At 66.7% G+C, this 56567-nt stretch carries 52 protein-coding genes and 1 pseudogene (1 of these 53 running past the window's edge); 23 read left to right on the forward strand and 30 right to left on the reverse strand.

The genetic code is table 11. The annotated features are described in order from the left end of the window. Positions 1-88 precede the first annotated feature (88 nt). From AC5Y21_RS14505 to AC5Y21_RS14540, 8 genes are all read right to left on the reverse strand, one after another. Positions 89-2203, reverse strand: a complete 2115-nt coding sequence (locus tag AC5Y21_RS14505) for a substrate-binding domain-containing protein (RefSeq protein ID WP_499913153.1) — start codon at positions 2201-2203, stop codon at positions 89-91. Between the two features lie 120 nt (positions 2204-2323). Further along, positions 2324-4507, reverse strand: coding sequence for a malate synthase G (locus tag AC5Y21_RS14510; protein WP_499913154.1), 2184 nt, complete (start codon positions 4505-4507; stop codon positions 2324-2326). Between the two features lie 143 nt (positions 4508-4650). Beyond that, entirely contained in the window at positions 4651-5700 is a 1050-nt protein-coding gene (locus AC5Y21_RS14515) for a hemolysin family protein (protein WP_499913155.1), read from the reverse strand. Further along, entirely contained in the window at positions 5697-7073 is a 1377-nt protein-coding gene (locus AC5Y21_RS14520) for a hemolysin family protein (RefSeq protein ID WP_499913156.1), read from the reverse strand. The genes AC5Y21_RS14515 and AC5Y21_RS14520 overlap by 4 nt, the downstream gene beginning before the upstream one ends. Before the next feature lie 170 nt (positions 7074-7243). Beyond that, on the reverse strand, positions 7244-8680 hold the full coding sequence (locus AC5Y21_RS14525; protein ID WP_499913157.1) for a GuaB1 family IMP dehydrogenase-related protein: 1437 nt from the start codon (positions 8678-8680) through the stop codon (positions 7244-7246). A gap of 54 nt (positions 8681-8734) precedes the next feature. Beyond that, positions 8735-10186 (reverse strand): NADP-dependent phosphogluconate dehydrogenase, encoded by a 1452-nt coding sequence (gene gnd, locus AC5Y21_RS14530; protein ID WP_499913158.1) that lies wholly within the window; start codon positions 10184-10186, stop codon positions 8735-8737. Between the two features lie 126 nt (positions 10187-10312). Then, positions 10313-11263 carry a M56 family metallopeptidase gene (locus AC5Y21_RS14535; protein WP_499913159.1) on the reverse strand — a complete coding sequence of 317 codons (951 nt, stop codon included), beginning with the start codon at positions 11261-11263 and terminating at the stop codon, positions 10313-10315. Positions 11264-11277: 14 nt separating this feature from the next. Then, on the reverse strand, positions 11278-11703 hold the full coding sequence (locus AC5Y21_RS14540) for a BlaI/MecI/CopY family transcriptional regulator (protein ID WP_499913160.1): 426 nt from the start codon (positions 11701-11703) through the stop codon (positions 11278-11280). Between the two features lie 380 nt (positions 11704-12083). Between AC5Y21_RS14540 and AC5Y21_RS14545 the strand changes: the two genes are divergently transcribed. Beyond that, complete coding sequence (locus AC5Y21_RS14545; protein WP_499913161.1) at positions 12084-12521, forward strand: PaaI family thioesterase; 438 nt, start codon at positions 12084-12086, stop codon at positions 12519-12521. 27 nt (positions 12522-12548) lie between these two features. Here the strand turns inward: AC5Y21_RS14545 and AC5Y21_RS14550 are convergent, their stop codons facing one another. The 3 genes from AC5Y21_RS14550 to AC5Y21_RS14560 form a co-directional block, all read right to left on the reverse strand. Then, positions 12549-13940, reverse strand: coding sequence for an NAD(P)/FAD-dependent oxidoreductase (locus tag AC5Y21_RS14550; protein WP_499913162.1), 1392 nt, complete (start codon positions 13938-13940; stop codon positions 12549-12551). A 141-nt stretch (positions 13941-14081) separates the two neighbouring features. Further along, a complete protein-coding gene (locus AC5Y21_RS14555) occupies positions 14082-14990 on the reverse strand; it encodes an LLM class F420-dependent oxidoreductase (protein ID WP_499913163.1) in 909 nt (302 codons plus the stop codon). A gap of 65 nt (positions 14991-15055) precedes the next feature. Beyond that, positions 15056-15733, reverse strand: a complete 678-nt coding sequence (locus AC5Y21_RS14560; protein WP_499913164.1) for an SDR family oxidoreductase — start codon at positions 15731-15733, stop codon at positions 15056-15058. A gap of 287 nt (positions 15734-16020) precedes the next feature. Between AC5Y21_RS14560 and modA the strand changes: the two genes are divergently transcribed. The 7 genes and pseudogenes from modA to AC5Y21_RS14595 all read left to right on the forward strand — a co-directional run bounded on the left by modA (position 16021) and on the right by AC5Y21_RS14595 (position 21856). Continuing rightward, positions 16021-16788: a molybdate ABC transporter substrate-binding protein gene (modA, locus tag AC5Y21_RS14565; protein WP_499913165.1), complete on the forward strand. Its 768-nt coding sequence runs from the start codon at positions 16021-16023 to the stop codon at positions 16786-16788. A gap of 9 nt (positions 16789-16797) precedes the next feature. Further along, positions 16798-17592 (forward strand): ABC transporter permease, encoded by a 795-nt coding sequence (locus AC5Y21_RS14570; protein WP_499913166.1) that lies wholly within the window; start codon positions 16798-16800, stop codon positions 17590-17592. A 7-nt stretch (positions 17593-17599) separates the two neighbouring features. Beyond that, positions 17600-18751, forward strand: a complete 1152-nt coding sequence (locus tag AC5Y21_RS14575) for a sulfate/molybdate ABC transporter ATP-binding protein (protein WP_499913167.1) — start codon at positions 17600-17602, stop codon at positions 18749-18751. Between the two features lie 113 nt (positions 18752-18864). Beyond that, positions 18865-19755, forward strand: a pseudogene (locus AC5Y21_RS14580) (alanine and proline-rich secreted protein Apa); the annotation flags it as partial. Between the two features lie 292 nt (positions 19756-20047). Further along, positions 20048-20326: a GlsB/YeaQ/YmgE family stress response membrane protein gene (locus AC5Y21_RS14585; RefSeq protein WP_499913168.1), complete on the forward strand. Its 279-nt coding sequence runs from the start codon at positions 20048-20050 to the stop codon at positions 20324-20326. Positions 20327-20480: 154 nt separating this feature from the next. Beyond that, positions 20481-20780: a GlsB/YeaQ/YmgE family stress response membrane protein gene (locus AC5Y21_RS14590; protein WP_499913169.1), complete on the forward strand. Its 300-nt coding sequence runs from the start codon at positions 20481-20483 to the stop codon at positions 20778-20780. A 47-nt stretch (positions 20781-20827) separates the two neighbouring features. Further along, entirely contained in the window at positions 20828-21856 is a 1029-nt protein-coding gene (locus tag AC5Y21_RS14595) for a zinc-binding alcohol dehydrogenase family protein (RefSeq protein ID WP_499913170.1), read from the forward strand. Positions 21857-21862: 6 nt separating this feature from the next. Here the strand turns inward: AC5Y21_RS14595 and AC5Y21_RS14600 are convergent, their stop codons facing one another. The 4 genes from AC5Y21_RS14600 to AC5Y21_RS14615 all read right to left on the reverse strand — a co-directional run bounded on the left by AC5Y21_RS14600 (position 21863) and on the right by AC5Y21_RS14615 (position 26761). Next, a complete protein-coding gene (locus AC5Y21_RS14600) occupies positions 21863-22633 on the reverse strand; it encodes a CPBP family intramembrane glutamic endopeptidase (protein WP_499913171.1) in 771 nt (256 codons plus the stop codon). Positions 22634-22663: 30 nt separating this feature from the next. After that, entirely contained in the window at positions 22664-23329 is a 666-nt protein-coding gene (locus AC5Y21_RS14605; protein WP_499913260.1) for an MOSC domain-containing protein, read from the reverse strand. A gap of 131 nt (positions 23330-23460) precedes the next feature. Next, positions 23461-25866: a phosphoketolase family protein gene (locus tag AC5Y21_RS14610; RefSeq protein ID WP_499913172.1), complete on the reverse strand. Its 2406-nt coding sequence runs from the start codon at positions 25864-25866 to the stop codon at positions 23461-23463. Between the two features lie 46 nt (positions 25867-25912). Beyond that, the gene (locus AC5Y21_RS14615; RefSeq protein ID WP_499913173.1) at positions 25913-26761 is read right to left on the reverse strand and encodes an SDR family oxidoreductase; all 849 of its coding nucleotides are present in this window, start codon (positions 26759-26761) and stop codon (positions 25913-25915) included. Between the two features lie 149 nt (positions 26762-26910). On the opposite strand from AC5Y21_RS14615, the gene AC5Y21_RS14620 reads away from it, so the two are divergent. Next, a complete protein-coding gene (locus tag AC5Y21_RS14620) occupies positions 26911-28398 on the forward strand; it encodes an acetyl-CoA acetyltransferase (protein ID WP_499913174.1) in 1488 nt (495 codons plus the stop codon). A 141-nt stretch (positions 28399-28539) separates the two neighbouring features. Further along, positions 28540-30651 carry an NAD-dependent epimerase/dehydratase family protein gene (locus AC5Y21_RS14625; RefSeq protein ID WP_499913175.1) on the forward strand — a complete coding sequence of 704 codons (2112 nt, stop codon included), beginning with the start codon at positions 28540-28542 and terminating at the stop codon, positions 30649-30651. A 3-nt stretch (positions 30652-30654) separates the two neighbouring features. Here AC5Y21_RS14625 and AC5Y21_RS14630 read toward each other — a convergent pair whose 3' ends face one another. The 7 genes from AC5Y21_RS14630 to AC5Y21_RS14660 form a co-directional block, all read right to left on the reverse strand. Then, the gene (locus AC5Y21_RS14630; protein WP_499913176.1) at positions 30655-31896 is read right to left on the reverse strand and encodes an NAD(P)/FAD-dependent oxidoreductase; all 1242 of its coding nucleotides are present in this window, start codon (positions 31894-31896) and stop codon (positions 30655-30657) included. 49 nt (positions 31897-31945) lie between these two features. After that, positions 31946-32671: a DUF72 domain-containing protein gene (locus AC5Y21_RS14635; protein ID WP_499913177.1), complete on the reverse strand. Its 726-nt coding sequence runs from the start codon at positions 32669-32671 to the stop codon at positions 31946-31948. Further along, positions 32668-33303, reverse strand: a complete 636-nt coding sequence (locus tag AC5Y21_RS14640) for an HhH-GDP family DNA glycosylase (RefSeq protein ID WP_499913178.1) — start codon at positions 33301-33303, stop codon at positions 32668-32670. The genes AC5Y21_RS14635 and AC5Y21_RS14640 overlap by 4 nt, the downstream gene beginning before the upstream one ends. A gap of 44 nt (positions 33304-33347) precedes the next feature. Further along, the gene (locus AC5Y21_RS14645) at positions 33348-33680 is read right to left on the reverse strand and encodes a TfoX/Sxy family protein (RefSeq protein WP_499913179.1); all 333 of its coding nucleotides are present in this window, start codon (positions 33678-33680) and stop codon (positions 33348-33350) included. Continuing rightward, the gene (locus AC5Y21_RS14650; RefSeq protein WP_499913180.1) at positions 33680-34075 is read right to left on the reverse strand and encodes a nitroreductase family deazaflavin-dependent oxidoreductase; all 396 of its coding nucleotides are present in this window, start codon (positions 34073-34075) and stop codon (positions 33680-33682) included. The genes AC5Y21_RS14645 and AC5Y21_RS14650 overlap by 1 nt, the downstream gene beginning before the upstream one ends. A gap of 73 nt (positions 34076-34148) precedes the next feature. Then, a complete protein-coding gene (gene lon, locus AC5Y21_RS14655) occupies positions 34149-36479 on the reverse strand; it encodes an endopeptidase La (RefSeq protein WP_499913181.1) in 2331 nt (776 codons plus the stop codon). Positions 36480-36579: 100 nt separating this feature from the next. Beyond that, a complete protein-coding gene (locus AC5Y21_RS14660; RefSeq protein ID WP_499913182.1) occupies positions 36580-37131 on the reverse strand; it encodes a CGNR zinc finger domain-containing protein in 552 nt (183 codons plus the stop codon). A 224-nt stretch (positions 37132-37355) separates the two neighbouring features. Here AC5Y21_RS14660 and AC5Y21_RS14665 point away from each other — a divergent pair, with 224 nt between their 5' ends. Beyond that, positions 37356-38033 (forward strand): hypothetical protein, encoded by a 678-nt coding sequence (locus AC5Y21_RS14665; protein ID WP_499913183.1) that lies wholly within the window; start codon positions 37356-37358, stop codon positions 38031-38033. On the opposite strand, the gene AC5Y21_RS14670 is transcribed toward AC5Y21_RS14665, so the two are convergent. Next, positions 38030-39262, reverse strand: a complete 1233-nt coding sequence (locus tag AC5Y21_RS14670; RefSeq protein WP_499913184.1) for an alpha-hydroxy acid oxidase — start codon at positions 39260-39262, stop codon at positions 38030-38032. The two genes, AC5Y21_RS14665 and AC5Y21_RS14670, sit on opposite strands and share 4 nt — an antisense overlap. A gap of 18 nt (positions 39263-39280) precedes the next feature. Between AC5Y21_RS14670 and AC5Y21_RS14675 the strand changes: the two genes are divergently transcribed. Then, positions 39281-39718, forward strand: a complete 438-nt coding sequence (locus tag AC5Y21_RS14675; RefSeq protein WP_499913185.1) for a DUF1810 domain-containing protein — start codon at positions 39281-39283, stop codon at positions 39716-39718. 3 nt (positions 39719-39721) lie between these two features. Here the strand turns inward: AC5Y21_RS14675 and AC5Y21_RS14680 are convergent, their stop codons facing one another. From AC5Y21_RS14680 to AC5Y21_RS14690, 3 genes are read right to left on the reverse strand one after another with little or no spacing between them, the layout of a single operon-like run. Then, positions 39722-41026: an alpha-amylase family protein gene (locus AC5Y21_RS14680; protein ID WP_499913186.1), complete on the reverse strand. Its 1305-nt coding sequence runs from the start codon at positions 41024-41026 to the stop codon at positions 39722-39724. A gap of 9 nt (positions 41027-41035) precedes the next feature. Continuing rightward, positions 41036-41572: an alkyl hydroperoxide reductase gene (locus tag AC5Y21_RS14685; protein WP_499913187.1), complete on the reverse strand. Its 537-nt coding sequence runs from the start codon at positions 41570-41572 to the stop codon at positions 41036-41038. 13 nt (positions 41573-41585) lie between these two features. Next, positions 41586-42167: a peroxiredoxin gene (locus AC5Y21_RS14690; protein ID WP_499913188.1), complete on the reverse strand. Its 582-nt coding sequence runs from the start codon at positions 42165-42167 to the stop codon at positions 41586-41588. A gap of 106 nt (positions 42168-42273) precedes the next feature. Here AC5Y21_RS14690 and AC5Y21_RS14695 point away from each other — a divergent pair, with 106 nt between their 5' ends. The 4 genes from AC5Y21_RS14695 (at position 42274) to AC5Y21_RS14710 (ending at position 45242) form a co-directional block, all read left to right on the forward strand. Beyond that, entirely contained in the window at positions 42274-43209 is a 936-nt protein-coding gene (locus AC5Y21_RS14695; protein WP_499913189.1) for a hydrogen peroxide-inducible genes activator, read from the forward strand. 35 nt (positions 43210-43244) lie between these two features. Next, complete coding sequence (locus AC5Y21_RS14700; protein ID WP_499913190.1) at positions 43245-43946, forward strand: EthD domain-containing protein; 702 nt, start codon at positions 43245-43247, stop codon at positions 43944-43946. A gap of 8 nt (positions 43947-43954) precedes the next feature. Continuing rightward, positions 43955-44398 carry a TIGR03618 family F420-dependent PPOX class oxidoreductase gene (locus AC5Y21_RS14705; protein ID WP_499913191.1) on the forward strand — a complete coding sequence of 148 codons (444 nt, stop codon included), beginning with the start codon at positions 43955-43957 and terminating at the stop codon, positions 44396-44398. Positions 44399-44483: 85 nt separating this feature from the next. After that, positions 44484-45242 carry an enoyl-CoA hydratase/isomerase family protein gene (locus AC5Y21_RS14710; protein ID WP_499913192.1) on the forward strand — a complete coding sequence of 253 codons (759 nt, stop codon included), beginning with the start codon at positions 44484-44486 and terminating at the stop codon, positions 45240-45242. A gap of 12 nt (positions 45243-45254) precedes the next feature. Here the strand turns inward: AC5Y21_RS14710 and AC5Y21_RS14715 are convergent, their stop codons facing one another. Beyond that, a complete protein-coding gene (locus AC5Y21_RS14715; RefSeq protein ID WP_499913193.1) occupies positions 45255-45434 on the reverse strand; it encodes a (2Fe-2S)-binding protein in 180 nt (59 codons plus the stop codon). A gap of 276 nt (positions 45435-45710) precedes the next feature. Here AC5Y21_RS14715 and bfrA point away from each other — a divergent pair, with 276 nt between their 5' ends. The 7 genes from bfrA (at position 45711) to AC5Y21_RS14750 (ending at position 52698) form a co-directional block, all read left to right on the forward strand. Next, a complete protein-coding gene (gene bfrA / locus AC5Y21_RS14720; RefSeq protein ID WP_067241443.1) occupies positions 45711-46190 on the forward strand; it encodes a bacterioferritin BfrA in 480 nt (159 codons plus the stop codon). A 122-nt stretch (positions 46191-46312) separates the two neighbouring features. Further along, the gene (locus tag AC5Y21_RS14725) at positions 46313-48442 is read left to right on the forward strand and encodes an MDR family MFS transporter (RefSeq protein ID WP_499913194.1); all 2130 of its coding nucleotides are present in this window, start codon (positions 46313-46315) and stop codon (positions 48440-48442) included. Continuing rightward, positions 48417-48911, forward strand: coding sequence for a carboxymuconolactone decarboxylase family protein (locus AC5Y21_RS14730; RefSeq protein WP_499913195.1), 495 nt, complete (start codon positions 48417-48419; stop codon positions 48909-48911). Before AC5Y21_RS14725 ends, AC5Y21_RS14730 begins: the two co-directional genes overlap by 26 nt. 30 nt (positions 48912-48941) lie before the next feature. Further along, on the forward strand, positions 48942-50294 hold the full coding sequence (locus AC5Y21_RS14735) for a type I glutamate--ammonia ligase (RefSeq protein WP_499913196.1): 1353 nt from the start codon (positions 48942-48944) through the stop codon (positions 50292-50294). Beyond that, positions 50291-51400 carry an amidohydrolase family protein gene (locus AC5Y21_RS14740; RefSeq protein WP_499913197.1) on the forward strand — a complete coding sequence of 370 codons (1110 nt, stop codon included), beginning with the start codon at positions 50291-50293 and terminating at the stop codon, positions 51398-51400. Before AC5Y21_RS14735 ends, AC5Y21_RS14740 begins: the two co-directional genes overlap by 4 nt. A gap of 30 nt (positions 51401-51430) precedes the next feature. Further along, entirely contained in the window at positions 51431-52264 is an 834-nt protein-coding gene (locus AC5Y21_RS14745) for a lysophospholipid acyltransferase family protein (protein WP_499913198.1), read from the forward strand. Beyond that, positions 52264-52698 carry an SRPBCC family protein gene (locus AC5Y21_RS14750; RefSeq protein ID WP_499913199.1) on the forward strand — a complete coding sequence of 145 codons (435 nt, stop codon included), beginning with the start codon at positions 52264-52266 and terminating at the stop codon, positions 52696-52698. The genes AC5Y21_RS14745 and AC5Y21_RS14750 overlap by 1 nt, the downstream gene beginning before the upstream one ends. A gap of 73 nt (positions 52699-52771) precedes the next feature. Here the strand turns inward: AC5Y21_RS14750 and AC5Y21_RS14755 are convergent, their stop codons facing one another. From AC5Y21_RS14755 to AC5Y21_RS14765, 3 genes are all read right to left on the reverse strand, one after another. Continuing rightward, positions 52772-54151, reverse strand: coding sequence for a phenylacetate--CoA ligase family protein (locus AC5Y21_RS14755; protein WP_499913200.1), 1380 nt, complete (start codon positions 54149-54151; stop codon positions 52772-52774). A gap of 51 nt (positions 54152-54202) precedes the next feature. Beyond that, positions 54203-54664, reverse strand: coding sequence for a nuclear transport factor 2 family protein (locus AC5Y21_RS14760; protein WP_499913201.1), 462 nt, complete (start codon positions 54662-54664; stop codon positions 54203-54205). Between the two features lie 670 nt (positions 54665-55334). Next, a protein-coding gene (locus AC5Y21_RS14765) for a cytochrome P450 (RefSeq protein ID WP_499913202.1) crosses the window boundary here: on the reverse strand, positions 55335-56567 show its 3' portion. 114 nt of this gene lie beyond the right edge of the window; only the last 1233 of its 1347 coding nucleotides appear in the window; the start codon falls outside the window, past its right edge; the stop codon is at positions 55335-55337.

The raw sequence follows: 56567 nt of genomic DNA on the forward strand, positions 1-56567 counted from the left end.
GCCCGGATACCGCCCAGGCTTCACTCTGAAAGCGCAGGCTTCACACGCAACGCCAACGCTTCACACCCAACGCCACGCAGCAAGTAACTCAGCTCAGGAAGGTACTGATCGCTGCGGCCAGGTCGGGTGAGGCCGACGTCCCCAGGTTGCGGTAACTGCCGCCGCTGAGCTGTGCGACAGCTTCCCAGGTTGCCCGGTCCGGATCACCGCCGAAGTCGATGACGTTGACCGCGATCGGTCGGGCCTGATCGGCGGCCTGGCGGATGAAATCCTGCAGCCCGGCTCCGTCGAGAGTCTGGTCGGTGTGCGGCCCAGCCGTGATCACCAGTATCGAATTCGTCTGGCCGGCAACGTATTTAGCCAGCATCTCCTGATAGATCATGCGCAGCGTGGTGAACGACACCGCACCGCCTCCAGACGAATACTGCTTGTCCAGCGCTGCTGTCAGCGCGGCCGGGCGAGGCTGCCCGTTGACCTGGTCGCCCAGCGGTCCGATTGCCACCTCGGATCGACCCTCGTGACCGTCGAATGTCCACAGCCCGACGACCGACGCCGGCGGCATCGCCTTGATCCTGTCGCTCAGCGCCGCCACCACGTTGGCCAGTCGGGTTTTCCCGCCCTCGTCGGTGGGCATCGACTGGTCAAGCATTATGGTCGCGGCCACGCCGGCCGACCGTGAGCTCAGGGCGTTGGCCAGGTTGGCGCGCATCGCCTCGTCACCCACCGACAACGCCGCGGGCAGCGCGGGAAAACTGGTGACGGGGCTGCTCGGCGGTTTCACGTCGGTGACCCGGAAACCGGCTCTGGCCAGTTTTGCCAGTTGCTCGGGCTTCTGCATGAAGTGGGCGAACGCGCTGGCGGCCTCGGTTTGTTCGTGCGACAACCAGGAGCCGGTGAGCAGCACGGTGGGGTAGTCGGCAACCGCGACCGGACCGGGCGGCAGCCAGGAGCCCAACTTGCCCTTGGCATCCTGCAGCGACTGGCCGCGCTGGAACAGCTGCTGCTCGGTGGTGATCACCGCGTGTACCGGTGCGGCCGCCGCGTCGCTGCTGAGCAGCGCGGTCATCGCCGCGCCGAGCGAGTTGTCGGCCAGTTTGGGCTGCGCGCCGACGAGTGTGCGTGCCGCGCCGGCGCCCTGGATCGGCGGCACCCCGGCGGGTGCTGACGCGGCTGCCACCGCCTCGCCGGCCAACAGTGCGGCGTCGCCGTTGCCGCCGGTCGGCAGGGCCAGCCGCAGCGATCCCCAGGACGGCAACTTCAAGCCGGCCAGCGAGTTCGGATTGGTTTGCAGGCCGGGCAGCGCCGCCCAGTTCTGGCTGGCCAGGGCCTGCTGGAATTCGGGCCGCACCGCGAGCACCACCGGTGAAGTCACCAGGGAACGGCTGTCGCTGATGATTTTCTGGCTCGCGGCCGCGGTGAGCCGGGCCGCAGAAACCGAGCTGCCCGGGATCCACAATGCCGGCTGGTCACCCAGTTCGGCCGGCCACTTGCCGGTCAGGCCGTCCAGCACCGCATCGGAGCCGGCGGATTTGACGTCCACCGACATGCAGCGGTCACCGACCGGCCCGGCCGTTGAGTTGTAGTTGTCGCCCAGCTCCCGCACCTGATCGGCGATCGTCGGGTCGACAACGACAGCGACCGTCTCTTTGCCTCCCACGCAGCGTGCCGCGGCGCTGTGCGAACGGTGGGACAGCGCATCGCCGAAGAAATTCCACAAAATCCACACGCCCACCACCGCGATGACCGCGATCAGCGCCACGATCACGCCGATGCTGACTCCTCGTCTCCCGCCGACGCTGCGGTGACCACCCCGCCAGCCGCCGACGTCCCGATGGCCGGCGGTGTAGAGGGGCGGCGGCGGGGTCGACGGGTCCAAGGCCGCCGCGCTCGCCTGCCGGGGCGGAAAGTCTGGGTACTCGTCGGCTGTCCGCTCGTCCCGATCGAGCTGGTCGTCGGACCATTCGTCGTCATCGGACCAAACATCTTCCGGATGGCTCGGGCCACTCGGGTAGCCACCCGGGGACTCGACGGGCGGCGGCTCCGTAGCAGTTTCCGGGTAGCCGAAGTCGTCCTGCTGGCCGCTGTGCCGGCCGTGATCTGCCTCGTCCTCCTGGTATGCACTGTCCGCGGAGGATTCCTCTGACGGCTCGGAGGCGTCATCGGAGGCGGAATCCCCGGAGTCCGGCAAGCTGTGCCTACCCATACCGGTGTCTGCGTCCTTTCCCTCGAATCCATCGAAGCTCTCCGCTGGTCAAGCGGATATCACACCCGGGCTGTATCGGATTGGCCCGCCTTCTTACCGGGCCGCTAGCGACCCGCATCGTCACCGCGCCCGCGCCTTGAATTCCCGACGGCGGCGATGCAGGATCGGCTCGGTGTAACCGTTGGGTTGCTGCCCGCCGGTCAGGATCAGGTCCTGCGCGGCCAAAAAGGCGATGCTGTCGTCGAAGTTGGACGCCATCGGGCGATACGCCGGGTCCCCTTCGTTTTGCTTGTCCACCAACGGCGCCATCCGCTCCAGGCTGGCGCGGACGTCCTCGCTGGTGATGACACCATGTCGCAGCCAGTTGGCCAGCAACTGGCTGGAGATCCGCAGGGTGGCCCGGTCTTCCATCAAGGCAATGTTGTGGATGTCGGGCACCTTCGAGCAGCCGACGCCCTGCTCCACCCAGCGCACCACATAGCCGAGGATGGACTGACAATTGTTGTCGACCTCCTCACGGATCTCCTCCGGAGCCCAGGCCAGTTCCTTGGCCAGCGGAATGGTCAGCAGCTCGTCGATGGTCGTGCGGGTCTCGCCCTCGAGTTCCTCCTGCACGGCGCCGACGTCCACCTGGTGGTAGTGCATCGCGTGCAGGGTGGCCGCTGTGGGCGACGGCACCCAGGCTGTGGTGGCGCCTGCTTTGGGCTGGCCGATCTTCTGTTCGACCATGTCGGCCATCAGCTCGGTCATCGCCCACATGCCCTTGCCGATCTGGGCCTTGCCCTTGAAACCGGCGGCCAGCCCGGTATCGACGTTGGCGTCCTCGTAGGCCTTGATCCAGGTGCTGTTCTTCATCGCACCCTTACGGATCATCGGTCCCGCCTCCATGGAGGTGTGGATCTCGTCGCCGGTGCGGTCCAGGAACCCGGTGTTGATGAACACGACGCGATCGGCGGCGGCCTTGATGCATGCCTTGAGGTTGACCGTGGTGCGGCGCTCTTCGTCCATGATGCCGACCTTCATGGTCCCCTGCGGCAATCCCAGCACGTCCTCGACGCGGCTGAACAGCTCGCAGGTGAACGCGACCTCGTCGGGACCGTGCATCTTGGGCTTGACGATGTAGATGGAACCGGTGCGGCTATTGACCAACGGCCCGTTGTCGTCACTGCTCTTCAGCCCGTGGATCGCGGTCACCCCGGTGAACAGCGCGTCCATCAGTCCTTCGAACACCTCTTTGCCGTCACTGTCCACGATGGCGTCATTGGTCATCAGGTGACCGACATTGCGAACAAAGAGCAGGCTGCGTCCGGGCAGCGTCAGTTCGTCGCCGTCCGGGGCGGTGTAGGTGCGGTCGGCGTTGAGCACGCGGGTGAAGGTCTTGCCGTCCTTCTTGACGTTTTCGGCGAGATCGCCCTTGTTCAGGCCGAGCCAGTTGCGGTAACCGAGCACCTTGTCGTCGGCGTCGACAGCGGTCACCGAGTCCTCGAAGTCCATGATCGTGGTGATGGCCGACTCGAGGATGACATCCTTGATGCCGGCCGCATCGGTCTTGCCGATCGGCGACTCCGGGTCGATCTGGATTTCGATGTGCAGACCGTGGTTGGCCAGCAGCACCGACCAGTTGGGGGAGCCGAGGTCACCGCTGAACCCGGCGAACTGCTGCGGGCTCGCGAGACCGGTCGACTGGTCGCCGACGGCGATCTGCAGTTCGCCCTCGTCGATGCTCAACCCCGTCGCGTCTGCCCACGAGCCCGACGCCAGCGGCACCGCACCGTCCAGGAACTTGCGCGCGTAGGCGATCACCTTGTCGCCCCGAACCTTGTTGTAGCTGGAGCCCTTCTCGGCGCCGTCGCTCTCCGGGATGACGTCGGTGCCGTACAGCGCGTCGTAGAGGGAGCCCCAGCGGGCGTTAGCGGCGTTCAGGGCGAACCGGGCGTTGAGGACGGGAACCACCAGCTGCGGGCCGGCCGTTGTGGTGATCTCGTCGTCAACGCCCGACGTGGTGATGGTGAAGTCGCCGGGTGCGGGCTGCAGATAGCCGATTTCGGTGAGGAACTCGCGATAGGCGTCCACATCGAGCGGCTCGATCACCCGATGGCGGTGCCACTTGTCGATCTGGGCCTGCAGCTCATCGCGGCGGTTCAGCAAGTCCTGGTTTTGCGGGGTGAGGTCGGTCACCACCTTGTCGACGCCCGCCCAGAAGCTGTCCGGGTCGATACCGGTGCCAGGCAGGGCCTCGTTGTTCACGAAGTCGTAGAGCACCCGGGCGACGCGCAAGTTGCCCGCTGACACGCGTTCAGTCATGGTTCTCCTTCATAAAAGCCCTGTTGACGGGCTAACCGGCCCCAACTGGCCCGAATAAGCTATGCCGCCAGCCTACCGAGCAGCAGCCTGACGAGCGTATACGGCCGACCGGCAACAGCAGGTCAACCGCTCCAGCGCCCGTCTCAGCTCGCGCCGTCGCGCATGGTACCGACCAGGTCCTCCACCAGATCGTCCATCGCCACCATGGCGACCACGGCCTGGTTGTCGTCGATCACCAGGGCCAGGTGGCTGTTGCTGCGGCGCATCCGCGACAGGGCGTCGGCCAGCGGTAGCGAGTGCCGAACCCGCGGCAACGGACGCACCAGCGCCAAGTCGATGGTGGTCCGCGGATGGTCGCCGAGCGTCAGCACGTCCTTGATGTGCAGGTACCCGAGGAACTCGCCGCCGGTGTCGGCGACGGGAAACCGGCTGTAGCCGCTTTCGCTCAGGGCCTGTTCGACGGCGCCGACCGTCGGCCCGCGGCCCGCCGCGGCCACCGGCACCGCCCGGACATCGGCGAGCGGCCGGGCGACATCGGCGACCACCCTGCTCGGTATCTGCAGCGCCCGCGTCAGCCGGGTGTGCTCCTCTTGATCCAGCAGACCTTCGGACACCGATTCCGCGATCAGCTCGGACAGCTCGACGGTGGACACCGTGATGTCGAGCTCGTCTTTGGGCGCAACGCCCAGCACCCGCAGCACCGCGTTGGCGCACAGGTTGTAGAACACGATGAAGGGGCGGGCCGCGCGCACGTAAAGCAGATACGGCGGAACCAGCAGCATCGCCGTTCGCTCCGGACCGGCCAGCGCGATGTTCTTCGGCACCATCTCGCCCAGCAGCACATGCAGCGTCACCACGAAGGCCAGCGCAACCACAAACGACACGGTGTGCACTAGCGCCGGATGCATACTCGTGAACCCCAACGACGTCCGCAGCAGGTCAGAGACCGCCGACTCACCTATTCGGCCAAGCAGGATCGACGCCACGGTGACGCCTAACTGAGCACCCGCCAGCATCGACGGGAGCTGCTCACCGGCCCTGATCACCGTCACCGCACGGGTCCGGCCCTGCTCGGCCAGCGCTTCCAGGCGGTCGCGGCGGGCCGAGATCAGCGAGAATTCCGCCCCGACGAAGAAGGCGTTGGCGCCGATCAGCAGCAGCGCCAGCAGCACTTTTAGTGCGTCGTGGATCATGGCCGCGGTCCTGAGCCGGATGGCTGGCCGTCCGGTTGATGGGCCAGTTCGATCAGCTCGAGCAGGTCGATCCGCCGGCCGTCCATCCGGACCACCGTCGCCCGCCAGCGCACCGAGTCGTCCGACAGGCCGTCCGCGTCCAACGCCGGCACCTCGACCGTTTCTCCGGCCCGGGGGATGTGGCCGAGCTCGCGGAGCACCAGCCCGCCGATGGTCTCGTAGGGCCCCTCCGGGGCTCGATACCCGGTCGCGGTGGCCACCTCGTCGATGCGCAGCAGACCCGATACCCGCCATCCATTGCCGGAGGCCACCACATCCGGTGTCGCGTCGTCGTGTTCGTCGCGAACGTCGCCGACGATCTCTTCGATCAGATCCTCGACGGTCACCATGCCCGCGGTACCGCCGTATTCGTCGACAACCAGCGCTGTCTGCAGGCTGTCGGCGCGAATCTGCGCCATCACCGCATCGCCGTCCAGCGTCGACGGCACCACCGTGACCGGCTTGGCCAGGGTGGTTACCGGCGTCCGGGCGCGATCGGCGGACGGGATGTCGAACACCTGCTTGACGTGCACCATGCCGACGGTCTCGTCGAGGTCACCATCGATGATCGGGAAACGCGAGAACCCGGACTGGGCAGCGGCCGCCACCAGGTCGGCGACAGTGTCATCGGTCTGCAGCGACACAATCTTCGACCGCGGCGTCATCAGTTCCTCGGCCGTCAGGGCGCCGAACTTCAGCGATCGCCGCACCAGCGACGCAGTCGCGGGATCCAGGGCGCCGCTGCGGGCCGAGGTTTGTACCAGCGACAGCAATTCCTGGGGCGAGCGGGCCGATCGCAGCTCCTCGGCCGGCTCGATTCCCAGCTTCCGGACGATCCAGTTCGCCGCCCCGTTCGTCAGTCGGATGGCCAGGGTGAACAGCATCGAGAAAGCCAGTTGCGGCACCACGACGGCACGGGCAGTACGCAATGGGCGCGCGATCGCGAGGTATTTGGGCACCAGCTCGCCGAACACCATCGACACCGAGGTGACGATCACCAGCGCGACGAACGTGGTGATCCCGTCGGCCAGCCCGTCGGATATCCCGATCTTCGCCAGAGCCGGGTGCGGCAACCTGTCGACCAGCGGTTGGGTGAGGTAGCCGGTGACCAGCGTGGTGATCGAGATGCCCAACTGGGCGCCCGAGAGCTGGAACGACAGCCTCTGCTGGGCGCTTTGGATGAATCGGTCGCGACGGCCACCGGCGCGGGCATTGGCTTCGACAGTGCTGCGGTCCAGCGCTGTCAGCGAGAATTCGGCCGCGACGAACACCGCGGTGCCGAAGATCAGCACGCCGATGGCCAGCAGGCTGGCGACGGTGACGGAGATGTTCACGCCTGGCTCAGTCCGTGGGGTGCCGGCGACGCAGTGGGCGGCCGCTCGTCCCCGAAGCCAATGGCCCCGGCGGGTGCCTGCGGCACTTCGTCCCTTTCGCTCTTCGGCGGTTAGCTGCCAAGCAGCACTTCATGGTAACGAAATTATCCGGCCTGCCCTGCGCGAGCAGTTCACCAGCCGGTCGGCAGCGGATGGCCCTCGGCAAAACCGGCCGCCGACTGTATCCCCACGACGGCCCGCTCGTGCAGCTCCGCCAGCGTCGCGGCCCCGACGTAGGTGCAGGTACTGCGCACGCCGGAGGTGATGTGGTCGATCAGGTCCTCCACGCCGCCCCGATCGGGGTCCAGTCCCATCCGCGATGTCGAGATGCCTTCTTCGAACAACGCCTTGCGGGCCCGGTCGAACGTGCTGTCCGCGGCGGTGCGGGCGACCAGCGCTCGCTTGGACGCCATGCCGTAGCTCTCCTTGTACGGCTGGTCGTCGCGGTCGCGCATCAGGTCCCCGGGGGACTCATAGGTGCCGGCGAACCACGACCCGATCATCACGTTTGATGCTCCGGCGGCCAGCGCCAGCGCCACATCCCGCGGATGCCGGATCCCGCCGTCGGCCCACACATGACCACCGAGTTGTCTTGCAGCAGAAGCGCATTCGAGCACAGCAGAGAATTGTGGACGGCCGACGCCGGTCATCATCCGGGTGGTGCACATGGCGCCCGGACCGACACCGACCTTCACGATGCTCGCGCCGGCGCCGATCAGGTCCCGGGTTCCCTCGGCCGAGACCACGTTGCCCGCAGCCAGCGGCACACCCAGATCGAGCGACGCGACCGCCTTGATCGCTTCCAGCGTCTTGAGTTGGTGTCCATGCGCGGTGTCGATGACCAGCACGTCGATGCCGGCCTCGGCAAGGGCCCGGGCTTTGGCGCCCACGTCGCCGGTGATGCCGACGGCAGCGCCGATCCGCAGTCGCCCGTGGGTGTCGGTAGCGGGGGTGTAGATGCCGGTGCGGATCGCTCCCATGCGGGTGAGCACGCCCGCCAGCGTGCCGTCGGTGCTGGTCACCACCGCGACGTCGATGGGTGCGTGCTCGAGCAGGTCGAAGATCTTGCGCGGCTCGGTGCCCACCGGAGCCGTCACGAAGTCGCTCACGGCGACGTCACGCACCCGGGCGAAGCGGTCCACGCCCACGCACGACGATTCCCGCACCAAACCGATCGGGCGGCCCTCGAAGGCCACCACGGCGACGCCGTGTGCGCGCTTGTGGATCAGCGCCATCGCATCGGAGACCGAATCGTCGGGCGTCAGGGTCAACGGCGTGTCGAGCACCAGGCCACGGCTCTTGACGAAATCCACCGTCTGCTGCACCGCGTCGATCGGAAGGTCTTGCGGCAGGATCACGATGCCGCCGCGGCGCGCCACCGTCTCGGCCATCCGTCGCCCCGCGACCGCGGTCATGTTGGCGACCACCACCGGAATGGTGGTGCCCGAGCCGTCGACGGTGGACAAGTCGACGTCGAACCGCGAAGCGATGTCCGAGCGGTTCGGCACGATGAAGACGTCGTTGTAGGTCAGGTCGTAGCCGGGCCGGTGCCCGTCCAGGAACCTCATCGCTGTCGCCCCACGTTGTTTCCCAGTTGTTCAGGCCCCCCTAGGCCGGACCGGCTAGGCCGGCACCTCGCTGCGGTCTCCGCTCCATAGTGTGTGGAATTTGCCCTCCGCGTCGATTCGCCCGTAGGTATGGGCACCGAAAAAGTCGCGCTGGGCCTGGGTCAGCGCGGCGGGCAGCCGTTCGGTGCGCAGCCCGTCGTAGTACGCAAGGGCCGACGAGAACCCGGGAGTGGGGATACCCAGCTGGGCCGCCGTGGACACCACCCGGCGCCAGCTGTCGATGGCCGATTCGACAGCGCTGCGGAAATACGGTGCGACGATCAGGCTGGCCAGGTCGGGCTCGTCGTCGAATGCGTCCTTGATGCGGTTGAGGAACTTGGCTCGGATGATGCACCCGCCGCGCCAGATGGTCGCCAGGTCCCCGGGTGTGATGTCCCAGTCGAATTCGGCGCTGCCGGCCTGGATGTGGTTGAAACCCTGCGCGTAGGCCACGATCTTGGAGGCGTACAAGGCCTGACGCACGTCTTCGGTGAATGTCTCGCTGTCGGAAGGCTTTTCGCCCAGGTTGCCGGAGGCGAGCCCGCTGGTGGCCTTGCGCTGCGCCACCGAACCGGACAGCGCCCGGGCGAACACCGCCTCGGCGATTCCGGTGATGGGCACACCCAGATCCAGCGCCGACTTGACGGTCCAGCGGCCGGTGCCTTTTTGCTCGGCTTCGTCCAGGATGACGTCAACCAGCGGCTTACCCGTCTTGGCGTCGGTCTGGCGCAGCACGTCGGCGGTGATCTCGACCAGGTAGCTGTCCAGGTCGCCCTTGTTCCATTCGGTGAAGACGTCGGCGATCTGCGGCGCATCCAGCCTCAGCCCGTCGCGCAGCAGCTGGTAGGCCTCGCCGATGAGCTGCATGTCGGAGTACTCGATGCCGTTGTGGACCATCTTAACGAAATGCCCCGAGCCGTCGGGACCGATGTGGGTGCAGCACGGCACGCCGTGGACATGCGCGGAGATCTCCTCGAGCAGCGGGCCCAGCGACTTGTACGACTCGGCGGGCCCGCCGGGCATGATCGACGGGCCGTTGAGCGCCCCTTCCTCGCCGCCGGAGATGCCGGCGCCGACGAAGTGCAGCCCGCGCTCGCTCATGGCCTTCTCGCGGCGGATGGTGTCGGTGTACAGGGCGTTGCCGCCGTCGATGATGATGTCGCCTTCTTCCATCGCGTCGGCGAGCTGGTCGATGACCGCGTCGGTGGGATCGCCGGCCTTGACCATGATCAGCACCCGCCGCGGCTTCTCCAGCGCGTCCAGAAACTCTTCGATGGTTTCGGTGCGCACGAACTTGCCGTCGTCGCCGTGCTCTTCGAGCAGCGCGTCGGTCTTGGCGGCGGATCGGTTGTGCAGCGCCACCGTGTAGCCGTGGCGAGCGAAGTTCCGGGCGATATTCGAACCCATCACGGCCAGGCCGGTGACGCCGATCTGCGCGGTTCCCGTCTTCGAATCCGACGAACTCATGTCTGGCATTTGAGTGGGCCTCTCAGGTGGCAGAAATCTTGCTCGGGCTTTTTGGAACGCTGATCCGACAACACTGTGACACAGCGGACCGCTGACGCTGCAAAGTGTTTCGCCCCCGCACTGCCGCTAGGCGGCAAACAAGCGCTGCAGCTCGGTGAGCCATGGCACCGCCAGCGCGATGGTGGGCACCACCAGGACGGCCGCCGCGGCCAGGTATGCCGTGGCTGACAGGATCCGGCTGTTGCCCCGACCGGACAGCCGGCGCACCCGCAGCACCGTGCTGGGTCCACTTGCGGCCAGCGCACCCGACGGCGCGCGGCCTGTCGCGCAGGCGACCAGCGCCCGGGCCAGGGGAGCGCGTCCCGCGGCGCGTACCGCGGCGTCGTCGGCCAGCAGCTCGACCAGCAGCTGCACCGAGCTCAGCGCGCTGGAGCTGCGGACCAGCCGCGGGAAGGCGGCGTGCACGGCGGTGAACGCTTCCAAAACCAGGTCGTGGCGGGCACGTAGATGAGCCCGCTCGTGGGTGAGGATGGCCGCGACTTCGGCGTCGTTGAGCGTGCTCAGCGTCCCTTCGCTGACCACCACGCGGCTGCGCACCCCGGGCAGGCAATAGGCAAGCGGCTGGGAGACATCCAGGACACGCAGGTCGCGGGTGCGCCCGCCGGACTGGGCCCCGGCCGTGTCGTGTGCCATCCCGACGAGGTCGACGACCATGCGGTGGTGGGCCCGCCGCCGCCGGGTCGCGATGGCCACCCGCACCACGGCGACCATCAATCGCCCGCCGACCAGCACAGTCAGCGCGAAAACGGCGATGTATGCCGCCCACAGCGGCCAGCCCAGCCGGCCCTCGGCGTCGAGGATGCTGGCCGTCGGTCGCCCGTCGGGGCCGGGCATGAGCAATCGGGTAGCGATCGCGATGCCGGCGCTGAAGGCCGAAAGCACCGCTGCCAGGGCGATGGCCTGCCACAGCACCATCGCGGCGCGCGGGGCGCGCAACGGCCACTTAGAACGGGCTAGCAGGGCCGGTGTCGGGCCGACCAGCAGCACCGCAAGGATGGTGAAGGCCAGCGCTGACACGCTGCTAGTCTCCCTCAGTCCTCCGCCCTGACGCCAGCAGATGGATCAGATGGCGCAGTGCGTTGATTGGTTTCCAGTTCGGCGAGCGCTCGCCGCAGTGCGTCCGCCTCGTCGGCCCCGACCCGCTCGACGAAGTGCACCAATGCGGCCTGCCTGTCGCCGGAGTCCTCGGCTTGGGCCAATGCATCGACCATCAGCCCCGCGACCAGTTCGTCGCGGCCGTGCACGGGAGCGTATCGGTGGGCGCGGTCGTCGCGAATCTGCGAGACCAGATTCTTCTTCGCCAACCGCTGCAGCACTGTCATCACGGTGGTGTAGGCGAGGTCGCGTCGCGCGGACAACGCTTCGTGGACTTGGCGAACGGTTTGGGGTTCCGGTTTGAACCACAAGTGGTCCATCACCGCGCGTTCCAGATCCCCCAGCCGAGTCAGCTTGGCCATAGTTCGTTCATCTCCATCAGCGTTGGACTCAGCGTACTCCGGCTTACTACCGATCGTCGTACGCAAAGCCGGCCGGGACGCGGCCCGGCCCGGGGCACGGGGCGGTGAGACGGCACGAGTCACTGGTAGACGGGCTTTCTGCTATTACCGGTGTGACGCTGGTAACAGCGCCGCGTTCGAATTGTGTTGCCAGACACGCCGCAACACTACCCTTGCGAAATTAGGGCAGCCTTGCCTATGCTGAATCCGGTCGAGCGAACATGACCGCGGCAGAGTCCTGAGGGCTGCAGCGACCCCCGGTCTTCTCGATCGGCGAGCCCCGTGCCCTGGTTGCACGGGGCTCGCCTGTTGGGGCGGGGGCCCGCCGATGGTGTAGACACATGAGCGTGTCCTCGGACCTGACCATCCCGGAGAATTTCACCGCGCCTTTCGACGCCGAGTTGGGGCTGCGATTCACCGAACTCACCCCTGACGGCGCCCGCGCGCAGCTCGAGGTCACCCCCAAACTGCTGCAGCCGATGGGGCTGGTGCATGGCGGCGTCTATTGCTCAATCATCGAGAGCATGGCCAGCGTGGCCGCCTACACCTGGCTGAACTCGCTCGGCAGTGCCGTTGGGGGCGGCGGCAACCCGAGAAACGTCGTGGGCGTCAACAACAACACGGATTTCTTGCGTTCCATCCAGTCGGGGATGGTGTACGGCACGGCCGAACCGATTCATCGCGGTCGCAGTCAGCAGCTCTGGCTGGTCACCATCACCGATGCCGGCAATCGTGTGGTCGCCCGTGGTCAGGTGCGGCTACAGAATCTCGACGCGTGATACCGACGTTCGAGGTCGGCTGACCGGTTAACTCGCCACTCTGGTGGCGGACGCCGCGTCGTGCGCCTCGGCGGCCAGCTCGGCGAGCTGTTCGAGGCGTGTCCGGGCGAAGGCCTGCTGGTCGGTGATGGTCAGCTGGCCGCGTCGAGTGCTCAGGAAGGTCACCGTCCACGACAGCAGCGTGGTGATCTTGGTCTTGAATCCGATCAGGTACACCAGGTGCAGGACCAGCCAGATCAGCCAGGCGATGAAGCCGCTGAACTCGAGTGGGCCAATCTTGGCCACCGCGGAGAATCGCGACACCGTGGCCATTGAACCCTTGTCGAAGTACTGGAACGGTTCACGCTGGGTGGGGTCGGCCCCGGCGAGTTCGGCCTTGACCGTCGTCGCGACGTATTTGGCGCCCTGGATGGCACCCTGCGCAACTCCCGGCACGCCTTCGACGGCCGCCATGTCGCCGACGACGAAGACGTTGGGGTAGCCGGGGATGGACAAGTCGGGCAGCACCTGAACCCGGCCGGCCCGGTCGAGTTCCACCGGCGACTGCTCGGCCAGGTCCCTTCCCAGCCGGCTGGCCTGGACTCCGGCCGACCACACTTTGCAGGCCGACTCGATGCGCCGCTCGGTGCCGTCGGAGTCGCGGACGGTGATGCCGTTGCGGTCCACGTCGGTGACCATCGCACCCAGCTGGATCTCGACGCCCATCTTCTCCAGCCGTGCGGCGGCCCGCTGGCCCAGCTTTTCGCCCATCGGCGGCAAAACGGCGGGAGCGGCGTCGAGCAGGATCACCCGTGCCCTGGTCGAGTCGATGTGACGGAAGGCACCCTTCAACGTGTGTTCGGCCAATTCGGCGATCTGCCCGGCCATTTCGACGCCGGTCGGGCCTGCTCCGACGACCGTGAAGGTCAACAGCTTCCTGCGTCGTTCGGGATCGCTGGACCGTTCGGCCTGTTCGAAGGCGCTCAATATGCGGCCGCGCAGCTCCAGCGCATCGTCGATCGATTTCATGCCGGGCGCGAATTCGGCGAAGTGGTCGTTGCCGAAGTACGACTGGCCGGCGCCGGCGGCGACGATCAGTGTGTCGTAGGGGGTTTCGTAGCTGTGGCCGAGCAACTCCGAGATGACGCGCTGGTTGGCCAGGTCGATGTGGGTGACGTTGCCCAGCAGCACCTGGGCGTTGCGCTGCTTGCGCAGTACGACACGGGTGGGTGGGGCGATTTCGCCCTCGGAGATGATCCCGGTGGCCACCTGGTACAGCAACGGCTGAAACAGGTGATGGGTGGTGCGCGCGATGAGCTTGATGTCGACGTCGGCGCGCTTGAGTTTCTTTGCCGCGTTGAGTCCGCCGAAGCCTGATCCGATGATCACGACTTGATGCCGACGCTTGGATCCAGCTGGGTCTTCTTGCTGGGGACTCATGTTCGGCTGCTCCTGACGAGGCTCCATCGGCATTCGACTACAGTTAGCTACTCCGTAGCCAAGGGTAGCCAAGCCGACCGCTAGATACCCAAGCGCGGGCATGTGTAATCAGCCACACCCCGGCCATCCGAGTGCGCTGCGCTACATATCGAACAGCGGCCGCAACGCCTCGGCCGCGGCGGTGATGACACCGGGCACGTGACTGTTCGGAATGTTGATGATCGCCCCGCCGACACCGACGTCGAGGATTCTCTTCTGCACCTGTTCGGCGATCTGCTCCAGGCTGCCGGCCACCATGCGAGGGTTCTCCCGCTCGGGATCGAACTTTCCGTCGACCACCACCGTCAACATCAGGCTTGTTTCCAGGGTCGCGGGGTCTCGGCCGGCCTCGTCGCAGCGTGCCTTGAGCGCGTCCACCTTGCGCGGCAGCTCGTCGAGTCCCGCGATGATATTGAGGTGATCTGCGCAACGGGCGGCAATCGCGAACGTCTTCTTCTCGCCGCCACCGCCGATCATGATCGGGATGTGGTCGCGGTACCGCGGCTCGGCCGTCGCCGATTCGGTGTGGTACCAGTTCCCGGAGAACGTCGGCCGCTCGCCCTTGATCATGGGGCCAAGGATCTGCAGTGCCTCTTCGAGGCGGTTGAACCGGTCGGTGAAGGTGCCGAATTCGAAGCCAAGCTGGCGGTGTTCCAGCTCGTACCACCCGGCGCCGATGCCCAGGACCGCCCGGCCACCGCTCACCACGTCCAAGGTGGTGATGACCTTGCCCAGCAGCGTCGGGTTGCGGTAGGTGTTGCCGGTCACCAACGTGCCCAACTGCAGACGCTCGGTGGCGGTCGCCAACGCGGCCAGCGCGGTGTAACCCTCGAGCATCGGCGCATCCGGAGCGCCCAGCACGGGCAGTTGGTAGAAGTGGTCCATCACGAAAAGCGAGTCATAGCCTGCTTTTTCGGCTTCTTGAGCCTGCGCGATGACGGTTGGGAAAAGCTTCTCTACGCCAGTGCCGTAGGAGAAGTTGGGAATTTGGAATCCAAGCTTGATCGTCACGGTGTCCACCGTAGCGATCGGCCCGGCAACGCAACCAGGCCCGTCATTCAACCGGGGCTAGAGCCCTAGGCGAATTGAGCCAGCGCCCCGTGGCTGACGTGCATCGTCTGGCCGGTGATGTGGCGAGCCGCCGACGTCGTGAGGAACAGCGCCAGCCGGGCGATCTCGGCCGCCACGGATGGCGAGGTGCGCGAGAGGCCGTCGTAGCCGGGCTGAATGCTGCGTCCGCATGCGACCGCGTTGACCGTGATCCCGCGGGTGCCGAAAACTTCGGCCTGCCCGGCGACCCAACTCGACAGTGTCGCCTTGATCGCGGCATCAGCGCTGCCGGCGGGCGGGTTTTCCGCCACCACGCTGACGATGGAGCCCCCGGAACGTAGGTGATCGCCCACGGCCTGCACCGTCAGCACGGCCGAGAGCACGGTCGCGTCCAGCGCATTGCGCCAGGCGTTCGCGGTGTCGGACAGCGAATAGGTGCGGGGGTCGCCCGCGTCCCAGCGCGGCGCCGGCACGTTGACGATGGTGTCCAGGTGATGGGGGAGCAGCCCGCGGACTTCCGCGAGGCTGGTGGAGTCCGTGGTGTCGCAGACGATTGCGTCCACATCGAGTTCCTTGGCGACAACCTCGAGGTCGCCACGTCGGGCACCCACGAGGGTTACCTTGTGGCCGTCCTCGCGAAAGCCTTCGGCTACTACGCGCCCTAGATCGGTGTCGCCTCCGGTGACCAGCACCTCCACTGCCATGACCTCCTCATGTTCAACGTTGAACCCAAACCCCGGCAGTTGACCAGCGCATTTGCGTCACACTTCGGCGGCGAAACCCGGTTCCGATGGGGGTAAAACCACCGGGTCCCGGAACTGCATTGCCTGGGATCTCAGCGTGTTATGGCATCGACTCCGGTCAATGTTACTGGACAGTAGCTCTTTGGCGAAACTCCGCACCGCCTCGACGCGCCGACGGATTGGGTAACTATTCGGTATGGACTTCGGGGCGCTCAACGCTTCGGACCGGTGCCAGCTAGGTTTAGCCAATGCGTCCGAGCGGGGTCTTGGCCGGGTTGGTGTCGACGGTGCTGGTGACCGGCTTGCTGGGGTGCAGTCCGAAGTCGCCCCCGTCGTCGATCGTCGTGTTCGCGGCGGCCTCGCTGAAGCCCGCGTTCACCCAGATCGGTGAGCAGTTCAAAACCGACAATCCCGGCAGCAGCGTCGAATTCGACTTCGCGGGTTCCTCGGAGCTGGCGACCCGATTGACTCAGGGCGCGACTGCCGACGTCTTCGCATCGGCTGACACCGCGCAGATGGACACGGTCGCCAAGGCTGGGTTGCTGGCCGGGGACCCGGCGAACTTCGCCTCTAACACCTTGGTCATCGTCACCGCCCCGGGTAACCCGAAGAAGATCGAATCCTTCGCCGACCTCGCCAAGCCGGGCCCGCGCGTGGTGACCTGCCAGCAGCCGGTGCCCTGCGGATCGGCGACGCATCGCATCGAAGACTCCACCGGGGTGCACCTCAATCCGGTCAGTGAGGAACTCAGCGTGACCGATGTCCTCAACAAGGTCATCACCGGGCAGGCCGACGCCGGGCTGGTCTACGTCACCGATGCGCACAGCGCCGGGGCCAAGGTCGCGACTGTCGAGTTCTCCGAAGCCGCCGGGGCGGTCAACGTTTATCCGATCGCGGTGCTTAAGAAGGCACCGCAACCGACTCTGGCCCAGAAGTTCGCGACGGCCGTGACCTCCGAGATGGGTCAGAAGACCCTGGCCCAGTTCGGCTTTCAGAAACCGCCGGCCAAGCCCTGACATCCCGCCATGCACCGGCCAACGGATCTGCCGCGGTGGGTATACTTCCCCGCCTCCGTCGGGACCGCGTTCGTGGTGCTGCCGTTGTTGGCGATCGCGATCAAAGTCGACTGGCCGCATTTCTGGTCGTTGATCACCAGCACGTCGTCCGCGACGGCGCTGTACCTGAGCCTCAAGACCGCCGTCGCGAGCACTGTGCTTTGCGTGCTGTTCGGCGTGCCGATGGCGCTGGTGCTGGCTCGTAGCAAGACGCGGGTAGTGCGGTTGCTGCGTCCGCTGATCCTGCTGCCGTTGGTGTTGCCGCCGGTGGTCGGCGGCATTGCATTGCTGTACGCGTTCGGCCGGCTCGGACTGATCGGGCAGTACCTCGAGGCCGCCGGTTTCAGCATCGCGTTCAGCACCACCGCGGTGGTGTTGGCGCAGACGTTCGTCTCGTTGCCGTTTCTGGTGATTTCCCTCGAGGGCGCCGCGCGTACCGCCGGGGCGGACTACGAGGTGGTGGCCGCGACGCTGGGAGCGCGGCCCAGCACGATCTGGTGGCGGGTCACGCTGCCGCTGCTGCTTCCGGGCATGGCCTCGGGGGCGGTGCTGGCATTCGCCCGGTCGCTGGGGGAGTTCGGGGCGACGCTGACGTTCGCCGGGTCCCGTCAGGGCGTCACCCGAACCCTGCCGTTGGAGATCTACGTGCAGCGAGTGACCGACGCGGACGCGGCGGTGGCGTTGTCGATCCTGCTGGTGGCGGTGGCGGCGTTGGTGGTGCTCGGGCTGGGCGCTCGGCGACTGACCGGGACCGACGCGAGGTAGCAGGCCAATGAGCGAATTGCAGCTTCGCGCGGTGGTGGCAGCGCGCCACCTGGATGTGTCGTTTTCGGTGTCGGCCGGCGAAGTCCTCGCCGTGCTCGGCCCCAATGGCGCGGGCAAGTCCACCGCCCTTCATGTGATCGCGGGGCTGGTTCGGCCCGACGCGGGTCTGGTGCGGTTGGGGGAGCGGGTGTTGACCGACACCGTGGCCGGGGTGAACGTGTCGACTTACGACCGCCGGGTCGGGCTGTTGCTGCAGGATCCGTTGTTGTTCCCGCACATGAGCGTGGCCGCCAACGTGGCATTCGGGCCACGCAGCCGCGATGGCATGTTCAGGAAGTTGCGCTCAGGGCGTGGCCGGGAGCAGGTGCAGGACAAGTCGAACGCACTGCGCTGGCTCCGCGAGGTGGACGCCGAGCAGTTCGCCGACCGCAAACCGCGGCAGCTGTCCGGCGGTCAGGCTCAGCGGGTGGCGATCGCGCGGGCGTTGGCGGCCGAACCCGATGTGCTGCTGCTCGACGAGCCGCTGAGTGGCCTCGACGTCGCGGCTGCCGCTGCCATCCGCGCGGTGCTGCGCACTGTTGTGAGCCGCAGTGGCTGCGCGGTAGTGCTGGTCACTCACGATTTGCTCGATGTGTTCACCCTGGCCGACCGGGTGCTGGTGCTGGAGTCCGGGAGGATCGCCGAGATCGGCTCGGTGGCCGGGGTTCTCGCCGCGCCGCGCAGTCATTTCGGAGCCCGCCTGGCGGGCGTCAACCTGGTGACCGGAACCATCGCTCCGGACGGCTCTCTGCTGGCCCGGTCCGGCGCGCGCCTGTATGGGCACCCGAAGCCGGAGCCCGCTAAGGAGTTCGGGAAGCTCGTCGACGGGCAGGACGCGATGGCCTTGTTCACGCCCGCAGCGGTTGCGGTTTATCAAGACATGCCGCACGGCAGTCCGCGCAATACGGTCGAGGTGACCGTGGCGGAGCTGGACGCCCGCGGATCCACGGTTCTGGTGCGCGGTCAGGTGCAGGCCGATGGCGCGCCCGGCCTGGCCGCCGAGATCACCGTGGACGCCGCTGCGGAGCTGGGGTTAGCGCCCGGGAAGCGGGTGTGGTTCAGCATCAAAGCTCACGAAGTCACGCTGTACCCGGCGCGGCCTGGGGGCACCCACTCGTAAGGTCCACTGCGCAATCCGTCGCCAGATTGCGCTCTGGCAACATCGGGAAAACCGCCCGGCAACGCCAGAGGTGGTTCCTTGCTTCACAGCCGTAACACGGTAGGTTCGTCGCCATGGATCAGGTGGACCCGAACTCGACCCGTCGCAAAGGACTGTGGGCGACCCTGGCGATCGCCGCGGTGAGCTGCGCCAGCGCCTTCACCATCGCGTTGCCGGCAGCCTCGAACGCCGATCCGGAGCCCTCACCCTCACCTCCGGCAAGCCCGTCGCCGAGTCCCTCACCCGCAGCGTCTCCCACTGCGCAGCCCCCGGAGGGACAACCGGCGCCGACCGAACCCACTGCGCCGCCGACCGAACCGGTCGACCCGAGCGCCGGGCGGATCGACAACCCCGTCGGCGGCTTCAGCTTCGTCCTGCCGGCCGGCTGGGTTGAGTCCGACGCTTCTCACCTCGACTATGGTTCGGCGTTGCTGAGCAAGACCACCGGGCAGCCACCCGCGGCCGGGCAGCCGGCCCCGGTCGCCAACGACACCCGCATCGTGCTTGGCCGGCTGGATCAAAAGCTGTACGCGAGCGCGGAGGCCACCAACGCCAAGGCCGCCGTCCGGCTGGGCTCCGACATGGGCGAGTTCTTCATGCCGTACCCCGGAACACGGATCAACCAGGAAACCGTCCCCCTCAACGCCAACGGGGTGGCCGGCAGTGCGTCGTATTACGAGGTCAAATTCGCCGATCCGTCCAAGCCGAATGGCCAAATCTGGACCGGCGTCATCGGTTCGCCGGGGGCGACGACCCCCAACGCCGCTCCGCCGCAACGGTGGTTCGTGGTGTGGCTCGGGACCGCGAATAACCCTGTGGACAAGGGCGCGGCCAAGGCGCTGGCCGAGTCGATCCGACCGCTGACACCGGCACCCGCCGCAGGGGCACCGTCGCCGACGGCACCGGCGCCCGCCGCAGGGGCACCGTCGCCGACGGCACCGGCTCCCGCCGCAGGGGCACCTGCTCCCGCAGGACCGGCTCCAGCCGCAGGGGCACCTGCCCCCGCAGGACCGGCACCGGCTTCAGACGTGCCCGCGCCGGCAGCAGGTGCACCGGCATCGCCGTCGCAACCCGCCGCTCCCGCCGGCCCCGCTCCCGCCGGAGAAGTCACTCCTACCCCCGCACCTGCGCCGCGGACCCTACCGGTCTAATCCGGCGACTCCGGCCACTGGAGCGTTTGCGCGCGTCCGGTTGACCAGACCTGTACCGGGTATACCTTCGGTGTCTTTGTCATCGGTCAACGCGAAGGAGCTCGTCGTGGTCTGGCACGTCATTTGGATGATTGTCCTGGGTCTTATCGTCGGCCTGATTGCGCGAGCTATCGTGCCCGGCAAGCAGGCGATGGGGTGGATCGCTACGGCGTTGCTCGGCATCGTTGGGGGATATGTCGGCGGCACGTTGGGAAGCGTGGTCTTTCCACCGCACAAATTCACCATCACGCCTCCGATCAATCACTCGTTCTGGGGCGCGCTGGTCGGCGCGGTGATCCTGTTGCTGATCTACAAGCTCGTCACCTCGCGCACCAGGACCTTGTAGGCGAGTCAACTCCTGCGGCTCCGGCGTGATCGCTACGTCCCGGATAGCTGGCGCGCCCTTGTTCTGCGCGACATTGTTTCCCTAGACGAGGTATACCGAAATCACGGCCCAGCAACTGAGCTGGGCTTTGCCTGCGATTGTTAGGAGCCCCCTCATGGACGTCATGGCAGCTACCGAATACTTGGCACGCTCAACAACCACGACGAGCGTCGGCGTGATCGGCTACATCATCATCGGCGGCCTCGCCGGATGGGTTGCGAGCAAGATCGTCAAGGGCGGTGGGTCCGGCATCTTGATGAACATCGTGATCGGCATCGTCGGCGCGCTGATCGGCGGCTTCCTGCTCAGCTTTGCCTTCGACACCGCGTCCGGCGGCTGGTTCTTCACCTTTCTCACCGCACTCCTGGGCTCGGTGATCCTGCTCTGGATCGTCGGCATGGTGCGTCGGACCTAGCGGCGCTAACCCGTTGCGGCCGTGGCGGATAGCAGCATGATGGGGTGATGACGCCAGAGGTGACCACGACGACGATGAGCGCGTGGCAGGTGCGTCGGCCCGGTCCGATGGACAGCAGCCCGCTCGAGCGGGTAACCACCGAGGTCCCGCGTCCTGCACCGTCCGAACTGCTGGTGGCGGTACGCGCGTGCGGCGTGTGCCGGACCGACCTGCATGTCACCGAGGGCGACCTGCCGGTGCATCGCGAGCGGGTGACCCCCGGCCACGAAGTGGTGGGAGAGGTAGTCGAGCTGGGCGCTGAGGCCGGCGACGAGTTCAGCGTGGGGGACCGGGTGGGCATCGCCTGGCTGCGGCACACCTGCGGGGTGTGCAAATATTGTCGCCGCGGCGACGAAAACCTGTGCCCCAAGTCCCGCTACACCGGCTGGGACGCCGACGGCGGGTACGCCGAATTCGCCACCGTCCCAGCGGCTTTCGCTCACCACCTACCGAGCGGCTACAGCGACAGCGAACTGGCGCCGTTGCTGTGCGCCGGGATCATCGGATACCGCTCCCTGCTGCGCGCCGAGCTACCAGCCGGTGGCCGGCTGGGTCTCTACGGCTTTGGCGGCAGCGCCCACATCACCGCGCAGGTCGCGGTGGCGCGAGGCGCCGAGGTGCATGTGATGACCCGGGGCGCCGCGGCGCGCGAGCTGGCGCTGGACCTTGGTGCCGCGTCGGCTCAAGGCGCCGCCGATCCGCCGCCGGTGCCGCTGGACGCCGCGATCCTGTTCGCCCCGGTCGGTGATCTGGTGCTGCCCGCAATGCAGGCGCTGGACCGAGGCGGCACATTGGCGATCGCGGGGATTCATCTTTCCGATATTCCGGCCCTCAATTACCAGCGTCACCTGTTCCAAGAGCGTCAGATCCGGTCGGTCACGTCCAACACCCGGGCCGATGCGCGTGCGTTCCTCGACTTCGCGGGGGAGCATCACATCGAGGTCACCACGCCGGAATACCCGCTCGGACAAGCGGACCAAGCGCTAACCGACCTCAGCTCCGGGCGTATCGCCGGCGCGGCGGTGTTGCTGGTCTAACCGGGTCTAGGTGGACAGGTGCCAGACCAGCGCAGCGGCCAGGGCGCCCATCCCGTTGAGCGACCAATGCAGCGCGATCGGCGCGATCAGGCTGCCGCTGCGCCGTCGCAGCCAGCTGAACACAAATCCGGCGGCGCCGGTGGCCAACACCGCCAGCGTCACGCCCGCCAGCATCCCCGCGATCCCGCCGCCGAACAGCCGGGTGAACCCGACGTTGCCGCTCGTCAGACCCAAGGACGTCGCGACATGCCAGAGGCCGAACAGCAGCGAGCCCATCAGCGCCACACCGCGAAAACCCCAGGCCCGATTGAGCGCGCCGTGCAGCACACCGCGAAAGGCCAGCTCCTCGGGGATGACGGTCTGCAGCGGAATGATGACCATCGAGGCGATCACGGCGCCGGAGATGGTCGCGTAGTGGTGATTCATGAACATCGGCCGGGTCATCGGCAACAGCACTCCGACCGCGATCACCGACAGCACGACGGCCACCGCAGCCACCGCGTAGCCGATCCCGGATCTCCAGTGTTCGCGGCCCAGTCCGAGTTCGGCCCAGTCCAGACCCCGCCACCGGACCAGGGCCACCAAGCCGATGGCGGCGGCCGGGACGGTGGCGATGCTCGCCCACGGTGTGGTGAAGTGCGCGATCAGGTTGGTCAACACCAGCACCGCGACGACCACGGCAATGTCGATGTGGATCCGGAACCGATCTAACCCCGCAGCCGGCGACACCAGCGCATCGAGCACGCTGGCAGGGGCTTGTTCCGTAGCTTCACGCATCGTGGCGAGTCTACCTGCGGCTGAGCGGCGTCAACGTTCGTTGGACGCCAGGCGGCGGCGCGTGTAGTCCTGCAGCTCCGCTGATAACGCGTCTGCCACCAGCAGCTTTGGCAGCAGCTCAGGTTGGGACATACGGGCGCGAAAGACCAGCTCGATGGTCACGTCATGATCGGGCCGGTAGTCGATCGTGATCTCGTCGCCGGCGCGCACCGGTCCGGGCTCGATTACCCGGAAGTAGGCCCCCGGCTTTCCGGCCTGGGTGAAAGTCTTGATCCAGTGGTTCAACTTCAGGAATGCGACGAATGTCCGGCACGGCGTCCTGGGCGCGGACACTTCTAGCAGCGGGCCATCGGTGCCGATGCGCCAGCGTTCACCGATTCGCGCGTTGGTCACATCGACGTCCGTCGTGGTCAGGTTCTCGCCGAACATTCCATTGGTGAGTGTGCGGTTCAGGCGGGTTTCCCAGTCGTCCAGGTCTTCTCGCGCGTACGCGTAGACGGCTTGATCGTCACCGCCGTGAAATTTCTTGTTACCGATGGTGTCGCCGACCAGCCCGCTGCCGAGACCGCTGAGCATCGGCCCTGGTGCGCGCACTATGACCGGTTCGCCTACCGGCAATTTGTCGATGCCCGTCAGCTTTGACAGCGCACGCGGATCCGGGTTCTCCCGAGCACGAGCCACGTTGACCGACAACACAGCCGCCACCCGCCCAGGCTAGCGTTGCGGAGCCGAAGACTCCCAGGCTCGATGGGTCGTCTCGCTCCCGTCACGACCTCCGCTCGTTCCGCTCGCTCGACTCCCAGGCTCGATGGGTCGTCTCGCTCCCGTCACTCGCTCCGCTCGTTCCGCTCGCTCGACTCCCAGGTCCAGCCGGCGATCAGCGGGTCGTCCTCACCATGCTCACGCGTGTAGCGACGTGCCGCCAGCCGCGCATCGGCCATCCGCTGACGCAGCATGGCGGCTCGGCTACCCAGCCCGTCCACCCGGTCGATGACGTCCATCACCAGATGAAACCGGTCGAGATCATTCAGCATCACCATGTCGAAGGGCGTCGTCGTAGTGCCGCGCTCCTTGAACCCCCGCACATGCATTCCGGCGTGATTGGTGCGGCGATAGGTGAGCCGGTGAATCAGCCACGGATAACCGTGGTAAGCGAAGATGACCGGCTTGTCGCTGGTGAACAGCGCGTCGAATTCCCTGTCGGGCAACCCATGTGGGTGCTCGGACTCGGGCTGCAGACGCATCAGGTCGACGACATTGATCACCCGCACCTGCAGGTCGGGCAATTCACGTCGCAGGATGTCGGCGGCCGCCAGAATCTCCAGCGTCGGGATGTCGCCGGCGCAGGCAAGCACCACGTCGGGCTCGCCTCCCTCGGATCCAGCGGTGCTGGCCCACTGCCAGATGCCCAGCCCTCGGGTGCAGTGCGCGATCGCGTCCTCCATCGGCAGGTAGGCCAATGCGGGCTGCTTGCCGGCGACGATCACGTTGACGTAGTCGCGGCTGCGCAGGCAGTGGTCTGCCACCGACAGCAACGTGTTGCCGTCCGGTGGTAGGTAGACCCGCACGATCTCGGCGCGCTTGTTGGCCACCAGGTCGATGAACCCGGGATCCTGATGAGATGCGCCGTTGTGGTCCTGACGCCACACATGCGAGCTCAGCAGGTAGTTCAGCGACGCGATCGGCCGCCGCCAGGGCAGCTCAAGGCAGGTGGACAGCCATTTCGCGTGCTGGTTGAACATCGAGTCGACGATGTGCACGAATGCCTCGTAGCAGTTGAACAGGCCGTGGCGGCCGGTCAGCAGATACCCCTCCAGCCACCCCTGGCACAGGTGCTCGGACAGCACCTCCATCACACGGCCGTCAGGCGCCAGGTGATCATCGTCAGGTCCGGTCTTCGAGAGCCAGACCTTGCCGGTCGACTCGAAAACGGCCGACAGCCGGTTGGACGCCGTCTCGTCGGGACCCATCAGCCGGAAGTTGTCGGGGTTGCGGGTAATGACATCCCGCAGGAACGCCCCCAGCACGCGGGTGGCCTCATGGGTCGCGGCGGCCGGTTCAGTCACCTCCACCGCATAGTTGCGGAAGTCCGGGAGGTCCAGGTCGCGCAGCAGCAGACCGCCGTTAGCGTGCGGGTTGGCGCTCATCCGCCGATCACCGCTCGGCGCGGCCGCCTTCAGCCCGAAACGCAGCGCGCCGTGTTCGTCGAACAGCTCCTCGGGGCGGTAACTACGCAGCCACTCTTCCAGTTGTGCTCGGTGCGCGGGGTTTTCGTGCGTCTCGGCCAGCGGAACTTGATGTGCACGCCAGGTGCCCTCCACCTGCTGACCGTCCACCACTTTCGGCCCGGTCCAGCCCTTGGGCGTGCGCAGCACGATCATCGGCCACACCGGCCGCTGGGTCTGGCCGGAGTCGCGCGCCGCACGCTGAATGGCCGCAATGTCGTCGAACGCCTCGTCCAGCGCGCCGGCAAGCTGCTGATGCACGGAGGCCGGCTCGTCGCCGGCGACCACGATTGGGCGATAGCCGTATCCACGCAACAGCGCTTCCAGCTCGGCGTGCGGGATGCGGGCCAACACGGTCGGGTTGGCGATCTTGTATCCGTTGAGATGCAGGATCGGCAACACCGCGCCGTCGACGGCCGGGTTGAGGAACTTGTTCGAGTGCCATCCCGCGGCCAGCGGTCCGGTCTCGGCCTCGCCGTCTCCGACCACACAGGCCACCACTAGATCTGGGTTGTCGAAAGCCGCGCCGTAGGCATGCACCAGCGCGTAACCGAGCTCGCCACCCTCGTGGATCGAACCCGGTGTCTGTGCGGCGACGTGGCTGGGGATGCCGCCGGGGAAAGAGAACTGGCGGAACAGCTTTCGCATGCCGTCGGTGTTTTCGCCGATACCGGTGTACACCTCGCTGTAAGTGCCTTCGAGGTAGGCGTTGGCGACCAGGCCCGGACCGCCGTGACCGGGCCCGGTGACATAGATGACGTTGGCGTCGCGGTTGCGGATGATCCGGTTCAGGTGCGCGTAGATGAGGTTGAGTCCGGGCGTGGTGCCCCAGTGTCCCAGCAGCCGGGGTTTGACGTGCTCAGCCGACAGGGGCTCGGTCAGCAGCGGGTTGTCCAGCAGATAGATCTGGCCGACCGACAGATAGTTGGTCGCGCGCCAATACGCGTCGATGAGGGCCAGTTCGTCGTCGGAAAGCGTGTCGGGCTTCGTTGCGGTTTCTGAGCTCATCTGGCCGATTGTCCCGGCCTCCGGTAAACGGCGCGCTAAGCGGTGCTCATTCTTCGCCGCGAGCCCGGGCTTCGTAGGCCTTGCGCTGCTCGACGTCGACGTCATCGGTGAAGACGTGCTCGCCGCCGAGCATGCGGTTCAGTCCCTCGCGAAAGACGCGCGGCATGAACACCTGCGACGCAACCATGGCGCCGGCCGCCCTGGTGACCCGTACTCGCGGCTTGGGGCGAGCGATGAGCCCGACGATCGCGTCGGCGATTTCTGACGGCTCGGCGTTCCGGAATCCCCTGGCGCCGTGGGTGCCCGAGATGAGTTCGGTGTTGACGAACGACGGCGACACCATGGAGAACTTGACGCCGGCCTTGCGGTACTCGAGCCGCGCCGAATCGGTGAATGCGACGACGGCATGCTTGCTGGCGCAGTAGGTGGCCAGCCCCGCGGCATAGATTTCCCCGGCCAGCGAGGCGACGTTGATGACGTGCCCGCGCCCACGGGGAACCATGCGCTGCGCGGCCAGCTTGCTGCCCAGGATGACGCCGTAGACGTTGATGTCCAGGATGCGGCGGGTCACCGCCTCGGGCTCGTCGATGATCCGGCCGACGGGCATGATGCCCGCGTTGTTGACCAGCACGTCGATCGGGCCGAGTTGGCGCTCTACCTGGTCCAGGAAATCCGAGAATGAACCCCTGTCGGTGACATCGAGTTTGCCGTAGACCTCGAGGCCGAGGTCGGCGCCTGACTCCTTCACCGTCGACTCGTCGATGTCGCCGATCGCGACCTTGGCGCCCAGCTTGTGCAGCGCGGTCGCGGTGGCTAACCCGATACCCCGGGCGCCGCCCGTGACTACGACAACCTTGTCGCGGACCTTGAGACCGACGGATGCGGTGTCTGCCATTTTCGTCCCTTCGGGGTCTTGACGGGTGTCAACTGCCGGTCCGGTAAGCACAGCACGCGGCGTCAGACTGCGCAATATCCGGCGCTGCAAGCGACGGGACTGTGAGCGGCCGGGGCGCCTCCATCATCGGGCTGCGATAGGTTCGGTCCATGCCAGTCGACCCCAGGACGCCCGTGCTGATCGGCTACGGCCAGGTCAACCATCGCGACCCGATCGAGCCGGAGACACGATCCGTCGAACCGGTCGACCTGATGGTCGCGGCGGCCCAGCAAGCGGGCGATTCCCGCGTTCTGCACGCTGTGGACGCGATCCGCGTCGTCAACATCCTGTCGGCACAGTACCGCGACCCGGGGCTGCTGCTCGGCCAACGGATCGGCGCCAGCAACTTCACCACCCTGTACAGCCCGGTCGGTGGCAATGTGCCGCAGTCGCTGGTCAACCAGGCGTGCCTGGACATCCAACAGGGACGCGCCGGCGTGGTGCTGCTGGCCGGCGCCGAAACCTGGCGTACCCGCAGAGGGCTGAGGGCCAAAGGCAGCAAACTGGTGTGGACGGCACAGGACGCATCGGTGCCGGAGGCCGAAGTGGCTGGCGAGGACGTCCCCTTGGCCGGAGACGCCGAGCTCAGGATCAAGCTGGACCGCCCGGCCTACGTGTACCCGCTGTTCGAACAGGCGCTGCGCATCGCCAACGACGAATCGTTGGAGGACCATCGCAGGCGTGTCGGCGAGCTGTGGGCACGCTTCAATGCCGTCGCGGTAGACAATCCGAACGCCTGGATCCAAAAACCGGTGACCGCCGAGGAGATCTCGCGACCCGGCCCGCAGAACCGGATGATCAGCTGGCCCTACACCAAGTTGATGAACTCCAACAACATGGTCGACCAGGGCGCCGCGCTCATCCTGACGTCGGTCGAACAGGCGCAACGCCTGCAGATCCCGGCCGAGCGCTGGGTTTATCCGCAAGCGGGCGCCGACGCGCACGACACCTTCGCCATCGCCGAGCGCGCCGAGTTGCACCGGTCCCCGGCCATCCGGATAGCCGGCGCGCGCGCCCTGGAGCTGGCCGGCCTGGCGGTTGACGACGTCGACTATGTCGACCTGTACTCCTGCTTTCCCTCCGCCGTTCAGGTTGCGGCCGCCGAACTCGGCCTCAGCATCGACGATCCCGGCCGCCCGCTGACCGTCACCGGTGGCCTGACCTTCGCGGGTGGTCCGTGGAGCAACTACGTGATGCATTCCATCGCCACCATGGCCGAGCTGCTGGTGGCCTATCCCGGACGGCGTGGTCTGATCACGGCCAACGGCGGCTACCTGACCAAGCACAGCTTCGGCGTCTACGGCACCGAACCGCCGGCCCAATCTTTCCGTTGGGAGGACATGCAGTCGGCGGTAGACCGGGAGCCCGTCCGGAAAGGGTTGACCGAATGGGAGGGCACCGGCACCGTCGAAGCCTGGACGACGCCGTTCAACCGGGAAGGCCAGCCCGAAAAGATCTTCCTGTCGCTCCGCACGCCGGACGACGCACGCACGCTGGCGGTGATCGCCGATCCCGCGGCCGCTGAGATGTCGGTGCGTGAGGATATCGCCGGCGCCAAGGTCGCCGTCCACGTCGACGGCGCGGCGACGTTGCGCTAGCGCAGTTGGCTACCGCCGATTTGCCGGCTCAGCCTGGTCAGATCGCGCCGTAGACACAAGAGCGAATTTTGACGTGACAGCAAAAGCGGCGCGAACCGCGCCGAAGTGCCTATTGTCGAAGGTGTTGGGAGGTGAGTCGGGGTGCGGATCCTGCTAACCGGTGCCACCGGAGCAGTCGGCCGTCTCATGGCGCGCCACCTGATCGCAGCGGGGCACTCGGTCACCGGCATCGCGCACCGCCCGCACGCATACCTGCCATCCTCGGTCGAACTCGTCTGCGCCCCACTGAGTGCACCAATCCTGCAAGACCTGGCCCAAGACGCCGATGCGGTGATCCATCTGGCCCCGGTGGACACCACCGCGCCCGGCGGCGAGGGCATCAACGGCGTCGCGCATGTCACCCATGCAGCCGCCCGTGCCGGTGCTCGGCTGCTGTTCGTCTCCCAAGCCGCGGGACAACCAGAGTTGTACGGCCCGGCCGAAACGCTGGTTTCCACGAGTTGGGCGCCGAGTCTGGTCGTCCGCATCGCACCGCCGGTCGGCCGCCAGCTCGACTGGATGGTGTGCCGCACCGTGGCCACGCTGCTGCGCGCCAGGGTCACCGAGCGGCCGATGCGGGTGCTGCACCTCGACGATCTGGTCCGGTTCCTGGTCGCGGCGGTGAGCACCGACCGCACCGGCGTCGTCGACCTGGTTACCCCGGACACCACCAACATGGTCACCGCATGGCGGCTGCTGCGATCCGTCGACCCGCGTTCGCGGGTGCACCGGGTTCGCAGCTGGGCAGAGCTGTTTCCCCCGATGGATATCGCTGCTGTGCAAGAGGATTGGCGCTTCGAGTTCGGTTGGCAAGCGAGCGAGGCTGTCGTCGACACGGCGCGAGGACTGGTGGGACGCCGGCTCGACGCCGCCGGCGCCACCTACCACCCTGGTCAACTCGCACTTCCCGTGGAAGCTCTGCCGCGGACGTTCCACCGGCTGCGATCCGCGGCGCCCGAGGGACTGGAGGGTGAGTTCGACGACCGCATCGATCCACGGTTCCCGGTCTTCAGCGCTACCAGCCTGGCCGAGGCACTGCCGGGACCGTTGACGCCGATCACGCTGGACGTCCAGCTGAGCGGATTGCGCACGGCGAGCCGGGTGATGGGACAGCTACTGGCACTGGGCGGCGTCGTCGACAACGAATGGGGGAGCAGAGCCATTGCGGTGTTCGGCCATCGCCCCTATGTCGGGGTCTCGGCCAATGTCGTCGCCGCCGCCCAGCTACCGGGGTGGGACCAGCAAACCGTCACCGAGCGCGCCCTGGGCGAGCAGCAACAGAGCACTCAGCTGTTACCGTTCGGCCGTCCTCAACTGGCAGGCGGGCCGCTCGGGTCGGTCGCCAAAGCGGTCGTCACGGCGCGGTCGCTGGTTCTGTTGCGCCATCTGCGCGCCGACACGCAGGCATACAGTGCGGCCGCGACGGCAGAGCACTTGGATGCGGCGCGGCTGACGTCGCTGCCCGACGCGAGCCTGCAGGTGCGGATACCGCTGTTACGGGACCGAATTCACCAAGGTTGGATCCTCACCGCAATGTGGGTGATCGACAGCGGCGTGACGGCGGCAGCGCTACAGCACACCAGCGCTGGCGGCCATTTGTCCGGCGTGGGCACGATGATGGAAAGCGGTCGCGTCGCCGCGCAGACCGCGTCGTTGGCTGAGGCGTTGCGGCGCGATCCGCAACTGCTCGCGCTGGCCCGCGGCGGCGATCTCGACGGTGTGCGCGTGCTGTTTCCGGATACCGCAGCCGCTCTCGATGCGGCCCTCGTCCGGATCGGGCACCGCGGGCCGGGCGAAGCCGAGCTGGCGACTCCGATGTTCGGCGACGACCCGGCCATGCTACTGATGGCGGCCGCCGAAGTCGCTGAAGAACCCGCCGAACCGGCGCCGCCGACAACCCTGGCCCGGCGGTTTGCCGACAGCGCCCGCGGCTCGCGGGAACTGGCCCACGACGCCACCCTTCGCTTTACCCATGAGCTTCGGATGACGTTGCGCGAGTTGGGATCTCGGCGGGTAGCGCCGGACCTGATCGACGTCGTCGACGACGTGTACTACTTGACGTGCGACGAAGTGGTCGCCATGCCGGCCGACGCCCGACTCAGGATCAAGCGTCGGCGCGCCGAACGCGACCGCTTGCAGGTACAGCGCCCACCCGATGTCATCGACAGGGCGTGGACGCCCGTGGACCGTACTGACGGCCCCGAATCCATCTAGCGATCAACCGAGCAGGTCCGCCAGCGGCGACTGCGGATCGGCCAGCTTGTCGGCATCGACCGGAGTCTTGGACCGGATCAGGGCTTTCACGTCGTCCAGGACGTCCCAGATATTGACGTTCATCCCGGCCAGCACCCGGTTGTCGCCGTCGAGCCAGAAGGCGACGAACTCACGGCCCGCCACGTCGCCCCGGAACACCACCCGGTCGAAGCTGGGCGCGTGCCCGGCATACTCCATGCCCAGGTCGTACTGATCGGTGAAGAAATAGGGCAGCTCGGTGTATTCGCCTGGCTTGCCAAGCATTCCGGCCGCGGCCACCGCGGGTTGCTTGAGCGCGTTGGCCCAGTGCTCGGTGCGGATCCGGGTAGCGAACAGCGGATGCTCGGCGGCGGCGATGTCGCCGACCGCGTAGATGTCGGGGTCGCTGGTGCGCAGCGATGCGTCCACGAGCACGCCGCCCTGAACGTCTGAGCCCATGGAAAGCCCGGCCTGTTCGGCGAGTTCGATGTTGGGCTTGGCGCCGACGGCTACCAGCACGGTGTCGGCGGCGACCGTCGACCCGTCGCGCAGCTTCAGCCCGGTCGCCTTGCCCTCTGCCGTCGAAATCTCCTCGACCTGCGCCTCCAGGCGCAGGTCCACTCCATGGTCGCGATGCAGCGCGGCGAACACTGCGCCGACGGTCTCGCCGAGCGCGGCCATCAGCGGTTGCTTGGCGGCCTCGACGACGGTGACGTCGACACCGCGCTGACGGGCAGCCGCGGCCACCTCCAGCCCGATCCATCCGGCGCCCACCACGGCAAGCGAACTTCCATCGGCCAAAACGGAATTCAGTGACGCGGCATCGGCGAACGTACGCAGATAGTGGACGCCGCCGGCATCGGATCCAGGTATCGGTGGACGCCGCGACGCTGATCCGGTCGCCAGCAACAGTTTGTCGTAGCTGATCGTAGTGCCGTCGGGCAACCCGACGGTATGCCCGGCGGGATCCAGCGAGCAGACCCGCAAGCCCAGTCTCAAGTCGACGTTGTGGTCGCGGTACCAGTCGGAGTTGTGCACGGTGAAATCGCTGAGCGATTTCTTGAAGGCCAGATACTCCTTGGACAGCGGTGGGCGTTCGTAGGGCAGCGGCTCTTCTTCGCCGAAGAAGATAATCTGCCCGTCGAAGTCATTGTCGCGCAATGCTTCTACCGCTTTAGCTCCGGCGAGCCCGCCGCCAACAATGACGAATGTGGTCGAGCTGGCCATGGTCGCTGCTCCATTCTGTTGTCGACGGTGCCAGCCTACTCGGGGCAGCTCAGCTCAGAAGTTTGCGCAGCGTAAGCGCATTGCGCACGGCGTGACCGCCGAGGTCGTTGTTGAAATACATCCAGACGTCGCGGCCGTCGTCGCGCCATTGCGTGATCCTGTCGGCCCAGCGGCGCAACTCATCGTCGGTGTAGTTGCCTGCGTAGATGGAATCCTGAGGCGGGCCGTGCATCCGGACGTAGACGAAGTCGGTAGTGGCTCGGGGAACGCACGGGAGTCCCGCGCCGCTCATCACTACATAGCCGGCGTGGCGGCGCTCCAGCAATTCGTATACAGCAGGGTCATCCCACGACGGATGGCGCAGCTCGACGGCCACGCGGATCGACCGCGGGACCGCACCCAGGAAGGCGTCCAGCCGCACGTCGTCGCGCTGTTGCCCAGGGTGCAGCTGCACCAGCAGCACTCCGCGGCGATCACCCAGCACTTCCCAACAGCGTTCGAACCGCTCGATCCAGGGTTCGGGCGAGGCCAGGCGACGGTAGTGGGTCAATCCTCGATGCGCTTTGACTGACATGGTCGTGCCGTGCGGCATCTGATCGCGCCACGCCGCGAACGTCGAATCCTTAGGCCAGCGGTAGAAACTGGCGTTGAGCTCGACCGTGTCGAACGTCTCGAGAAATCGGGCAAACCGCTTGGCGGAGGCTAGTTTTGGCGGATAGAGCACATCGGTCCAGTGGTCATAGGACCAGCCCGACGTGCCGATTCGCACCGTCACGGGCTGCTCAACCGGCGCAGTTCGTCGTCCAGCGACGCCCGCACCAGGGCCGCGGCCAGGCGGGCGTTGGCGCGCGGAGCCAGCGATGCGAGTTTCGTTGCGCTGGTGGGCAGGCCGAGCTGCTTTGCCGCGGAAGTAGCCCGATCGTCGAAATACGGCCGCGCCCAGGTCCAGACGTCTTGGACTTCGCGCAGGTAGATGTCGGCGCCGGTGTCGCCGATTCCCTTGAATTTCTTCAGCATTCGCTTCGCCGCGCTAACGTCGCGGTTGCTGCGGTCGGCGACTCCGCGCAGGTCACCGCCGTACTCGTCGCGGACGTGCTCGGCGATGTCGGTGAGCCGGGTAGCCGAGCTTTCGTCGTAGCGCACATAGTGAGCACGGCCGAACGCACTGATCATGGTCTGCCGGTCGGACGCCAGCACCGATTTCGGCGTGCGCAGACCGGCCTTGAACAACTCGCGGGCCGCGCTCGTCGCGATGGCGGCGTCGATCGGCTTGCTGGCCAGCATGCAGAGCACCAGCAGCTGAAACAGCGGCATCGGCTTGTCTTTGAGCGTGATTCCCGCTTCGGCTGCGTAGGTGGTGCCGGCGACCTTGAGCAGCCGTCGCGCCACCCGCTGGGGCTGATCCATACCCCGCCGCGTACCCGCGCGGCGCGGCCGCAAACTCCGAACGCCTACTTCGGCGGCAGCGTGCGCGCGTAATCCACGCCGCGGTTGACCCAACCCTGAAGTTGCCGTTTGGTTTTGACGCCGTCGGTGTCGACGCGTAGCCAGCCCCGCATCTCCCGGCCCCCCATCACCATGAGACTGACGTGCGCGCGTGCCAGCAGTTTATCGGTCTCGTCCGGCGGTACCCGCACCAGCAGCCCGCCCTGGCCGCTGGCGGCCACCGACATGTTGCCGTTAACCAGGAAGGCCAGCCCGCCGAACATCCGCTTCTCCTCGACACCACGCTGGGGGCCGAGCAATTCGCGGATCCGGTTGGCCAGGTCTTCGTCGTACGCCATCAGTCCAGGTCGACTCGAATGGTGAGCAGGTCGCTACCCATCAAGCGCACGACCGCGCTATTAAGCCGAGGCAGGTTTCCAAGCCGCCGCACTGGATCGTCGTCAGGCAGCAGATGCGCGGTTCCGTTGCGCCACTTTCCGCCGACGCGCACCCGTACCGCCGGGTTGGCCTTCATGTTGCGCACGTAGTCGGAGTGTTCGCCGTGTTCGGAGACCATCCAGAACTGGTTGTCGATCACCTTGCCACCCACGGCGGTGTGCCGCGGTTGTCCGGACTTGCGGCCGGTGGTTTCGAGCATGGTCACCGGCAAATTCCGGCCGATCGGATTGACCACGAGGCGTTGTACGCGATGGACCAACTGTCGTTTCAGACTCACGGGTCTATTCAACTCCATGCAGGCTCCGAACGTGACGACACCGTCACGCTCGCCGCCTAACGTGACGCCACCGTCACGCTCGATGGACGGGTCAGGCAGCGGCCGTTGCCTTAGCCGCTTGGCCCTCTGAAGGCGCCAGCGCCAGTGCGACGATCTCGGCGACATCGGTCATCGGCTTGACCGTCAGGGCGTCGAGCACTTCGGCGGGAACGTCGTCCAGATCCGGCTCGTTGCGCTGCGGAATGAAAACCGTTGACAATCCTGCGCGTTGGGCTGCCAGCAGCTTCTGCTTCACACCGCCGATCGGCAACACCCGGCCGTTCAGCGTGACCTCACCGGTCATGCCGACATCCGAGCGCACTTGCCGGCCGGTGGCCATCGACACCAGCGCGGTCACCATCGTCACCCCGGCTGACGGGCCGTCCTTGGGCACCGCTCCCGCCGGCACGTGCACGTGGATGCGCCGGTCCAGCGTCGTGGGGTCAACGCCCAGCTCCGCAGCGTGCGAGCGCACAAAAGACAACGCGATCTGCGCCGACTCCTTCATCACGTCGCCCAACTGCCCAGTCAGCTGCAAACCGGCTTCACCGTCGGTGGCGCCGGCTTCGATGAAGAGCACGTCGCCGCCCAAGCCGGTGACGGCCAGGCCGGTGGCTACACCAGGCACCGCGGTGCGTTCGGCCGATTCCGGCGTGAACCGCGGCCGTCCCAGGTAGCCGACCAGATCGGGCTCATCGATGATCATGGGCGCCTGCTCGTCGGCGAGCTTGGTGGTCACCTTGCGTAGCGCCTTGGCCAGCAGCCGCTCGAACTGCCGCACACCCGGCTCGCGGGTGTAGTCGGCGGCGATCTTGCGCAGCGCGGCCTCGGTCACCGTGACCTCGTCGTCGCTCAGCGCCGCCCGCTCCCGCTGCCGGGGCAGCAGGTAGTCGCGGGCGATGGCCACCTTGTCGTCCTCGGTGTAACCGTCGATCTGCACCAGCTCCATGCGGTCCAGCAGCGCCGACGGGATGTTCTCGATCACGTTGGCGGTGGCCAGAAACACCACGTCGGACAGGTCCAGGTCCAAATCCAGGTAGTGGTCGCGGAACGTGTGGTTCTGCGCCGGGTCGAGCACCTCCAGCAGCGCCGCGCTCGGGTCGCCGCGGTAGTCGGAGCCGACCTTGTCGATCTCGTCCAGCAGCACAACGGGATTCATCGACCCCGCCTCGCCGATCGCACGCACGATGCGGCCCGGCAGCGCGCCGACGTAGGTGCGCCGGTGCCCGCGGATCTCCGCCTCGTCGCGCACGCCGCCCAGCGCGACCCGCACGAACTCGCGGCCGAGCGCCCGCGCGACGCTCTCACCCAACGACGTTTTGCCCACGCCCGGTGGGCCGGCCAGCACCATCACCGCGCCGGAACCGCGGCCGCCGACGACCTGCAAGCCACGCTGCGCCCGACGGGTACGCACGGCCAGGTATTCGACGATGCGGTCCTTGACGTCTTCCAGCCCGTGATGGTCGGCGTCCAGGGTCTCCCGCGCCGCCTTGAGGTCCGTCGAGTCCTCGGTCCGCACATTCCACGGCAGGTCCAGCACGGTGTCCAGCCAGGTCCGGATCCAGCCGCTCTCCGGGCTCTGGTCGCTGGCGCGTTCCAGCTTGCCGACCTCGCGCAGCGCGGCCTCGCGAACCTTCTCGGGCAGGTCAGCGGCCTCGACGCGGGCCCGGTAATCATCGGAACCATCCGGTTCACCTTCGCCGAGCTCTTTGCGGATGGCCGCGAGTTGTTGCCGCAGCAGGAATTCCTTTTGCGTCTTCTCCATGCCGTCGCGCACGTCTTCGGCGATCTTGTCGTTGACCTCGACTTCGGCCAAATGCGAACTGGTCCAGTCGATGAGCACGCGCAACCGCTCGGCGACATCGGCCGTCTCCAGCAGTTGCCGCTTCTGCACGTCGCTCAGGTAGGACGCATAACCCGACGTGTCGGCCAGCGCCGACGGGTCGGTCAGGCTGTTGACATAGTCGACGATCTGCCAGGCCTCGCGACGTTGCAGCATGGCCAGCAGCAGCTTCTTGTATTCGGCCGCCAGAGCCTTGACGTCGTCGGTCACTTCCTGGTCCGCGACCTCGCTCACCTCGACCCACAACGCGGCCCCGGGCCCGCTGGCGCCCGCGCCGATGTGCGCGCGGCGCTCACCGCGCACGACCGCGGCGGTGCCACCACCGGCGATGCGTCCGACTTGCAGAATCTTCGCGACCACGCCGTGCGACGGGTACCGGTCCTCCAGCCGGGGGGCGATCAGCAATTGACCTGATTCACTGGCCTGAGCGGCGTCGATCGCGGCCCGAGCGGGCTCGTCCAGCGCAATCGGGACCACCATTCCGGGCAGCACTATGGTGTCGGTCACAAACAGCACCGGCACCGATTTGGCGTCAGCCATCAATCCTCCAAAGTTTGAGTCCGATGCGCTCAACCTTGTTGACGGCCGGTTTGTTCCCGGCTTGATTTCGCTAACAGCGTCACGCCGGCGTGAGGCTCGGTCAGTGCTGGCCTTCCACCGCGCGCTGACGGGCCCGGAAGGCTTGCACCTTGGCGCGGTTGCCGCAGGTACTCATCCCGCACCAATGCCGGTTCTTGGCTCGCGACGAGTCCAGGTAGAGCCGCGTGCATCCGGGATGGGCACACCGCTTGACGTTGATGAAGTCGTCGTCGGCCAAAAGTTCGAGCAGATCCGCGGCCAGGCTCGCGAGCAACTGTGCGGTGGTGCCACCGCGGCTGACCGACCCGTTTCTGCGCAGCCGAGGTGTCAGGCGGGGCTGAGCGGCCCAATCGTTGATGAGTGTGACGTCGGCGGGTCTCGGCCCGCGGCGGTCGAGTCGGGCGATGACGGTCCGGTAGATGGCTTCGCGCAGTGCGATTGCGGCCGCGAGGTCGTCATCGGTGACATCGATCGATGTATCCGAGAGCCCCGCTTGAACCGCCCAGTCCGACAGCCGTTCGGGGTCCGTCAGCAGATCCTCACGTTGGGAGTCGCGCCGTTTCACCGTGCCGGCGAAGTCCAGGCAGTCGCGGCCGCTCACGTAGACGAACATCACAAGTAACCACCTTGACGGGTTTCACTACCGCGCGCAAGCTGTAACCATCTAGATCGGTTACCAAACCGTTACCCGAACGTGTGAACCCAAGCAGCACTTCCGACGTGTGACGAAGTAACGAAATGTGAAAGGAGCCAACCCGAATGGATCTCGACCGCATCACCCGTCCGCTGAGGTTAGCCAGAGGATCGCACCAACCCGGGTCGGGCAAAGGGTGCGCGATGAACGTGATCTCATACATCAACGGCGACGAGCGGATCACCGACTTCCCCGCCTGCTCGGCCCGCCCGCTGAGCCTGCTCGTCCAGACGTGTAACGACCTGCTGGCGGGGTCCGACGGCTACCTGTCACCGGAAAACAGCGTGCTGGCCCTCGACCTTGCCTGGCAGACCGTGGGAACCGCGGACGTCCCCCAGACCGTCGTGCATGCCTGGGTGGCGGAACTGCTGACCAATCCCAGCTGGGGAGTGCTTCAGTACGCCCGGCTCACCGCGCATAAGGCGATCATCGACATCGCCAAGCTGCACCGTGCTGCGGCCTCGGGCGACATGCCGGCGATCACCGAATGGAAGGCCGCCGATCGCGCCGCCCGCGCCGTGGCGGCGAACCTGACTGGCGCCGGAATGTATGCCCTGTGGACGGCGTTTGAGTCGGCCACCGTCGTCGATGACCGGCCGTTGGTCACGTTGGATCACGTGGTCGCGCACGCCGAGAATGCCCATGCGCTGGCGTCCGGGGGCACCAGGGTCGGCCGGACCGTCGCGTTCACCCGGCAGGCGATCGCTTCCTGGCGTGAACTCGGTGTGCCGAGCAGTCGCAAAAGCCGCCAAAACAGGCGCGAATTGGGCGATTTTGCGTTCCCCCGCAAGCGGGAGGTGCCCCCAGCTCGCCGAGGTTAGCCGGGCACCAGCCGGCGCAACTGCGTCACGTGCCTGGGCGAGAGTTCCTCCAGGCAAGTGACGCCGAGCAGCGCCATGGTCCGGGTGATGCCGCTTTGCAGAATGTCGATCGCGCGCTTGACACCGGCCTCGCCACCGGCCATCAGCCCGTAGAGGTAGGCCCGGCCGACCAGCGTGCACCGTGCCCCCAGTGCCACCGCGGCGACGATGTCGGCGCCCGACATGATGCCGGTATCCATCAGGATCTCGGTGTCCTTGCCGACCTCGCGCGCAACCGCCGGCAACAGATGGAAGGGCACCGGCGCCCGGTCGAGCTGGCGACCTCCGTGATTGGACAAGACGACGCCGTCGGCGCCGCGATCGACAACCGTGCGGGCATCGTCCAGCGTCTGGATCCCCTTCACCACGAGCTTGCCGGGCCACCGATCCTTGATCCAAGCCAGGTCGTCGAAGGTGACGCTGGGATCGAACATGGTGTTCAGGTATTCGCCCACGGTTCCTGACCAGCGATCCAGCGACGCGAAGGACAGCGGCTCGGTGGTGAACAGGTCGAACCACCAGCGCGGGTGCGGCAACGCGTCGAGCACGGTGCGCAGCGTCAGCGCCGGCGGAATCGACATTCCGTTGCGGACGTCGCGCAACCGGACGCCGGCGACCGGAACGTCGACGGTGACCAGCAGGGTGTCAAAGCCCGCATCGGCGGCCCGCTTGACCAACGCCATCGAGCGGTCCCGGTCACGCCACATGTAGAGCTGAAACCATTTGCGGCCCTGCGGAACCGCTGTCACCACATCTTCGATCGCACAGGTGGCCAGGGTGGACATCGCGAACGGGATGCCGGCTGCGGCCGCGGCCCGGGCCCCGGCGATCTCACCTTCTGTGTGCATCAACCGGGTGAACCCGGTCGGCGCGATGCCGAACGGCCACCCGACCGGCTGACCGAGGACGTCCCAGCCGGTGCACACGTTGGTGACGTCGCGCAGGATCGTCGGGTGAAATTCGATGTCGCGGAAGGCCTGCCGGGCGCGCTGGATGGACAGCTCGTCCTCTGCGGCGCCGTCGGTGTAGTCGAACGCCGCCTTGGGGGTGCGCCGTTTCGCTATCCGGCGCAGATCGTCGATGGTCAGCGCGGCGTCGAGGCGGCGCTTGGTGCGGTTGAGCGCAGGTCGTTTGAACTGGATCAACGGCGCCAGGTCGCGCACCCTGGGCACCTGTCGTTTGGTGGCCATGTATGCAACCGTAGTCACATGGCCCCGCCTGGCGACCCGTTCGACCTGCAGCGTTTCGTGGACGCTCAGGACAGGGTCTTCAGCAGCGTCATCGACGAGCTGCGCGGCGGACGAAAGCGCAGCCATTGGATGTGGTTCGTCTTCCCGCAGTTGCGCGGGCTGGGCCACACGCCGATGGCGGAGCGCTACGGCATCTCCTCGCTCGAGGAAGCCCGGGAGTATCTGCGGCATGACGTGCTGGGCCCGCGACTGCATGACTGCACGCGGCTGGTCAACCAGGTGCAGGGCCGCTCCATCGACCAGATTTTCGGCTCGCCCGACGACCTCAAACTGTGCTCGTCGATGACACTGTTCGCCATTGCCACAGACCACAACCAGGACTTCGCCGAACTTCTCGACAGGTACTACGACGGCCGGCAGGATCCGCTCACCCTGACCCGCCTGGGCCTTAAATAGGCCTTAAATAGGTTGAAGTATCCGCCAGCCGTGCGGTTCGACGACCACCGCGTCGACGACCTCGTGCGGCGGCGCCGCCGATCCGGCGAGGACGTGTGCGTGCGCCATGCCCAGCTCGTTCAGCACCACGTGCATCGGCTCGTCGTCGATGTTGAGCGCCACCAGCAGCGCATCCTCGCCGCCGCGGGCCTGATAAACGTAGTGCCGGTTGTCCAGCCGCAAGGCGGTGGTCGCTGCCGCATGCAGCCACGGGTGCCGACGGCGCAGCCCGACCAGATACTGGTGCAACGCCCACACTTCGGCACCCGCTTCGTCCAGTGGCATTGGGGGAGAACCGAACTCTGGGCGCACCGCGTCGTCTCCGCCGTACCGCTCTTCCTTGACACCGGCAAAACCGAGCTCGTCGCCGGCGTACACGCTGGGCACTCCGCCGACGGTCAGCAGAATCACCAGCGCATGGGCCAAATGTTCGGGGCGCTCGAGGCGGCTGGCGATCCGGGTGACATCGTGATTGCCGATGAATGTCAGCGGCACGAACTCGGCCAGAAACTCGTTGTGCCGCTTCAGCGCCCAGTCCAGCTCGAAGAAGTTGCCGTCGTTGAGCCCACTCCAGATAGCCTTCCACAGCTCGTACTGGGTTGCCGAGTCGAATCCGGCGGCTTTGACCACCGCGGCGTAGTCGCCGTGGATGAGCTCGCCGACGAACCACGCGTCGGGATGACGCTCGCGTACCTGCGGCAGTACTGCTGCCCAAAATGATTGGGGTACAGCATAAGCCGCGTCCAGTCGCCAGCCGTCGGCGCCGCGGCCCAACCAGTGCGACATGACGCCGACGGTGTAGTCGACCACGGCGGGATTGTCGTGGTTGAGGGTGACGAGCTCGGAGTGCCCTTCGAAGGTATGGAAGCGACCCGGTCTCCCGCGAAACCAGCGCGCCGATGCGTCATCGTGCGGCGCTTCGCGACAGCGGGGGAAGTCGGTACCGACGTGATTGAACACCCCGTCGAGCAGCACCCGCAAACCGCGGGCGTGCGCCTCGGCAATCAGATGATCGAAGTCGGCGTCGTCGCCCAACCGTGGGTCGATGCAATAGTTGTCAGTGGTGTCGTAGCCGTGCGAGCGCGAAGCGAAGATCGGCCCCAACGCAATCCCGGATGCCCCCAATTCGATGGCGTGGTCGAGCCACGCGACCAGCCGCCGGAGCCGGTGCTCATCCGGTCCCGGCGGCTGATCCGTGGGAAACCCGCCGACGAAGCCCAGCGGATAGACCTGCCACCAAATGGCATGCTCTATCCAGGTGGGAGTCACGGCGCAGGGTCAGCCGACGGTGGCCAGTGTCTCGGCGGTGGTAATCGCCTGTGCCACACCGGAAACAATGGCAGCGGACTTCAGTGCTTCGAGGATGCCTTCGCGGCTCATGCCCGCTTCACGCAGCGTGTGCTCATGGGCAACCATGCAATGCGAGCAGCCGTTGATCGACGACACCGCAAAGCACCAGAGCTCGAAATTCACCTTGTCCACACCTGGATTGGCGATGACGTTCATCCGCAATCCGGCGCGCAGGTCGTCGTACCGGCCTTCCAGGAAACCACGCCCGCGGTAGAACACGTTGTTCATGCCCATGATGGACGCGGCCGCCAGGGCCGCATGATAGGCCGCACCGGACAAAGTGTCGGCTGCCTCAGCGCCAATCTCGGCCAGTACCTGTGCGTTTCGTGTTGCCGCGGCACTGGCCAGCAGGGTACCCCACAGTTGTTCCTTGGTCAGCTCAGTGCTGCGCGCAATCGAGCCCAGGTTGAGCTTGAGGTCCTTTGCGTACTCAGGCAATGCGGTCTTGAGATTCTCTACTGTCATCTCGCCCTCCCGTTTATGCCGACTTCTTGAGCAGTTCGCCGGCGTCCAGCGTCGGGTCGCCCTTGCGCCAGTTGCAGGCACACAGCTCGTCGGATTGCAGAGCGTCGAGCACCCGCAGCACCTCGTCGACGTTGCGCCCCACGGATCCGGCTGTGGCGGAGACGAATTGGATCTCGTTGTTGGGATCGACGATGAAGGTCACCCGGTCGGCGACACCGTCTGCGTTGAGCACTCCGGCGGCTTGGACGAGTTCGCGCTTGATGTCCGAGAGCATCGGGAAGGGCACCTTCTTGAGGTCTTCATGCTGTGCACGCCACTGGAAGTGGACGAATTCGCTGTCGATCGAAACCCCCAGGATCTGCGCATCACGGTCCTCGAACTCGTCATTGAGCTTACCGAACGCCGCGATCTCGGTCGGGCACACAAAGGTGAAGTCCTTAGGCCAGAAGAACACCACGCGCCACTTACCCGGGTGGTCGTCGCTGGACACCGTGGTGAAGTAGTCGCCGGGTTGCTGCGCGTCTACCTTCGATAGATCGCCGCCGATCAGCGCGGTCAGGCGGTAGGTGGGAAACTGGTCGCCAATTGTCAGCATGGCGCATCCGCTCCTTATCTGGATTCATTCAAGAAAAGTTGTATACCACCATGGTGCCATAACCTACTGTCCGGTAAAGGTGATATGTGCCACTACACTGATCGGTATGTCCGATAAGAGTTTTCAACCGACGCTGGCCGGGCTGCGCGCGTTCGTCGCGGTGGCGGAACGGCGGCATTTCGGTAGTGCGGCAACCACTCTGGGCGTAAGCCAGTCGACCCTGTCGCAGGCGCTGGCCGCACTGGAAGCCGGCCTCGGCATCCAGCTCGTCGAGCGATCGACACGGCGGGTGCGGGTAACGCCGGAAGGTATGCAGCTGCTACCGCAGGCCCAGGCCGTGGTCGAGGCGGTGGAGGCGTTCACTGCCGCCGCCGCGGGTGCAGACGATCCGCTACACGGCAGCATGCGGCTGGGATTGATCCCCACCGTCGCGCCCTACGTGCTGCCAACCGTGTTGGCGGGATTGGCGCAGCGCTTACCCGCACTGGATCTGCGGGTGATCGAAGACCGCACGGAGCGGCTGCTGACCGCATTGCGTGGCGGCGCGTTGGACGCGGCGCTGATCGCGTTGCCCGCGGACGCCCCCGGAATCACCGAGGTTCCGATCTACGAAGAGGATTTCGTACTCGCCGTGCCGCCCGGACATCCGCTGTCCGGCAAGAAGCGGGTGCCGGTGGCGGCGCTGGCGCAGCTCCCGTTGCTGCTGCTGGACGAGGGTCACTGCCTACGGGATCAGGCGCTGGACGTCTGCCGGCAGGGGAGTGTGCGGGTCGAACTCGCCGACACCCGGGCGACGTCGCTGGCGACCGCCGTGCAATGTGTGACCGGCGGATTGGGGGTGACCCTGATCCCGCAAACCGCGGTGCCCGTCGAGGCTGCGCGCAGCCGGCTTGGGCTCACCCGGTTTGCCGCTCCGCGCCCGGGCCGCCGGATCGGCATGGTGTTCCGCTCCTCGAGTGGGCGCGACGAATCCTATCGGCGGCTTGCCCGGATCATCGGGGAGCTGATCGGCGGCGAACACCGTGTGCGCGTAAGCAAATAGCAGGGCCGCGCGGCCGCCGGAGGTAAGTTCCCCCTATGGAAAAGGTAATCGCCGTGCTAAGGAGCGACGGCCCGGACGACGACTGGTGCGCCCGCCAGCGGGGGCCGGTCGCCGACGAGCTGTTGGGCCTGGGCGTGCGCGGGCTGTCCGTCAACGTCCGCGACGACGCCGTGCGCCACTCGCTGATGACGCTGACGACGCTCGACCCGCCTGTGGCCGCGGTGGTGAGCCTGTGGGCCCAGCAGTGCTACGGCGACCAGGTGAGGGCGGCGCTGAACCTGCTGGCCGCCGAGTGCGAACGGCTCAGCGCCTACCTGGTGACCGAGTCGGTCCCGATGCCCGGCCCGGCATCCGAATCCGGCTCGCGCACAACGGGTTTGGCTAATATCGCGCTGCTGCGCCGGCCCGCCGGCATGGACCTGGATACCTGGCTGACCCGCTGGCAGGGCGACCACACCCCGGTAGCCATCGAGACGCAGGCGACCTTCGGCTACACCCAGAACTGGGTGGTGCGGGCCCTGACGCCAGACGCACCTGGAATCGCGGGCATCGTCGAGGAGTTGTTCCCCGCGGAGGCGATCACCGACTTGAAGGCGTTTTTCGGCGCGCACGACGACGATGATCTTCAGCATCGGCTGGGCCGGATGATCGCCAGCACCACTGCATTCGGCGCTAACGAGAACATCGACACGGTGCCGACCAGCCGCTACGTGTTCAAGTCACCATTCGAAAGTTGAGGACGCACATGACAACACTGGGAGACGCGGTGGCGCTGGCGGCCGCGGAAAGCGGCCTGGCGGTGGTGTCCACCGTCCGCGCCGACGGGACCGTGCAAGCGTCGCTGGTCAACGTCGGTTTGCTGCCTCACCCGCAAAGCAGTCAGCCATCGCTGGCCTTCACCACCTACGGCAAGGTCAAGCTTGCGAATCTGCGGGCGCGGCCCCAACTGGCCGTCACCTTCCGCAACGGCTGGCAGTGGGCCACCGTCGAAGGCCGCGCGGAACTGGCCGGCCCGGACGACGCGCAGCCGTGGCTGGCCGGCGATGAGCAGTTGCGGCTGCTGCTGCGCGAGGTGTTCACCGCCGCCGGCGGCACCCACGACAATTGGCCGGAGTACGACCGGGTGATGGTCGAGGAGCGGCGGGCCGTGGTGTTGATCGAGCCGACCCGGGTGTATAGCAACGGCTAGGTAGCGCGAGCAGACGTAAAAGCACCCATTTTCGTGCCGAAATGGGTGCTTTTACGTCTGCTCGCCGGTGATAGGTTGGCAACTCGTGATGCTGCAGATCGACGATCAGAACCGGGTGCGCACCCTCACGCTCAACCGGCCCGAGGCGCTGAACGCCTTCAACGAAGCCCTTTACGACGCCACCGCACAAGCGCTGCTGGATGCCGCCGACGACCCCGACGTCGCCGTGGTACTGCTGACCGGCACCGGGCGCGGCTTCTCCGCCGGCACCGACCTCGCCGAGATGCAGGCACGCATCACCGAGCCGGACTTCACCCCCGGCAAGTACGGCTTCCCCGGTTTGATCGACGCGCTCAGCAAGTTCCCCAAGCCGCTGATCTGCGCGGTGAACGGCGTCGGGGTGGGAATCGGCGCCACCGTTCTCGGCTACGCCGATCTGGCCTTCATGTCGTCGACGGCGCGGCTGAAATGTCCTTTCACCAGCTTGGGAGTCGCGCCCGAAGCGGCCTCGTCGTATCTGTTGCCCCAGCTGGTGGGGCGGCAGAACGCCGCATGGTTGTTGATGTCCTCGGAATGGGTCGACGCTGAAGAGGCGCTGCGGATGGGCCTGGTATGGCGGGTCTGCGAGCCGGAGGAGCTGCTGCCCGAAGCCCGCCGGCACGCCGAAACACTTGCCGCCCGGCCGATTTCGAGCCTGATGGCGGTCAAGCACACGATGGTGGAACCGGTCCGCCCGGAGATCCTCGCTGCGACCGCGCGGGAAAACGCCCACTTTGCCGAGTTGATGGGCACACAGGCCAACGCCGCCGCGCTGGCGGATTTCAACAAAGGCCGCGCTAACTGATCAGATCTAGAGCTAGCCCGCGTGCTCGAGCTGTGCTGCGGCAGCGATGATCGCCCGCAGCGTGCGGCGACAGCGCCCGCAGTCCGCGCCGGCCCCGCAGGCGGTGGCAACGTCTTTGGACGTCGACGCACCGCGCGCTACGCAGTCGGACACCGTCTGGTTGGTGGCCCCGACACACAGGCAGACGTACATCAAAACTCCTGAGCGAAACTGCCGAATGAAACAGACCGCATATTAGTGAAGTCTATCCTAAGTAGGTTAGCGGAGTCTAACCTAAGTAACGACACGTGACCGAACCGTCTCCTGCGCATGACGCGCCGAAGGCGGATAAAAGGCTGCGCCGACCCACTAGCGCTGGACTAGATTGAGATCGGCACGCCGGGTATCTACAGGCCGGCGGGATGGTGCTCCAGCCCAGCCCATCTGCCGCGGTTCGACATCGACAGCCCTCACAGCCAAGGAGTGGTCATGCAAGGTGATCCGGATGTTTTGCGCCTGCTGAACGAGCAATTGACCAGCGAGCTCACCGCTATCAACCAATATTTCCTGCACTCCAAGATGCAAGACAACTGGGGTTTCACCGAGCTGGCGGAACACACTCGCGCGGAGTCCTTCGACGAAATGCGGCACGCGGAGGCGATCACCGATCGCATCTTGTTGCTGGACGGCCTGCCGAACTACCAGCGGATCGGGTCGTTGCGGGTCGGCCAGACATTGCGCGAGCAGTTCGAGGCCGACCTGGCGATCGAATACGACGTACTGAACCGGCTCAAGCCCGGAATCATCATGTGCCGGGAGAAGCAGGACAGCACCAGCGCCACACTGCTGGAGAAGATCGTCGCCGACGAAGAGATCCACGTCGACTACCTGGAGACACAGCTGGAGTTGATGGACAAGCTGGGCGAGGAACTGTACTCGGCGCAATGCGTCTCCCGCCCGCCGAGCTGACCCGCGGCCCAGCGTCGGTGCTGTTCGACGCTCCCGCGCGCGACTAAACGGCCCACCCCCGGTAAGCCGCCGGGCGGCAGCCTGGGTACCCGTTAGCATCGGACGCCGACGGGAAGGCAGGGATGACGGCCCCGAAAGCAACAGCGGTCTCGGTGGCGCAGGCCGCGGACTCAGCCCCCAGCAGCGCGCTGATCAGCCCTCAGCGGCGCAATCTCATCTTCGTGGCGATCGCGCTCGGCATGCTGCTCGCCGCGCTGGATCAGACGATTGTCGCGACGGCGTTGCCGACCATCGTCGCCGACCTCGGCGACGCCGGTCATCAATCCTGGGTGGTCACCAGCTACCTGCTGGCCTCCACGATCGTCACCGTGCTGGTCGGCAAGCTCGGCGACCTTTACGGCCGCAAGCGCGTATTTCAGGCCGCCGTGGTGTGCTTCGTCGTCGGCTCGGTGTCGTGCGGGCTGGCGCAGTCGATGACCATGCTGGTCGGGGCGCGAGCGTTGCAGGGCATCGGCGGCGGCGGGATCACGGTCACCGCCAGCGCGCTGATCGGTGAGGTCGTCCCGCTTCGGGAGCGCGGCCGCTACCAGGGCGTGCTGGGCGCGGTTTTCGGTGTGACGACGGTCATCGGGCCGCTGCTGGGCGGCTACTTCACCGACTACCTGACGTGGCGGTGGGCGTTCTGGGTCAACGTGCCGGTATCGGTGGTGGTCATCATGGTGGCGGCCGCGGCCATTCCGGAGTTGGCGGCGTCCACGAAACCGCGGATCGACTACGCCGGGATCGTGTTCGTCGGGCTGGGCGCCACCGGCCTGACGCTGGCCACCAGCTGGGGCGGCAGCCGCTACCCATGGGGGTCGACGACGATCGTCGGCCTGTTCGTCACGGCCGCGGCGGCACTGTGCGCATTCGTGTGGGCGGAGAACCGCGCAGCCGAACCAATCCTGCCGATCCGGCTGTTCGGCAGTCCGGTGTTCACCGTCTGCTGTGTGCTGGCCTTCGTGGTGGGATTCGCCATGTTGGGCGCAATGACCTTCCTGCCGACCTACATGCAATACGTGGACGGCGTCTCGGCAACCACCTCTGGTCTGCGCACGCTGCCGATGGTGGTCGGCATGCTGATCACCTCGACCGGCAGCGGCACGCTGGTCGGCCGAACCGGCCGCTACAAAATCTTTCCCGTCACCGGCACCGCACTGATGGCCGTCGCGTTCCTGCTGATGTCGCGCATGGACGCGTCGACGTCGGCCCTGGTGCAGTCGCTCTACTTGCTCATCCTGGGTGCCGGCATCGGGTTGTCGATGCAGGTGCTGGTTCTCATCGTGCAGAACACGTCGAATTTCGAAGACCTCGGTGTGGCCACCTCGGGAGTGACGTTCTTTCGCACCATCGGCAGCTCCTTCGGTGCCGCGATATTTGGCACCCTCTTCGTGAACTTTCTCAACCACCGGCTGGGCGCCGCGCTGGCGGCCAGCGGCGCGTCGCCCGATGCGGTCAGTTCGCCTGCGGCGCTGCACCGGCAGCCGCACAACGTGGCCGCACCGATCGTGGCGGCCTACTCCGAGTCGCTCAGCCAGGTGTTCCTCTGCGCGGCCCCGGTCGCTGCGATCGGGTTCGTCCTCGCGCTGTTCCTGCGCGAGGTGCCGCTGCGGGACATCCACAACAGCGCAGTCGACCTCGGCGACGGGTTCGGCATGCCCAACCTCGAGACGCCGGAACGGATGCTGGAGAACGCGATCGCGCGGATGCTGCGAGGGGAACCGGGGGTACGGCTGCGCAGCATCGCCATGCGGCCCGACTGCCGGCTCGACGTCGCCGGGCTCTGGGGCGTCCTGCGCATCTACCGCTTCGGGCAGATGTACGGCACGGCACGGCTCACCGATATCGCCGAGCATCAGCGGCTGCCCTTCGAGGTTTTAGAACCCACCTTTTCCCGGCTGGCTGCCACCGGATACCTGCGACAAGACGGCGACCAGATGTGGCTGACCCGCGCCGGACGCCAGCAGGTGGACTACGTGTACTCGCTGCTGCTGGCCTGGATCGTCGACAAGCTTTCCCGCTCTCCCAGCTTCGAAGGCAGGCCCGACCGCCGCGAGGTCGAAGCCGCCCTGCAGCGCATCGCACATCGTGTTCTGGCCCAACGTGATTGGCACGACGAGACACCGACAGTGACACTGGCCGGCAGCATGCGCCGGCAGCCAGACGGCCCCGGCGTACCATCACGCCATGAGCCGAATCGGACAATTCGCTGACGACGACATTTACAGCTGGGCCACAAAATCCCCGGACCTCGGCGGCGCGATCGCCAACTTCAGTCAGGCGGTCTACACCAAAAACCGGCTGCCGATGCGCACCCGCGAGCTGGCCCGGGCCGTGATCGCCCACGACAACGAATGCGTTGTCTGCGCCAACACCCGCGACGCCGACGGACCGGCCGCCGGCGTTGACGAGGAGCTCTACGAGCACGCGCTGGAGTGGCGCACCTGGCCGGGATACAGCGAACAAGAGCGCCTGGCCGCCGAATTCGCGCATCGCTTCGCCACCGAACACACCAAGCTGCGCGACGACGAGGACTTCTGGAGCCGGGCCAGCAAGCACTTCTCCGAAGAGCTGCTCGCCGACCTCGCGATGTCCTGTGCGCTGTGGGTCGGCATGGGACGCATGCTGCGGACCCTCGACATCGGCCAGACCTGCAAGCTGACCTTGCCCAGCCGCGCCTGAACCAACCCTGTCAAAGACCAAGCCCCACCGATGACCGCTACGCCCCTTGCCGCGGCGGCGATCGCCCAACTCGAGGCCGAGGGCGTCGATACCGTCATCGGCACCGTGGTGAACGCGGCCGGGCTCACACAGGCCAAGGCGGTGCCGATCCGCAGGACGAACACATTCGCCGATCCCGGACTGGGTGCCAGTCCCTCGTGGCACGCCTTCGCCATCGACCAGACCGGCATCGCGCTTACCGACGATGTCGGCGTCGTCGGCGACCAGCGCATCCGCATCGACCTGACGGCGCTGCGGATGATCGGCGGCGGGCTGGCCTGGGCGCCCGGCGCCTTCTTCGAGCAGGACGGCACACCGGTACCGGCCTGCACCCGCGGCACACTGCAGCGGGTTGAGGCCGCGCTCGCCGAAGCCGGCATCGAGGCGGCGGTGGGCCACGAGATCGAGTTCCTGCTCGTCGATCCCGACGGTGAGCGACTGCCCTCGACGCTGTGGGCGCAGTACGGCCTGGCCGGGATACTCGAGCACGAAGACTTCGTCCGCGATGTCAACGTCGCGGCGGCCGCAGCCGGTGTGGGCATCGAGCAGTTCCATCCCGAATACGGAGCCAACCAGTTCGAAATCTCGTTGGCGCCGTTAGCGCCGGTGGCCGCCGCCGATCAACTGATACTGACCCGGCTCATCGTCGGTCGCGCCGCCCGCCGGCACGGTCTGCGAGTCAGCCTGTCGCCGGCACCCTTTGCCGGCAGTGTCGGATCCGGTGCGCACCAACACTTCTCGCTGAGCACGTCGGACGGCCCGCTGTTCTCGGACGGATCCGGCGCGGGCGGCATGACCCCGGCGGGGGAGCGCGCCGTCACGGGGGTGTTGCGCGGGCTGTGGGAGGCGCAGGGCATCCTCTGCGGCTCAATTGTGTCGGGTTTGCGGCTAAGGCCCGGAAACTGGGCAGGCGTCTACGTGTGCTGGGGAATTGAGAACCGTGAGGCCGCAGTGCGATTCGTCAAGGGCGGCCCCGGTAGTCCGTACGGCGGCAACGTCGAAGTGAAGGTCGTCGATCCCTCGGCCAACCCGTACCTCGCGTCGGCGGTGATCCTCGGGCTGGCGCTCGACGGCATCAAGGGCGACTCGGAGCTCCCGCCGGAAACGACGATGGATCCCGCCAAGCTCTCCGATTCCGATCGGGACCACGCCGGCATCCTGCGCCTGCCCGAAGCTCAGGCCGAAGCCATTGCCGCACTCGACAATTCGCAGCTGGTGCGGGGAATACTCGGCGACCCCGCCGTCGACATGGTGATAGCGGTGCGGCGGCTGGAACAGGACCACTATGCCAAGCTGCGCCCCGAGCCGCTGGCGGACAAGTTCCGGATGGCTTGGAGTCTGTGAGCGCGCCGGTGACCGAGCTGGCGCAACACATCGATGCTGTCACCCTGATCGATCAACACGTCCACGGCTGCTGGCTGACGGCGGGGGACCGGCCGCGCTTCGAGAACGCTCTGAACGAGGCCAACACCGAACCGATCGCGGACTCGGGTTTCGACTCACAACTCGGCTTCGCCGTGCGCAACCATTGCAGCCCGCTGCTGGGATTGCCCAGACACGTTGACGCACAAACGTATTGGGACCGCCGCAGTCGGCTCAGCGAAGCCGAGCTGGCCCGCCTGTTTCTGTCGGACGCCGGAGTGACCGACTGGCTGGTGGACACCGGTATCGACGGTGACATAGCCGGTCTACGAGAGGTGGCGCAGCTGTCCGGGGGCCGCGCCCACGAGGTGGTTCGGCTCGAGCAGGTGGCCGAACAGGCCGCGCAGGCGCCGGGCGACTACGCGTCGGCGTTCGCCGAGATACTGCACCGGCGCGCGGCGGGCGCGGTCGGGACCAAGTCCATCCTGGCCTATCGCGGAGGATTCGATGGCGACCTGACCGAGCCGTCCGCGGCGGAGGTGGCCGACGCCGCCAGCCGATGGCGCGATCACGGTGGTGTGCGGTTATCCGATCGGGTACTGCTGCGGTTCGGCTTGCACGAGGCGCTACGGCTGGGCAAGCCGCTGCAGTTCCACGTCGGGTTCGGCGACCGGGACTGCGACCTGCACAAGACCAATCCGCTGTATCTGCTCGACTTTCTTCGGCAGTCTGACGACACCCCGATCGTGTTGCTGCATTGCTATCCCTACGAGCGCGAAGCCGGCTACCTCGCGCAAGCCTTCAACAACGTCTATCTGGACGGCGGGCTGAGCGTGAACTATCTGGGCGCTCGGGCGCCTGCGTTCATCGCCCGGCTGCTGGAGATGGCGCCGTTCCGCAAGCTCGTGTACTCGTCGGACGGGTTCGGCCCCGCTGAACTGCATTACCTCGGTGCAGCATTGTGGCGCAAGGCTATTCACCGCGTTTTGGGGGAATTCGTCGAGGCCGGCGACTGGAGCGAGGCCGACGCGATTCGGGTGGTCGATCTCATTGCCCACGGCAACGCCGCCCGCATCTATCGCGTTTGACGCTGGCCTACTCGGGGTATGAAGGCGGTTATGGGCACCGTGGGGGATGTCTTGGAGTGGACGCGCAAGCAAGTCGTCTCGCGGGTTCCCAAAGCCGACCTCGACCAGCGTGACCCCGACTACATCCGCGACCAGCTGCCGGGCACCTGGTTGCTGGCGTCCCTGTACTTCAGGGCAGACGTGACGGGCTTGGACCGGATCCCCGCCGAGGGGCCGGTGTTGTTGATCGGCAACCACAGCGGCGGCAACGTGCCGCCGGACACGTTCGTATTCACCCTCGCGTTCTGCTCCTACTTCGGCGTGGAGCGGCCCTTCTACCAGTTGGCGCATAACCTCGTGGTCTCCGCGCCGCCGCTAGGCTGGCTGCGCAAGTTCGGCACCGTGGCCGCCAATCACGAAAACGCCCGATTGGCACTCGAGTGCGGCGCGGCGCTACTGGTGTATCCCGGCGGCGACTACGAGGTCTTCCGGCCGTCGTGGGAGCGACATACGGTCGACTTCGGCGGACGCATGGGGTACGTGCGGCTGGCACGTGAGGCCGGGGTGCCGATCGTCCCGGTTGCCAGCGTCGGCGGTCAGGAGAGCGCGTTGTTCCTCAACCGCGGTCAATGGCTGGCCAAGTTGCTGATGGCCGATAAGTTGCTGCGGCTCAAGAGCATTCCGATCTCGCTGGCGCTGCCGTGGGGACTGAACATCAGCGACCTGGCGGGCCACATTCCGCTGCCCACCAAGATCGTGATCGAAGTGCAGGAACCGATCGAAGTCGACGGTGATGACCAGGCGGTGCACGACAAGGTGATGGGCAGCCTGCAGAGCGGGGTCGACCGCTTGGCCGCCCGACGCCGATTCCCGGTGCTCGGCTGATGCGCGTCGAACGCCACTGCGTGATCAACGCCGACCGCGACGCGGTCTGGAAGATAGTCAGCGACCCCGACCGCTACCCGTCGTTCATGACCAGCCTGGAGCGATGGGAGAGCGCCAACGACCAGGCTGCCGGTGTCGGTGCGCGTTACACCGTGCACTGGAAGATCGGGTCGGTGCCGGTTGGCGGCCTGATCGAGTTGGTCGAGTTCGACGAGAACCGCGACATCGCTTGGGTGGGCATCACCGGTATCAGTTTGCGTGGTCGGATCCGGTTGCGTGACGCCGCCGAGGGCCAGACGAAAGCGACCTTCCGGCTGTCGTATCAGGCCCCCGGCGGCATACTCGGCTACATCGCCGATCGGATCGCCGTGCGCCAGGTGGGGCGCAACGTGGCCGAGACGCTGAAATGCCTCAAGGGGCTGGTCGAGGCCTAGCGGGCTTAGCGGGCGAGCAGACGCAAGAGCACCCGAAACCACGGCGTGTCGGGTGATTTTGCGTCTGCTCGTCCTATAGCGGGATGAACCGCCGCAGCTTGCCGCTGGACTGGTGACGCCGCAGACCGTCGACCACCTGGATCTTGACCGCCGGCTCGAGCAGCCCATACCTGCGCAGGGCGGCGAGCAGAGCGGTGGTCAAAGCTTCGAGATCCGGGAGAGCCGACCCACCCACGACCAAAATGTCGGCGCCCGTGGCGGTTTGGGTGACCTGGTATTCGGTCACCCGGGGGTCGGTGCCCAGCACGTGGCGAAACGCAATCGGCGGTACCAGGATTGACCCGTAACGGAAGTCGTCGTCGCGGCGACCGCCGACGGCGGCGATGCGCGCGAAGGAACTGCCGCATGCACAGGCGCCTCCCAACGAGAGCACCTGATCGCCGAGGTCGTAGCGGATGAACGGGAAAGTCTGGTTGGCCAATCCGGTGGCAAGGGTGCGTGCCGCCGGTTGGTCGGGACCGACCGGCATTCCTCCGTCGTCGACGCGTTCGAGGATGACCTCGTCCTCGCATACGTGCAGGCCCTCGCCATGGCCGCAGCCCACCGCCTGCACCCCGATTTCGGTCGAACCCCACACGTTGTGGATCACAGGGTCCCAGGCCTCGACGATGGGGTCGCGGTCCTCGTCGAGCAGCGGTTCGGAGTTGGTGCTCACCCGCCCCGGCCTGATGCGCAGATCACCGGCCAGTGCGGCGCGGGCAAGACGCCCGATCACCGACGGATAGCCCACCATATGGGTCGGTTGTGCGGCGGCGACTGCGGCCAGCACTTCGCCGAATGGTGCCCCCGCGGTGATCACCACCGTCTGCATGCCTTCGATGGTTGGCAGGTCGAACAGCGGTGTGCTGGCATGCGGCGGGGTGCCGGCCTCCAGCACGGCAAGCCGGGCGGGGCCGGAAAGCGCAGGGCTACGGCGTTCTTCGCGCGCCTGCGTCCGCCAGGCCAGGCAGGCCGCCGAGACAAAGGACTGCCAATCCCACACGTACACACCGCGGACCCCGCTGGAGCCGCCCGAGCTGAAGATCTGCTGGTCGGCGGCGGTGTACGAGAACCATTGCTGCTCAACAAGAATTCGTTCCGCACCGGCGCGGTCCAGGTCCGGCGCCGTGACGATGTCATCCCACTGCTGCTGGGCGTCCTGCTTCGTCATCATCGGAAGCGCCGCCAGGTCGGCGACCATGGCGCCGGACGGGTCGAAGTCCTTCAGACGGCGGGCGTGAAATGGCGACCGCTCCCGCGCGTAAGCAAGCAGCGCGCGCAGCCGATGCTGCTGGTAGTCCTCGATTTGTCGGCGTGACCAATCCAGCCGCGTGACGTGGTCCTCCAGACCGGCCTGCACCGCGCTGAGGTGCGCGGCACGCATTCGCTCGTAAGCCGCCCTGGCTTCCTCCATGGCTGCGAGTTTGGCATGTCGCCGGGAGGTCGCGCAGGCACACCTGGCTGGTCAGACCAACCCTGTCGCGTCGAAAACCCAGCTGGTGTCCCCAGTTGCCAGGTTTTCGAAGTGGCTCGGGGGAGCGAAGCCAACGAGCGTATTCATGTCCCAATAGTCTTTCCAGACCGTGATTTTGCCATCCACGACCTTATGCACGGTGGCGAATCTGAGCACACCCTGCTCGCCCGTCTCGAACGTCCAAGTCTCGGAGTGCTCGTACATCACGTCGCTGCCGTTGGACAACAGCACCCCGTCGTGGTTCTCGTAGCCGGCCAGCGGCGCGAGGCCTAGCTGGAGCCGCTTCACGATGTCTTCGGGACCGCGTGCCGCCGCGGCAGGGATCGGCATGTCGACGTAGAGACAGTCCGGCGACAAGAACGTCTTGACCGCGTCCCAATCCCGTCGCGACAACGCCTGCCACATCCCAAGCACCGCCGCGGTCTCGGCCGTATTCGTAGAAACCTCTGTCATAGTCGCCAATAACACCCGGCTGCAGCACAGGTGTCAACGGCTCGGTCGCATACCCGCCGCAGTGACCCAATTGCAGCGCTACCTCGCCGAAGAGGTTGCTGCTGATCACGCCGATGGTCTACTTACCCGGCGTGAAGCGCTGAGAATGCTTGGCCTGCTGGGGTTCACGACAACGGGCGCGGCAGGATTGATCGCGGCGTGCGCCACGCGGCAGGCCGGGCCGCCAGACAGTTCGGTGCCCACGTCCCAACCTCGACCGCATCGCAACGGCTGCATGCGGCGTGGTCCCAGGCGCCCGGTTCCAAGGGCGCAGTGCTGGTCATCCACGAGAACAAGGGCTCAACGACTGGGTACGGTCGGTGGCCGGCCGGCTGGCCGGAGCCGGATTCTCTTCTCTGGCCATCGACCTGCTGTCCGAGAAAGGCGGGACAGGCGCCTTCTCCGACCCGGCTCAGGCCACCGCGGCCTTGGTACGATCGCGCCGGAACAGTTCACCCACGACCTGAACTCTGCTGTCGCGCAACTGAAGCTGCGCGCGCGGGGGAGAAGGTCAGCGTGGTCGGCTTCTGTTTCGGCGGCGGGCTGGTGTGGCAGTTGCTGGCCGACGGTGCGCTAGGAGTGTCGGCCGCGGTCCCGTTCTACGGGCCGCTGCGAGCAGATGCAGAATCGCCTAATTTCGGGCCGAAATGGGCGACTTTGTGTCTGCTCGCGCAGGGGTGCCCAGCGTCACCGGCAGCGACGACCAGCCGCGCAGCACCCGGGTATCCCGCCGGCTTCCCGCGCCCGCGGACCGCACCTCGGGAAAGCGGTCGAACAAGGCCCGCAGCCCGACTTCGCCCTCGGCCCGCGCCAAGGCGGCTCCCAGGCAGAAGTGTCGCCCGCCGGAGAACGCGAGATGCCGCCCGGCGTTGGCGCGTTCGATGTCGAAGCGGTGCGGGTCGGGGAATACCTCGGGATCCCGGTTGGTGGCGCCCAGGTAGATCACCACCAACGCGCCGCGTTCGATGCTCGTGCCGCCCATCTCGACGTCGTTGACGGCCAGACGGGCGGTGAGCTGAACCGGCGAATCCAGCCGCAGGATCTCTTCAACCGCGTTCGGCCACAGCTCCGGACGGTGGCGCAGCGTGTCCAGGTGCTCCGGCATGTCCAGCAGCATGCGGATCCCGTTGCCCAACAGGTTCACCGTCGTTTCGAACCCGGCGGCCAGCACCAGCCCGGCGAGTGCCCGAAGTTCGGTCTCGGTGAGATGCGCATCGGCGGGGCCGTTGTCGGATTGTTGGATCAACTGGCTCATCAAGTCGTCACCGGGGTTGCGCCGCAGTTGCTGCAGGTGCTCGGCGAGCCAGCTGTCGAATCCGGCGATACCCTCCTGGACGCGCTGGTATTGCTGCCACGGCAGGCCGATGTCCAGACTCGGCGCGGCCAGCTCGCCGAACGCCAGGACGCGAGGCCGGTCCGACTCGGGCACGCCGAGGATGTCGCTGATGATGGCGACCGGAAGTTGCGAGCAATACCGGCCGACGATGTCGACGACACCGGAGCCGCCGGACTCATCGGCCAGCTGATCCAAGAGCTTGGCCGCCGTCTGCTCGACTAGGTCGCGCAGGGCCGCGACCGCCCTGGTGGTGAACACTGCCGACACCGTCTTGCGGTAGCGCGTGTGATCGGGGGGCTCGACGGACAGCAACGACGGTCTCCGCAGCGGATGGAGCAGGTCGTCGCGTGTGCGCACCTCCAGCCAGCGCATCGGCGCCGGCAGATTCGATCCGACCGGCATCACCTGGAGGTCGTCGGATCGCAGCAGGTCATGAGCGAGCGTATGGCCTATAGCCAGGTACGTGACGCGGCCCTTCAGCAGCGGGCCCTGCGGCTGCAGTTCGTTGTAGAACGACACCGGGTCGGC

The sequence above is a fragment of the Mycobacterium sp. NGS41 genome, assembly GCF_059812725.1.

What these genes read in the sequence shown, in the direction of transcription:
- AC5Y21_RS14525 (WP_499913157.1), bottom strand. Translation starts at nt 8,680, where the DNA reads ATGAGGTTCCTGGACGGGCACCGGCCCGGCTACGACCTGACCTACAAC.
- AC5Y21_RS14610 (WP_499913172.1), bottom strand. Translation starts at nt 25,866, where the DNA reads ATGAGCTCAGAAACCGCAACGAAGCCCGACACGCTTTCCGACGACGAA.
- AC5Y21_RS14690 (WP_499913188.1), bottom strand. Translation starts at nt 42,167, where the DNA reads ATGCTGACAATTGGCGACCAGTTTCCCACCTACCGCCTGACCGCGCTG.
- gnd (WP_499913158.1), bottom strand. Translation starts at nt 10,186, where the DNA reads ATGAGTTCGTCGGATTCGAAGACGGGAACCGCGCAGATCGGCGTCACC.
- AC5Y21_RS14670 (WP_499913184.1), bottom strand. Translation starts at nt 39,262, where the DNA reads ATGGCCACCAAACGACAGGTGCCCAGGGTGCGCGACCTGGCGCCGTTG.
- AC5Y21_RS14570 (WP_499913166.1), top strand. Translation starts at nt 16,798, where the DNA reads ATGCACCGGCCAACGGATCTGCCGCGGTGGGTATACTTCCCCGCCTCC.
- AC5Y21_RS14630 (WP_499913176.1), bottom strand. Translation starts at nt 31,896, where the DNA reads ATGGCCAGCTCGACCACATTCGTCATTGTTGGCGGCGGGCTCGCCGGA.
- AC5Y21_RS14600 (WP_499913171.1), bottom strand. Translation starts at nt 22,633, where the DNA reads ATGCGTGAAGCTACGGAACAAGCCCCTGCCAGCGTGCTCGATGCGCTG.
- AC5Y21_RS14510 (WP_499913154.1), bottom strand. Translation starts at nt 4,507, where the DNA reads ATGACTGAACGCGTGTCAGCGGGCAACTTGCGCGTCGCCCGGGTGCTC.
- AC5Y21_RS14575 (WP_499913167.1), top strand. Translation starts at nt 17,600, where the DNA reads ATGAGCGAATTGCAGCTTCGCGCGGTGGTGGCAGCGCGCCACCTGGAT.
- AC5Y21_RS14745 (WP_499913198.1), top strand. Translation starts at nt 51,431, where the DNA reads ATGGGCACCGTGGGGGATGTCTTGGAGTGGACGCGCAAGCAAGTCGTC.
- AC5Y21_RS14715 (WP_499913193.1), bottom strand. Translation starts at nt 45,434, where the DNA reads ATGTACGTCTGCCTGTGTGTCGGGGCCACCAACCAGACGGTGTCCGAC.
- AC5Y21_RS14595 (WP_499913170.1), top strand. Translation starts at nt 20,828, where the DNA reads ATGACGCCAGAGGTGACCACGACGACGATGAGCGCGTGGCAGGTGCGT.
- AC5Y21_RS14755 (WP_499913200.1), bottom strand. Translation starts at nt 54,151, where the DNA reads ATGGAGGAAGCCAGGGCGGCTTACGAGCGAATGCGTGCCGCGCACCTC.
- AC5Y21_RS14735 (WP_499913196.1), top strand. Translation starts at nt 48,942, where the DNA reads ATGACCGCTACGCCCCTTGCCGCGGCGGCGATCGCCCAACTCGAGGCC.
- AC5Y21_RS14590 (WP_499913169.1), top strand. Translation starts at nt 20,481, where the DNA reads ATGGACGTCATGGCAGCTACCGAATACTTGGCACGCTCAACAACCACG.
- AC5Y21_RS14695 (WP_499913189.1), top strand. Translation starts at nt 42,274, where the DNA reads ATGTCCGATAAGAGTTTTCAACCGACGCTGGCCGGGCTGCGCGCGTTC.
- AC5Y21_RS14705 (WP_499913191.1), top strand. Translation starts at nt 43,955, where the DNA reads ATGACAACACTGGGAGACGCGGTGGCGCTGGCGGCCGCGGAAAGCGGC.
- AC5Y21_RS14645 (WP_499913179.1), bottom strand. Translation starts at nt 33,680, where the DNA reads ATGGCGTACGACGAAGACCTGGCCAACCGGATCCGCGAATTGCTCGGC.
- AC5Y21_RS14750 (WP_499913199.1), top strand. Translation starts at nt 52,264, where the DNA reads ATGCGCGTCGAACGCCACTGCGTGATCAACGCCGACCGCGACGCGGTC.
- AC5Y21_RS14560 (WP_499913164.1), bottom strand. Translation starts at nt 15,733, where the DNA reads ATGGCAGTGGAGGTGCTGGTCACCGGAGGCGACACCGATCTAGGGCGC.
- AC5Y21_RS14545 (WP_499913161.1), top strand. Translation starts at nt 12,084, where the DNA reads ATGAGCGTGTCCTCGGACCTGACCATCCCGGAGAATTTCACCGCGCCT.
- AC5Y21_RS14550 (WP_499913162.1), bottom strand. Translation starts at nt 13,940, where the DNA reads ATGAGTCCCCAGCAAGAAGACCCAGCTGGATCCAAGCGTCGGCATCAA.
- bfrA (WP_067241443.1), top strand. Translation starts at nt 45,711, where the DNA reads ATGCAAGGTGATCCGGATGTTTTGCGCCTGCTGAACGAGCAATTGACC.
- AC5Y21_RS14730 (WP_499913195.1), top strand. Translation starts at nt 48,417, where the DNA reads ATGAGCCGAATCGGACAATTCGCTGACGACGACATTTACAGCTGGGCC.
- AC5Y21_RS14640 (WP_499913178.1), bottom strand. Translation starts at nt 33,303, where the DNA reads ATGGATCAGCCCCAGCGGGTGGCGCGACGGCTGCTCAAGGTCGCCGGC.
- AC5Y21_RS14760 (WP_499913201.1), bottom strand. Translation starts at nt 54,664, where the DNA reads ATGACAGAGGTTTCTACGAATACGGCCGAGACCGCGGCGGTGCTTGGG.
- AC5Y21_RS14685 (WP_499913187.1), bottom strand. Translation starts at nt 41,572, where the DNA reads ATGACAGTAGAGAATCTCAAGACCGCATTGCCTGAGTACGCAAAGGAC.
- lon (WP_499913181.1), bottom strand. Translation starts at nt 36,479, where the DNA reads ATGGCTGACGCCAAATCGGTGCCGGTGCTGTTTGTGACCGACACCATA.
- modA (WP_499913165.1), top strand. Translation starts at nt 16,021, where the DNA reads ATGCGTCCGAGCGGGGTCTTGGCCGGGTTGGTGTCGACGGTGCTGGTG.
- AC5Y21_RS14650 (WP_499913180.1), bottom strand. Translation starts at nt 34,075, where the DNA reads ATGGAGTTGAATAGACCCGTGAGTCTGAAACGACAGTTGGTCCATCGC.
- AC5Y21_RS14675 (WP_499913185.1), top strand. Translation starts at nt 39,281, where the DNA reads ATGGCCCCGCCTGGCGACCCGTTCGACCTGCAGCGTTTCGTGGACGCT.
- AC5Y21_RS14725 (WP_499913194.1), top strand. Translation starts at nt 46,313, where the DNA reads ATGACGGCCCCGAAAGCAACAGCGGTCTCGGTGGCGCAGGCCGCGGAC.
- AC5Y21_RS14515 (WP_499913155.1), bottom strand. Translation starts at nt 5,700, where the DNA reads ATGATCCACGACGCACTAAAAGTGCTGCTGGCGCTGCTGCTGATCGGC.
- AC5Y21_RS14505 (WP_499913153.1), bottom strand. Translation starts at nt 2,203, where the DNA reads ATGGGTAGGCACAGCTTGCCGGACTCCGGGGATTCCGCCTCCGATGAC.
- AC5Y21_RS14615 (WP_499913173.1), bottom strand. Translation starts at nt 26,761, where the DNA reads ATGGCAGACACCGCATCCGTCGGTCTCAAGGTCCGCGACAAGGTTGTC.
- AC5Y21_RS14620 (WP_499913174.1), top strand. Translation starts at nt 26,911, where the DNA reads ATGCCAGTCGACCCCAGGACGCCCGTGCTGATCGGCTACGGCCAGGTC.
- AC5Y21_RS14540 (WP_499913160.1), bottom strand. Translation starts at nt 11,703, where the DNA reads ATGGCCAAGCTGACTCGGCTGGGGGATCTGGAACGCGCGGTGATGGAC.
- AC5Y21_RS14665 (WP_499913183.1), top strand. Translation starts at nt 37,356, where the DNA reads ATGAACGTGATCTCATACATCAACGGCGACGAGCGGATCACCGACTTC.
- AC5Y21_RS14700 (WP_499913190.1), top strand. Translation starts at nt 43,245, where the DNA reads ATGGAAAAGGTAATCGCCGTGCTAAGGAGCGACGGCCCGGACGACGAC.
- AC5Y21_RS14660 (WP_499913182.1), bottom strand. Translation starts at nt 37,131, where the DNA reads ATGTTCGTCTACGTGAGCGGCCGCGACTGCCTGGACTTCGCCGGCACG.